We start from the raw sequence: 54,436 nt of genomic DNA, 5'->3' as shown, positions 1-54,436 counted from the left end.
GCCAGAACTGGCCGCCATAGCCAGCAAAACCCGGGCTCGGAGTGCGCACGAAGGCAACCCAGTCGGGGCGCACCACCTGGCGGCCGGCAACGACGCCATTATCCAGATAGAGCTGTCCGAAAGCGCCCCAGTCGCGCAGGCTGGCGTGGCACAGCGAGCCGCCGAGCATCGTTCCCTTCGGATCATATTCGCAGATGAGCGTCGGCATCGCTGCCGGGCCTGAAAGCCGCGCCTTCAGGAAGCCATTCATCGCGCGCCGGCGGGCATCGGGCGTCCGCGCTTGGGGGGCGATGGTGCGAGTGACAATATCGGCGAGGATATGCGTCGTCAAAGTGCTGTATTCGAAGACCGTGCCGGGTGTGTGGGCGAGCGGTGCCATGGTGGCGGCAGCGACGATATCTCCGGATCGATCGGCGAACAGCGCACGGTTGGTGTCCGAAAGTTCGGGGTCGGGGCCAGCCTCGACATGCGCGAGGCCGCTCGACATCTGGAGCAGCTGGCGCAGCGTGATGCGGGCGCGGGGATCACCGGGGGTCTGACGCCACTGCGGCACGGGTGCCGGGCTGTCGAGCTCCAGCCTGGCATCGGCGACAAGCTCGCCCACAAGCGTGCTGGTGAGCGACTTGGCCATCGACCAGCTGATGAAGCGGTTGCCGGGCCCATAGCCGGGCGCATAGCGCTCGTAGATCGGCTGGCCATCCTGCAGGATGAGGAGTGCCCGTGTTTCCCGCAACCCAGGACTGGTGAAGAAGGCATCGGCGAGGGGCCGGGCGGATTCGAGGCCGGCAGACACAGGGGTGGACGCAACCGGATTCTGGGCATGCGCAGGTACGGCCAGCGATGCGGCAAGCAGAAACAGGCTTGATTGCAGAACTCGCATGGCGTCTCGTGCCCCTATCGGGATCAACCTAGTGGGGGCATGCGTGTGAACGCAAGCACAGTGAATGGCGATGCGGGCGGCAGAACGGGCAGGCGCCGCTGGCTGCTGTGGGCGCCGGTGCTGGCAATGTGTCTCCTAGCCGGCGGCTGGTTCGGCCTCAAGTACAGCAGCACTGGGAAGCAGGCGGCACTTGGCGCCGGCTATATCGCGCATGTCGTCTGCTCCTGCCGCTATGTCGGCAACCGCGAAATGGCCTCGTGCCGCACCGATTTCGAAGCCGGTACCGAGATCGTGCGCGTGGAGGACGATGTGGCCAGGCAGACGATCACGGCATCGGTGCCGCTCCTCGCCAAGCGCCGTGCCGTCTATGAACCGGAGTTCGGATGCACCCTGCTTGAGGGCTAAGTGTGTTTCGGAAAAGCGGGCACCGGTTTTCCGATAGAAACACACGACAACAAGACTAGAGCCAGCCACGCCAGCGCGCGATGACATAAGGAAGGATGGCGCTGAGCAGCATGAGCAGCAGCGCCATCGGATAACCGAGCTGCCAGCCGAGCTCCGGCATGCGTTCGAAGTTCATGCCATAGATGCCGGCGATCATGGTCGGCGGCAGGAAGACAACTGCAAAGACGGAAAAGATCTTCAGCACCGCATTCTGCTCGATGTTGATGAGCCCAAGCGTTGTGTCGAGCAGAAAGGTGATGGTGTTGCCGAGATAGCTCGCATGGTCGGTGAGCGAGGCGAGATCGCGCGTCATCGATTTCAGCTGTCCGCTGTGGTTCGCATCCTTGCGCAGCGACAGCACAAGAAAGCTCGATGCCCGCGCGAGGCTGACCGCTGATTCGCGGGCCTTGGACAGGGCGTCCTGCGCCGTGCCCAGCCGTTGCAGCAACGATTGCAGCGCCAGGTTGGAAAGCCGTTGCTGGCGCCCTTTGGGCATTATGCGGCGAAACGCCTGGCGATTGATCGCGTCAATTTCCGCGGCGATGCGCTCGATCGAATCCGCAAGTCGATCGACGATGATGTCGAGCAACAGGACGAGCAGGGCGGACGGCGTGGCGGGCGCCGCGCGGCTGCATTGGGCACCCAGCCGGTCGATGACGGTGATGTCGGTGTAGCGCAGCGTGACCAGCGCCTGCGGCGTGAGGATGAGCGCCAGCGGGTGCAGCTCGGCGGCCAGCTCGTCCTTGTTTCGCAGGATGCCGGTGGCGAGGCTGATGGTGAGAAAGATCGCGCCATTCTCGGTGTAGAGTCGGCTGGACGTCTCAATTTCCGCCATGTCGTCACGACTGGGAATCTCGAGGCCGAGTGCCGCTTCCATTGCGGCATCTTCGGCTACGGTGGGCGACACCATGTCGACCCAGAGCATCGACGGCGGGAAATCCGCCCCCGCTTCGGGCTGGTGGGCAACGAGGCGGCCTTCGGAGGGTGTGTGAACGGTAATCATCGCTAGCGAGGTGCCCGAGGGTGGCGATGTGGTCAATCGGCGGCGTGACCACCTTGTGCTAGGACACGAACCGGCGTGTGGCAAAGAGCCGGAGCGAGGAACGTGCATGGCGGCAGATGGAACCCTGGTGAAGCGCCATTCGGCCTGGGTGCGGATGACGCACTGGTTCAATTTCGTGGCGGTGCTGGTACTGCTGGGCACCGGGCTCAACATCTTCAATGCCCACCCCTACCTCTATTGGGGCGCATCCGGCACGACGGTGGACACCGGAGGCCGCTGGCTGGCAATCGGGTCGCTGCGCGAGCGCGGCATGGTGATGGTCGGCACCACGACTTTCGACACTACCGGGCTGCTCGGCCGATCGGCGGCGAAGAACGGCACTGTGCAGAATATCGCCTTTCCCCATTGGGCGACGATTCCCAGCTGGCGTGACCTCGGGCTGGCGCGCAACTGGCATTTTGCCGCCGCCTGGCTGCTGATCCTGAACGGGGTGGTGTATCTCGCCTATGGTGCGTTCAGCGGCCATTTCCGCCGCAAACTGGTTCCCGGGCCGGCCGAACTCCGGCCGGCCAACATCGCGCGCGATGCGGTGGAGCATCTGAAACTCGAATTCCCGAAGGGCCGCGAAGCGCTCGACTACCAGATTCTGCAGAAGATCGCCTATGCGGGCACGGCACTTCTGCTGCTGCCATTGCTGGTGTTCTCGGGCATCGGCATGGCGCCCGGGATGGACGCCAGCTGGCCGTGGCTCGTCGACCTTTTCGGCGGTCGGCAAAGTGCGCGCTCGGTGCACTTCATCGCCACCAATCTCGTGGTGGCGTTCATTATTGTCCACCTGTTGATGGTGGTGCTGGCAGGGCCGTTCAGGTTGATGCGTGGCATGATCACCGGCTGGCAGCGCGTGGAGACGGCAAAATGAGCATCATGACACGCCGTGGTTTCGGTGGTGGTCTGGTGGCAGGCTCGGGGCTGCTGCTGGCAGGCTGCGATGCGCTGGTGAGCGCGCCACGAGCTCGGGCGCTGGTGCAGGGGGCCGAGCAGGCGACGCAGCGCTGGCAGCGACTGGTGGGGCGCGATGCGTTGGCGCGCGAATTCTCGGCTGCCGACATCTCGCCGGTCTTCAAGGCCAATGGCACGATCGCGCCCGTCGAGCCGGGCTATCAGGCGCATGCGGCAGCCAACTTCGTCGACTGGCGGGTACGCGTGAGCGGCCTTGTCGAGCGGCCGCTGTCGCTGTCGCTGGCGCAACTGCAGGCGCTGCCGGCGCGGAGCCAGATCACGCGGCATGATTGCGTGGAGGGCTGGAGCGCGATTGGCGGCTGGGCCGGGCCGCCGCTGGCATTGCTGTTGAATGCTGCCGGCGTGAAGGCGTCAGCGCGTTATGTCGTGTTCCTGTGCGCCGACAATTATGGCGGAAAGGCCGATGAGGGCGGGCTGAAATCAAGGACCCGCTATTACGAAAGCATCGATCTCGTCGATGCCTGGCATCCGCAGACCATTCTGGCGTTGAGACTCAACAATGCGGCGCTCGATGTGGCGCATGGCGCGCCGGTGCGGCTGCGGGTTGAGCGGCAACTCGGATACAAGCATGCCAAATATGTCGAGGAGATCATGCTTGTCGACGACCTGGCCAGCTTCGGCAGCGGCAGGGGAGGCTATTGGCCTGACCGGGGTTATGAATGGTACGCCGGCATCTAGCCGGTAAAGCTCAGCCCGACCCAGATCGTGCGCGGCTGTGCCAGATCCAGGATTCCGTTGTTGGCGATACCGCTTACCACTTCGGTGTCGGTGAGGTTCTCGCCACGCAGCGTCAGGGCCAGTCGCCTGCCGAGCGCCAGCCGGGCGCCGGCATCGAGTGTGGTGGCGGGTGGCAGGCGGCGGAGGTTCTGGTCGTCCTCGAAGGCTGCTGCCGTGTGGCGCACCGTGGTCGAGAGGCCGACCGGGCCGCCGGCCCAGGCAAGCGTGCCCGATACGCTGGTCGTGGGGCTCTGTGCCGGCCGCAGGCCATCGAGCGACAAGGCCGGGCCCGAGGCGCGCACGCGCGCATCGGCATAGGCGGCGGACAATGTGGCCGTGAAGCCGGCGGCAGTCAGGCTGGCGTCGGCCTCGAAGCCCCTGGTGTCCACACGGTCGAGGTTGGTGCGCTGGCGGTAACTGCCAGCTGCGCTCACAAAGCCGACCTGCGGAAAGGTTCCGGGTCCGCGTGCCAGCGTGACATTGCTTATGGCGCCATCGAGGCGGTTGACGAACCCGGTGATGGCGAGGCGTGCAGCGGGTATCGGTTGCCAGTCCAGCCCGGCTTCGACCCCCGCCGCGCGTTCCAGACCCAGCGCGGGGTTGGCGGCAGTGGCGTCTGCACCCACCCGAAAGGGACGATAGAGCTCGTTCGGTGTGGGCAGGCGGAAGCCGGTGTAGGCGGCGGCGCGCAGCGACAGCGTGTCCACAGGCTTCAGGATCAGCCCGGTGCGCGCGGTGCCGCGCGTGCCCGAGCGAGACGGTGTGAGCAGTGACTGGGTGATGGCGCCGCCGCCGATGACCGATTCGATCAGCCGGCCTTCGGCGATGTGCCAGCGGTCGACGCGTCCGCCTGCGGTCAGGGTAAGGGCTGGCGAGACGTCGATGCTCGCTTCGGCATAGGCACCAGCCGTGCTGGTGGTTCCGCCGGCTTCACGCAGGCCATCGTAGCGACCGCCGGCAAAGCGGAAGAACTCGTTGGTGGTGCCGGTGTTGCGGCGCCAGTCGATTCCGAGCTGCAGGTCGAATGGCAGCGGTGGCCGCACTTCGAGCCGTGCGCCAAGGCCTGTCGCCGGCGTCTTGAACTGGTCGAGACTCGGCGTGGCACTGCGCCGGTCGGCTGCCACAGCGGCGAAGGTGCTGGTAAAATTGCGCGCCTGCACAAAGGCAAGCGCGTCGACGGCCCATTCGCCGCGGTGGATGATCCGCAACGATGCGTCAGCGCCTTCGCTGCTGCTGGTGACAAGATCGAGCCCGCGGGTGCGTTCGTCGGTAAAGGCGCGGAAGCTGGCCTGCACTTCGGTGTCAGGTCCGGCTGGCACCACGGCTCGCAGCGAGCCGCCGGTGCTGCGATAGCGGGCTGCGATATCGATCGGGCCGCGCTGGCTTTCGGGCACAAGGAAGAAGCCGTCACCCTGATCGTGACGGAGGTTGGCGGTGACGAAGCCGCCGCTCAACGGCACCGCCAGCCCGGCGCTGGCCTCGATGCTGTCGCGGCTGCCATAGGCGGCGCTGAGCGAGACCGGGCTGAGCAACTCCGGCCCGGCACTCGTCAGCTCGAGCGTGCCCGCCACGGCACCCGCGCCGAAGGCACCGCCCCCGCCGCCGCGGGTGATTCGTGCCGAAGCGAGGCGTGCAGGGTCGATCGCAGCAAAAGGCAGATACCCGGCAAAGGGATCGGCGATCGGAACGCCATCGAGCAGCACGAGCGCGCGGGATGCGGCATTGCCGCCGAGGGCACGCAGGGTGAGGCCCTGGCTGGTCGGGTTGGCCGATCGACTGTCGGTGCGGCGGAAGCTGGAAAGCCCTGCGATGTCGCGTAGTGCGTCCTCGAGTCGGCCCGAAGCAGTGCCGGCCAGCCGCTCGGGCGTGAGGGTCAGGCTGGAATAAGCTGCAGCCCCGGCGGCCATAGGGAGCGGCCGGCCAGTGACGACGATTTCGATGGCGGGGGGGGATGGGGGTAGCGCGTCCATGTCGCCTCATGGACAGGACGGGGGGCTGCTGGCAAGACCCGGCGCAAGCTTGAATGGGAGAAATTGATGACCGGATGGCTCTATCTGACACTTGCGATAGGCCTTGAGATTGTGGCGACGACGCTGCTCAAGCTCTCCAACGGGCTGGAAAAATGGGGATTTGCAGCAGCATCGATCGGCATTTACGCGCTGTGTTTTCTGGTCCTGGCGCCGGCGCTCAAATCGATCCCGGTCGGCGTGGCCTATGCCGTGTGGAGTGGGGTCGGTATCGTGGCGATGGCAGTGATCGGAATCATCCTGTTCGACCAGCGCTTGAGCTTGGTGCAGATGGGCTGCGTTGCGCTCGTGCTCGTCGGCGCACTGGGGCTGCGGCTGTCCACACCAGCCGGCGGGGAGATATAGGCGATGGGGCGGCTCGGGATATTTCGCACGGCTGGTCTTGCGCTTTTGCTTGGCCTTGCCCCTGCAGGCCATGCTCAGGTCCCAACGGGCGATGTCCCGGCGCTCGGCGAACGCGGCGCACTGCCGGTGGGGGTTCGCAGCGAAACGCTGAGCTTTGGTGATCGTCCGGATCCGACCAGACCCGATGGCAAGGGCGGCTTTGCCACTGCACCTCGTGAGCTGCCGGTAACCCTGTGGTATCCCGCTGCGGCCAGTGCCGCAGCGTCGCAGCGAACCACCTACCGTTACCCCGCAACGCCAGTGGAAACCGTTCCGACCGGCAGTGTGCCCGCCGAAGTCGTGCTCGCCGGGCAGGCCGCGCGCGATGCCGGGCCGGCGGCGGGGCGCTTCCCGCTGCTGGTCATCTCGCACGGGTTCCTCAACCGGGCACTGATGTTTTCGGACCTCGGCGAGCGACTGGCGAGCAAGGGCTATGTCGTTGCGGTGATCGACCATGGAGACCTTGCCGACAACGCCGTGTCGCGCGAGCTGGCGTTCCTGAAAACTGTCTTCCACCGCGCCGCCGACCAACGGCTGGTGATGGCGGAGATCGCCCGCCGCGCCGCCGGCAAGGACGGCTTCTGGTCGCATGTCGATGCTGGCCGCGTGGCATTGGCGGGCTATTCGATGGGCGGCTTCGGCGCGCTTGCCACTGCCGGTGCCGGTTATGATGCCGCCAGCCCGCTCTTCGGCCAGGCAGCGCCCGGTACTGCGGCGCTGCTTGCCGCCACGCCGCCGCCGCCGGCCAATCTGAAGGCCGTCATCGCCTTTGCCCCCTGGGGCGGCGGGCAGCCGCTGCGTGCCTTTTCGGCAGCCGGACTAGGCCGGATCACGCTGCCGACCCTGTTCATTGCCGGCGACGAGGATGACGTTGCCGACTACAAGGGCGGCATCCGCTGGCTGTTCGAGCAGAGCGGCGGCCCCCGCTACATGCTCACCTATGAGAACGCCCGGCACAATGTGGCGAGCAACGCCACGCCGCCCGAGCTCGCTCACCGTTTCGAATATCGCGAGCGACAGGATGAGCCGGTGTGGCGCAAGGACCGGATGCTGGCGATCAACACGCACATGATCACGGCATTTCTCGACTGGCATCTGAAGAGCGATGCGGCTGCGCGGCGGTGGCTCGACGTTCCGATGCCGCGCGCGGTCGATGGCAGCTGGCCTGCCACCGCCCGCAGCGATGCCGGCGCCCGGACCGACGGTCCCCCGAGCTACTGGCCAGGATTCCAGCGGCGTTGGGCGGTGGGGCTGCGAATGGAAAAGCTGGACTAGCTCAACCGGCGGGCTTCATCGCGGCGAGTTGCTCGGCCATAAGCCGGTGCAGCAGGTTGATGGCCTTCAGGGGCCGAACCATGACCTTGAAATGTACGATGCGCCCGTCCGAATTCCAGCGGATCATGTCGATGCCGTTGATGCGGATGCCCTCGACCTCGGTCTCGAATTCAAGCACGGCGCTGTCCGGTGCCAGCCATTCGCCCGTGTAGCGGAAGTCGGGACCGCCGAGCACCTTGTCGGCACTGGCGAGATAGGCATGGACGACCGGGCGACCGCGCTGCGGGGTGTGCACCACAGGGCTTTCGAACACGGCGTGCGGATCGAGCATCTCCCACAGCACCGCATGGTCCGGCGCCTCGATGTAGGCGTGCCAGCGCGCCAGTGGCTGCGCATCAATCATCACGGACGACACCGTAGCCGCGGGCCATCAGATTGGCGATTGTGGTCATCGCCATCAGGTCCAGTTGCACGGCCGGGTGCAGTTCGTCGCGCGCATAACCATGGCCGAGATAGGATTGACCGCAGATTCGCACCGAGACACCCGCCTTGGCCAGGTCCTCGAGCAGCTGCCGGCTGGGGTTCGGAGTCCCGAAGCGCTTCTGGTGTGCGGCATCGGTGAGGAGGTTCACATCGGGGGCGCCGTGCACGACAATCGCAATGTCCCCGGCGGCCGGGCGCACGCCATTGGCGGCCATGGCGTTGAGCATGGCGGCAGCCCGGCGCAGCGTCTGGTGTGGCTTGGTTTTGTCGGCGTTGGGCTCGGACACATCGAAGAGAATCCGGTAGCGCAGCGACGGGTCGGGCCGCTCCATCGCGCCGGGAATGTCCTTGGGCGTCGGGTTGCTGGGAACGGCGGGGGTCTGGGCCAGGCTGGCACCGGCGAACCCCAGAGCAATCGCGGCAATGAGAATTCGCATTCGGCATCCTTTTTCGTGGCAGGCGAAGCGTAGCAAGCGGCTTCCGCGCCTGCCAGCGGGAATGCGCTGCCCGAGTGACAGCGTGTCGCAGCATTTCTTCACGGGGGAACGCCGCATGCTGGCCGTATTGTGCAGATAAGTCGCCGGAAATTCCACCAATCTCACACGAGTGTTGCCCGCATGACGATCCCGTTCCGCCCGGCGCTGGCGACCAGCCGCCATGCCCTGGCGCTCGCTCTCGTGTGGACAGTTCCCCTCGCCGCTGCACCGGTGTCCGCTCCCTCCGACATCTTGCAGCCGGCGCCCGCCACGGGCAGCGAACCCCCGGTGGCAGAAGACGATGTCGCGATCGATCCCGAGGAAGGTGAAATCGTTGTGACTGGCACTTTCCAGCGGGGCGGCGTGCTAGGAGACATCCAGGCAGAAGTGCAGCTCGATGCGGCCGACATAAGCGCGTTCGGCGCTGGTAGTCTTGCCGATCTGTTGCAGGAACTGGGGCCGCAGCTACGCTCGGGGCGGGGGCGCGGCGGCGAGCCGCCGGTGGTGCTCGTCAATGGCAGGCGCGTGTCGGGCTTTGCCGAGATTCGCAACCTGCCCCCCGAAGCGCTTGAGCGGGTTGATATCCTGCCCGAGGAAGTCGCGCTGAAGTACGGCTTTCGCGCCGACCAGCGCGTCATCAACTTCGTTCTTCGCGAGCGCTTCAATGCGGTCACGGTCGAGCTGGAACCGGGCTTTGCCACCGATGGCGGGCGGTCGACTCTCGAAGCCGAGGGCAATCTGCTGCGTCTTTCCAATGGCACGCGCTTGAGCTTCGAGGCCGAATATGAGCGCGAGAACCCGCTGCTCGAAGCTGAGCGGCTGATCACGACGCCGCCGCAGGGGCAGCCATTTTCCTATGCGGGCGGCCTGGCCGGGCAGGGTGGCGCCACCGCAGCGGCCTTTGGCGAGATCGATCCCGCGCTGTCCGCGCTGCTCGGAACGCCGACTGGGCTGGTGGGGGTACCAGGGGTGGCCGCAACGCGCGCGCAGGTGCTGGCGGACTTTGGTGGCGCCATTGCCAATGCGGCCGACACCACCGACCTGACGCCCTTCCGCACGCTGCTGCCGCAAACCGAGCGGCTGAGCCTTGGCGCCACCTACAATCGCAACATCGGCAGCGTGTCGGCAACCATCTCGGGTCGCTTCGAAAGCAACAACAGCGAAGCGCGGCTGGGGCTGCCGGGCGTGAGCCTGGCCCTTCCTGCAGCCAACCCGTTCAATCCCTTTGCCAATCCCGTGTCGCTGTTCCGCTATGGTGAAGGCACGGGTCCGTTGCTGCGCCAGACCGAAAACCTGACCGGCCGCGTGGGCGTGGCGCTCAACGGGGATGTCGGCGCCTGGCGCTGGAGCCTCAACGTCAATTATGACCGCGCAGAAACCGACACGCTGACCGATCGGGGGCTGGACACAGCCGCGCTGCAGGCGCGGCTTGATGCAGGTGATCCGGCGTTCAACCCATTCAGTGCCGGAGCCATCGCCGGCACGCTGCGGCAGGACCGGGCGCGCGCCACCACCGACCTTGGTGAAGCCGAGCTTGTTGCGACCGGCAGCCCGCTGCTGCTGCCGGCCGGTGCGGTTTCGACCACTTTCAAGGCCGGCTTCGAGACACGCCGGCAAGGGTCGATATCCGATCGCGGCGGGCTTGTTCAGGAGGTCGATCTCAGCCGCAACCAGGGCCGGTTCCAGACGAGCGTCGATGTGCCGCTCACGAGCACGCGCAACGATGTGCTTGCAGGCATTGGAGATTTTTCGCTCAACTTCAATGCCAGCCTTGATCAGCTTTCCGATCTGGGATCGCTTGTGACCTATGGCTATGGCCTCAACTGGGCGCCCACTTCGAGGCTGCGACTGCTGGTGTCGGTGAGCGAGGAAGAGGCGGCACCAAGCATCCAGCAGCTTGGCAATCCGCTTATCGTCACTCCGAATGTGCGGGTGTTCGATCTGGTGAATGGCGAGACGGTGGATATCACCCGGCTCGATGGGGGCAATGCGGGGTTGAGCAGCGACAGCCGGCGGGTGATCAAGGTCGGGGGCAATTGGAAACCCTTTGCGGCGTCCGAACTCAGCTTGAGCGTCAACTTCATCGACAGCCGGCTGCGGGGGCAGGTGTCGGGGTTTCCGACGGCGACTCCGGAGATCGAAGCGGCATTTCCCGAACGATTTGTGCGGGATGACAATGGGCGGCTGATCCAGATCGACAATCGTCCGATCAATTTTGCCGGCGCGGACCGGCAGGAGATCCGCACCGGGCTCTCGTTGTTTCAGGCGCTCAAGCCCTCGAAAGCCGAGCAGGCGGCCGCCGAGGCGCGCCGGGCGCAATTTGCAGCCCGTCGACCGGCAGGCGCGGCTGCCGAGGGGCGTCCAGGGGGTGCCGGGGGGGGTACTGGGGGGGGTGCCGGGGGGCGTCCCGGGGGTGGCGGTGGACGGGGCTTCGGGGGTCCTGGCGGGGGCGGCGGGCGGGTGTTCGTGTCGCTGTTCCACACGCTCCACACGATCAACCGCATCAGCATCCGGGAAGGGGTGCCCGATCTCGATCTGCTTGGCGGCAGCGCCACCGGCGCGCGAGGCGGCCAACCGCGGCATGAGGTCGAGTTTCGCGTGGGTGCCAACAAGGCCGGGTTCGGTGGCCGGTTGAGCCTCGACTGGCGGGCCGGCACCACGGTTCGTACCGACCCTTCGAGCCCGGTGCAGGCCGATGGCGATCTGCGTTTCGGCGGCCTGGCCACCATGGGGCTGCGGCTGTTTGCCGATCTGGGGCAGCAGCGGACACTGGTGGAGGCGGTGCCGTTCCTGCGTGGCAGCCGGCTGAGCCTCAATGTAGACAATCTGGCCAATGCCCGGTTGCAGGTTCGCAACCGGCTCGGAGAGGTGCCGATTGGTTACCAGCCGGACCAGCTTGATCCGCTCGGGCGCACGATTGGCGTGCAATTTCGCAAGGTTTTCTTCGCGCGGCCGCCAGGTGGCGGTACCGCCGGCGCACCGCCAGCGTAAACCTTACCCGCACTTCACCATCATGCTGCCTAGGTGGGTCGGGTGCTTGTGTCGTTGATTGGGATGTCGGCCAGCTGGGCACAATCGCCCGGCAAGCCGCATGGCAATCAGGGAGAAGACACAATGTCGTCAAATCGGATTCTTACTGTCAGCAGCTCGGCAGAGTTCACGCTGGCGCTGCGGGCGGTACGTGCCGGCGGTGTCGACACCATTCTCGTGGCACCCGGGTCCTATGGAACCCTGAACATCAGCAGCGTGAATCCCACCGGCACGCTCACGATCAGGCCGCTCGATGCCGATGCGGGTGCCACCTTCAGCCAGATGCGACTGATCCGTTCGAGCAACATCACGATGGAGGGTTTCACGCTCTCCAATCCGATTGCGCCCGGTCAGGGCCGCGCTTCGGCGATGCAGATCAACAAGTCGTCCGACATCGCGATTTCGGACTTTACCGTGCAGGGCTCGCTCGATGGCGATGTGTCCAACGATGCCCAGGGGCTCAACATCATCGAGAGCAGCCGGGTGGTGGTGCTCAATTCGGCTTTCCAGCAGGTGTCGACCGGGATCACCGTCGGCCGGTCGAGCGATGTGGTGATTGCCGGCAACTCGATCATCGAGGCGCGCGAAGGCGTGAACATGAGCGGCGTGACCAACGGGCTCTTCGAGCGCAACTATCTCGCCGATTTCCAGCCGATGCCGGGTGATCATCCCGACTTCTTCCAGATCCACGCTGTCGGTCCCGCCGTGGGCAGCAGCAACATGGTGTTTCGCGACAATGTGATGATCGAGCGCGGCGAAGTGTCGATCGGCGGCATCTTCATCAAGAGCGAGAATGTCGCCAAGGGCGTGCGCCACGAGAACATCACGATCGAGAACAATTTCTACGAGGGCACCTATCGCAACGCCATTGCCGTGAGCAATGCCGATGGGGTGAAGATCGAAAGCAACACTGTCCTTGAAAGCCAGAGGGTCACCCATGCCTCGGCGATCATCGTTGACGATGTCAGCCGCGCGACCGTGGCCAACAATATCGCACCGATGTTCATCGACACCAAGCGCAACGGCCTGCTGAGCGATGTGGTGTGGGAGAACAACATCGATGTCGTCGATCGCCGCTTCGGCGGGCAGGCGACGGCTGCCGAGCTTTTCGACCGCAACTATGGCGACATGACCAACGAGAGCATGATGGTGCGGGCCGGCAGCATGGCCGATATCCAGGGCGCCGGCGCACGGATCGAAGGCGCATGGGGTGCGCCGGCTGCGCCGACAGACATGCTGCTCAGCCGTTCCGGCATGCTGATGGGCGACCTTCCGGCGCTTGTGCATTTCGTCTGATCGACAAGGCTCTGCATGCAAGCCGGCCGTGGCCCCTGAAGGGCCGCGGCCGGCTTTGCCATGGCGCTGTCATGTTACCCGGCTAGACCCGCATTTCGCCAGAATCAAAACGGGGTCCAGCTCTTCGGTGTGGAGTGTTTTTATCGGAAAAACGATGAACACATTTTTCCGAAACACACTTTAGAGTCGCGACCGGGAGAAGCTATGATCCGTGTCCTTGTCGTTTCGGGAGCCTTGCTGATGAGCCATGCCGGGGATGCAGCGCCGCTGCCACCCAGCTTGCGGGCCGGGCCGCCGCCGGGGCTGCCGGTGATCATCGCGCACCGCGGCGCCAGCGCCGAGCGGCCCGAGCACACGCTGCTCGCCTATGAACGCGCGATCGAGGAGGGCGCCGACTTCATCGAGCCCGACCTGGTGGCGACGAAGGATCATCGGCTGGTGGCGCGGCACGAGAACGAGATCTCGGGCACCACCGATGTGGCCGACAAGCCCGAATTCGCCGGCCGCAAGCGGACGCAGATGATCGATGGCGAAAGCGTGACCGGCTGGTTCACCGAGGATTTTACCCTGGCCGAGCTGAAGACGCTGCGCGCCAGGGAGCGGCTTCCGCAGCTTCGTCCCGCCAACACGGCTTTCGACGGTCAGGCCGCGATTCCGACGCTCGAAGAGATCATTGCCCTCGCCAAGGCGGCGAGTGCACGCACCGGGCGGGTGATCGGCATCTACCCCGAGACCAAGCATCCGACGCATTTCCAGAAAATTCGGTTGCCGCTCGAGCCCGTGCTGCTGGCGGCCCTCGCCAGTGCCGGCTGGACCAGCGCGAACGACCCGGTGTTCATCCAGTCCTTCGAAGTGGACAATCTGAAGGCACTGCGCGGCCAGACCGAGGTGCGGCTGGTGCAGCTTATGGCGCCCGAGGGGGCGTCGGCGGATGGCTACAGCTATGCGGACATGCGCAGCGCCGCGGGGCTGGCGAAGGTGGCGAACTATGCCGATGCCATCGGGCCCGAACGCGGGCTGATCATCCCGCGTGACAAGGATGGCGTGCTGGGCGCGCCGACCTCGCTTGTGGCGGACGCGCACTATGCCGGGCTCGAAGTGCATCCCTGGACCTTCCGGCCCGAGAATTTCTTCCTTGCCGCGCGCTTCCGCCAGGGGGCCAACCCGGTGGCGCGGGGCGATGCCGAGGCCGAGATCAGGCTGTATCTGGAAGCGGGCATCGACGGGGTGTTTTCGGACAGCCCGGCGGCGGCCGCCGCGGCTATCGGGCCGGGCCAGCCCCGGAGCCCGTCCGGGGATAATCGACCAGGAAATTGACGTTGGCGGCGGCGATCGGCTTGGCGCGGTCGGCCTGCCAGGCGCGCGCTGACACATTGACGATGCGGCGGCCGAGGCGGGTGATCTCGGCGGTGGCGGTCGTGAGCTGCGGCGCGCCCTCGCGCATGAAATCGACGGTGATGGTGACCGGGCGGATGCGTGGCGCCGCGTCGGCGTCGGGCAGGGCGGTGATCACCCGTGCCAGCGCGGCGATTTCGAGCAGGCCGGCAATGGCGCCGCCGTGCAGCCGGCCGGGGGCGCCGACCAGCCCGATGGCGAAAGGCATCGTCAGGTGGAATTCGTCCGCCACCCGCTCGAAGGCGAGGTCGAGCAGCTTGCCATAGGGCAGCGCGTCGAGCCGGCCGTGCGGCTGGGTGCGCAACAGTGCAGCGAGACCGGCGCTGGTCATTTGGGGCCTGCTAACATGCCCTCGGCCGGCTTGGCCGAAGACATGCCCTCGGCCGGCTTGGCCGAAAACATGAACGTGCCGGCCATGTTGGCGATCGGGTCTGCCGGGTCGCCGTCATGGGCGAGCCCGCGGACGAAGGCGATCTGGCGGGTGAGGCGGTAGCATTCGCCGCGGCCGATGATGGTGGCGCGCGGCTTCGGTGCTCGGAGGTAATCGAGCCTGAGGTCGAGCGTGGCGTGCGGCTCGAGGGTGTTGCGGCGGACGAACACGGAAAAGCCGGCGGCGGAGTCCATCAACGTGAAGATCGCCCCTGACGCGATGATGCCATAATCGGGATCGGCCAGCTGCTGCTCGGCGAAGGGCATGGCGAGCTCGGCCCAGTCGGCGCCGTGCGCCTGATAGGCGATGCCAAGGGCGGCCAGATGCGGCACGCCGTTCATGAAGCGCTGGATGAAGCGTTGCTGGCGGGTGTCGGTCTCGGATGGATCGATCATGCCGACAGGTCGCCGATTCGCGCAACCATCGAGGCAAGTCCCTGGGTGCGGTTGGAGCTGAGGTGGCGGGCGAGGCCGAGGCTGTCGAGCCGGGCGCGGATGCCGGCGGGGTCGATTTCGGCAGCGGGGCGATCGTTGACGAGCATCAGCACCAGCGCCACCAGTCCCTTGACGATGGCGGCATCGGAATCGGCGGTGAAGTGGAGGGTTTCCCCGGGGCCCTGGTCGTCGCGGGTGGCGTGGAGCCAGACCTGGCTGGCGCAACCGCGCACCTTGGTTGCGTCGGTCTTGAGGGCTTCGGGCATCGGCGCGAGGTCGCGGCCGAGCTGGATCAGCAAGCGGTAGCGGTCGTCCCAATCGTCAAAGGCTTCGAATTCGGCCTCGACATCATCAAAAGTGGCAATCGGCATTGGTGGCACATGGCGGCTCGGTGCCGGAGGGTCAAGTTGGCGGGATGAAGCGGGGGGTCAGAAGTCCACGCCCGAGGCGATGGCTTCGAGCTTGCGGACCCGCTCCTTGAGGTCGGCAAGATCTATGCGCTGGCCGATGACAGGTTCGGTGCCCGTATTGGTGTTGGCCGGCATCTTCTGGAGCTCCATTTCGCGCGCCCGAAGCTTGAGCCAGCTCACCCAGGCCCAGGCGGCAAGGCCGGCGAAGATGAGCATGCCGATGAGCGCTGTGCCACCGAGAACGAGAAGGGTTTCAACGCTGAGCATTGTCGGTCTCCTGTGCGGGTGCTGCGGGCTTGTGCGGGAGTGACTTCAATCCGTCGATTTCGTCGGAAAGGCGTTTTGCCGGGTCGGTGGCGAGGCGTTCGAGCACCTGGATGCGTTCGTTCAGCCGAGCGACCTCTGATTGCAGCCGTCGGGCTTCCGCCGTGTCCGGGGCGGGCGGCGGGTTCTTGAGGGCGAGCTTCTGGCGGCTCTGGTAGATGCGGCCGATCGTGACGATGAGCACGATGAAGACGACCATGGTGTAGACGGACATTGGCGAAATTCCTCCCCTCTCGATCGGATGGGCTCAGTTGAGCGCCTTGGTGTCGAGTGCGTCGATCTCGGCGGCGAGCCGGGCCCCGCGATCGACGGCGATGCGTTCGAGCACCGCCAGCCGGTCCTTCACCCCGGAAAGCTCGGCACGGAGCTGGGCGTTTTCCTGGGCGACGAGCTTGACGCGTTCCTCGGTCTCGGCGCTGCGGGCGGGGAGCATCGGCTTGCCCCAGCTCGATTCGAGCGGATAGCCATTCTTGACACGCATCCAGGTCGTCATCACCCAGCCCATGGTGCCGAGGAAGACGGCGCTGACGCCGACCGGGGCAAGGGCTTCGAGTACTGCGGGGTCGATGGCCATGGTCTGGTCCTCAATTGATCTTCGGGGTTTCGCGCAGGCTTTCGATCTGCGCTGTCAGCCCCTCGTTGCGGTCGGTGACGATGCGGTTGAGCACCGCGACATGGGCCTCGAGCCGTTCGATCTTGGCGGCATATTGGGCGGCGTTTTCGGCCGTCAGCCGCGCGGTGAGTTCGAGCTGCTTCTCTTTCAAACTGGCCCAGCGCTTGAACACCTGGGTGAAAATGCCCCCGGCGATGGCGACAATGGGGATCAGCATGCCGAACAGCGGGATGAGGTAACGGATATTGTCAGACATTTGGCTCTCCTCCTGCTGCGCTCAGCGCAGCTCCTCGATTTGATTGGCCAGCCGGTTGGCAGGATCGATGGTGATGCGCTCGAGGACGGCAGTGCGCTCTTCGAGCCGGGCGAGCTTGGAACGCAGCATCTCGTTTTCGCTTTCGAGAAGGTCGTTCTGGCGCTTGAGGTCATTGTCGAGCTTGCTGGTGGTGCCACCCCATTCATTCTCGATCGGGTAACCGTGGCGGGCGCGGATCGCGGTGGTGATGATCCAGCCGATGAAGCTCATCGCGATAATGACAAGGACGAAGGTGGGTCCGCCGAATTGCATGGTTTGTGCTCCCCTGTTGGCAACCGCTCAGCGCAGGTCTTCGATTTCGCGAGCGAGCTTGCTGTTGTTGGTGGTGACATAGGCCTCGATGTCGCGCAGCCGGCGATCGGCATCGCGGAAGGCGGCGTTGACATCGCGGATGGTGCGCTTGGGGGCGACGCGGACGCCGGTCCAGAAGCGTCGATCATCGGCGCTCTCGTCATAAAGGGCCAGCGGCTTGGGCTCGGCCATGAAGGCGATGACGAGGTAGATGAGCGGCAGGAACCCGACCCCCATGATCGTGGCGGCGACCAGTCCGACGCGCACCCAGAGCGGATCCCAGCCGAAATAGTCGGCGATGCCCGAGCAGACGCCGGCGAGGCGCTTGTTGCGCTTGTCGAGATAGAATTTGGTGCGGCGGGCGGACATGAGGTGATCCTTTTTTCTTGGTTCAGGCTTTGGGGGCCAGGAAGCCGATCAGCAGGTAGATGAGCAGCAGCGAGCCAAAGCCGAAGATGGTGCCGATGACGAAGCCGATGCGGACGATGGTGGCATCGATGCCGGTGTAGTTGGCGATGCCGGCGCAGACGCCCATCAGCTTGGCGGCGGGCTTGTCGAGGTGGAAGCGTTTGGCGGGCACGGTCATGGTGGCGTTCCTTCTATGCATGGGCCTTTTCAGCGCAGGCGGCGGAGGTTTTCCGGCTCGTCGGCGGGGGACAGGCGCGAGCGGTTGCTCGACGCGCTGTCGGCGAGGCGGCCATCTTTCCAGTTCGGATCATCGGCGGCGATGATGCGCTCGATGCTGTGGAGGCGATCGTCGAGGCGGCGCGCCATCTCGTGGAGATCGTCGAGCAGCACTTCATCCTGCTGGCTTATGCCCTGGCCGGATTTCCACCGGGTGAGATAGTGGAGGACGAGCCAGGGCAGCCCGATGAACAGGATGCCGAGAACGACGGCGATGGTGAAGAAATCTTCCATGGCGATCAACCTTCCCGGGCAGTGAGGCGCGCCTTGAGGGCGGCGAGTTCGGCGGAGACTTCATCGTCGGCGGAGAGCTCGGCGAATTCGTCGGCGAGGGTGCGGGCCGGGCCACCGAGTGCCAGCGCATCGGCGCGGCCTTCTGCGAGATCGGCACGGCGCTCCATCACCTCGAAGCGGGCGAAGGCATCGTCGACACGCGGGCCCTTGATCATCTCGCGCAGCTTGGAGCGCTGGGTGGCGCTCTCGATGCGGTTGAGCAGGCCGTTCTGGCGGGCGCGGGCTTCGCGCAGCTTGGCTTCCAATTTGGCGATATCGGCTTCGTTGAGCGCCAGGCTGTCTTCCAGCGCCGACACTTCGGCTTCGGTCTGCTCGACGAACGAGCGGGCCTTGGACTTTTCGACCAGGGCGGCGCGCGCGAGATCCTCGCGGCCCTTGCTCAGTGCCAGCTCGGCCTTTTCGCCCCAGTCACCCTGCGCTTTTTCGGCACGAATGATGGCGCGGCGCATCTCCTTCTGGTCGGCGATGGTGCGGGCGGCGCTGGCGCGGACTTCGACCAGCGTCTCCTCCATCTCCATGATGATCATGCGGATCATCTTCGCCGGGTCCTCGGCCTTGTCGAGAAGGTCGGTGACGTTGGCGGCGATGATGTCGCGGGTGCGGGAGAAGATGCCCATGGTGTTGATGCTCCAGTTTCGATCGGGGGTTTGCCGGTCCTGATTCTGCCGGGGCCTGTGGCCGGCGAAGGGGTCGGTCCGGCGGGAAAGGCGGGGGATGGTTCCCGTCAGTTCCAGCCGGCCGGTCCCGACAAGCGGCACCAGGTCATTTGCCACCGATGATAGCCGAAGCCTGCTGGATTTCCACAATTTGCGCCTCGGCGGGGCCGGCGGCGGCGAGGATGAAGGTGGTGCCGAGCACGAAAGCGGCGAGGGTGGCGCCGATGGTGCGGGCGATTTCGCGAGGGTTGAAGCGGTTGGTCATGGTCGGTCTCCGTAATCTGCAAGGCGGGTTGTGGGCCCGATGCGAAGAGCTTTGCATGAGACGTGCCAGTTTTTGCTGTAAATCCAAGCCACTGGAAAAGCCGGAAATCCTTTGGCACTAATACACTCGGGCGGTTTGCAGCTTGCGAATAGTTGGGAAATCGCACTAACTCCGGTCATGCAGGCGCCCGCACAGCTCATCGGGTCATCTTCGAGTTTCCTCGATGCGGTGGAGCGTGCCTCGGCGGCGGCTGCGCTCAACCGGCCGGTGCTGGTGATCGGCGAGCGCGGGACGGGCAAGGAGCTGATTGCCGAGCGCCTCCACCGGCTGTCGCCGCGCTGGGGCGGGCCGTTGATCTCGCTCAATTGTGCGGCGTTGCCGGAGAATCTGATCGACGCCGAGCTGTTCGGCTATGAATCGGGGGCCTTCACGGGGGCACAAAAGGCACGTTCGGGGCGTTTCGAGGATGCCGATGGGGGCACATTGTTCCTCGACGAGATCGCCACGCTGTCGGCGGCGGCGCAGGAGCGGTTGCTCAGGGTCGTGGAGTATGGCGAGCTGACGCGGATCGGCTCGTCGAAGCCGGTGCGGGTCGATGTGCGGCTGGTGGGGGCGACCAACGAGGATCTGCCGCGACTGGTCGACAAGGGCCGGTTCCGCGCCGATCTGCTCGACCGGCTGAGTTTCGAGGTGGTGACGCTGCCGCCGCTGCGCGAGCGAGCGGAGGATATTGCAGCGCTTTCGGAACATTTTGCGCGGCGGATGGCGGCGGAGCTGGGCTGGCGGCGCTTCCCCGGCTTCACGCGCTCGGCGCAGGCGCTGATCGAGGGGCATGACTGGCCGGGCAATGTGCGCGAGCTGAAAAATGTGATCGAGCGCTCGCTCTATCGCTGGGCGGACGACGAGACGCCGGTGGGGCGGATCATCCTCGATCCGTTCGAAAGCCCGTGGCGGCCGGCATCGCTGCCGGGGACGGGCCAGGCAGTGGTGAAGATCGATCCGACCGGCCAAGCCTCGGCAATGCCCGCCATGGACCATGCGAGCATCGCCGATCTGCGCGCTGCGGTGATGCGCTATGAACGCGATGTGCTGCTGGCCGCGCTCGAGCGCTGCCGCCACAACCAGCGCAAGACCGCCACGGCGCTGGCGCTGAGCTATGACCAGTTGCGTCACTGCATGAAGCGGCACAATCTGCTGGCGAACGAGATCGAGGCCAAGGCGGAGAAGTGACGATGCGGCTGGCACTGGTGTTTCTGTTGCTGCCCGTACCCGCACTTGCACAGCCTGCTGAAATCGATGCCCGCACCATCGTTGCCCGTGCTTTCGAAGCGGCCGGCGGCGAGCGTTGGGCGAAGGCGCGGTCGCTCGAGCTCAAGGGCCGCGCGGTCTTCTATGGGGCCGGGCCGACCCCGCGTGCGGTGGCGGACGATTACCGCATGTGGCGGGAGTTCGAGGATGTGCGCACCAATGCGCATGGCGAGGCCGGCAAGGTGCGGATCGAGGCGCGGTCGGGCGGCAAGCCGATGTTCCTTGTCGGGTCGGACGGTTCGGTGAGCTTCAACGAGAAGGGAATCATTCCCAAGGCCGAGGCCGACCGCTTCTGGGCGAACAATTTCGGCTTCGGTGTGATCCGCTCGGCGCTCGGGCCGGGGTTCGGGCTGGAGCGGTTGCCCGATGACCAGGTCGGTGGCCATGCCGCCTATATGGTGCGAGTGACCGACCCGGCCGGCACCGCGACCCTGTTCGGCATCGACAAGACCTCGCACTTCATCCGGCTGGCGGGATTTGCCACCCCATCGGGCTGGCATGTGCGCACCTATGACGATTTCGTGGTGGCCGATGGCTGGACGCAGGCACGGACGGTCACGCTCTATTACAATGGCGTGATCGCCAACCAGGTGTTCTGGACCGACTGGAAGGTCAATGCTCCGGTGGCGTCGGGGCTTTTTCAGCCTTCGGCGTCAGCAGCCGCGCCTGGCTGAGGGCGAACAGGATGGTGGCGATCGGAAGCCCCCAGACCTTGAGGCTGACCCAATCATCGGTGACGAGGACGCGGCGGGCGACTTCGTTGACGCCCATCATGCCGACGAAGAACAGCCCCCAGTTGAGGGTGAGCTTGCGCCACATGGCTTCGGGCAGATCGGGGACTGCCGAGCCCAGCACCAGCTGGAGGTAAGAGCGGCCACGCGCCAGCCCGCCGAGGAGCACCACTGCGAACAGGCCGTAGATGAGGGTGGGCTTCATCTTGATGAAGGTCTCGTCCTTCAGCCAGAGGGTGAGGGCGCCGAACACGGTGATGATGACCGCACTGACGATCGTCATCACGCTGATGTGGCGCTCCCTGAACCAGGAGAATGCCATGGCGATCGCGGTGGCGACCATCACCGCCGCGGTGGCCACGAACAGCCCGCCGATCTTGTTGGCGATGAAGAAGACCAGCAACGGGCCGAGATCGACGGCGAATTTCAAAGGACCGGACATTTTCTGCATCGCACCCCTTTAGCGGGGTTTGGATGAACCGGAAAGGAAGGGCTGCAAAACGACGCTGGGAACACCCCGCATTTTTGGCTAGGCCGGAGCCGTGAGCGAACCATTGCATGTGGAGGGGCTGGCGTGCCTGCGGGGGGACCGGCTGTTGTTCGAGGATGTCGACTTCATGGTCGCGCCCGGCGGCGCGCTGCATCTCGAAGGGCCGAACGGCAGCGGCAAATCGAGCCTGTTGCGGCTGCTCGCCGGGTTGCTGCCACCCTTTGCGGGTCGCATCACCGGGCCGGAGCGCAGCTTCCTCGGGCATGAGGTGGCGCTGAAGCCGCGGATGACGCTGGGGGCCGAGCTGTCGCATTGGGCGCGACTCGACGGCGGGCTGGACCGGCTTCCGGCAGCGATGGCGGCGATGAACGTGGCCGGGTTGGCCGAGGTGCCGTGCCGGCATCTCTCCAGTGGCCAGCGGCGACGCGCCGGGCTGGCGCGGGTGCTGACGAGCGGTGCGGCGCTCTGGCTTCTCGACGAGCCGACCGCCGGGCTCGACACGGCCTCTTCGGCGCTGCTGGCGCAAGCGATGGCGGCGCACCGCGCCGGCGGTGGCATGGTGGTGGCGGCGGTGCATGGCGACATCGGCCTGGCAAGTCCGCAACTGCTGCGGCTCGGCTGATGCTCTGGACGCTGTTCCGCCGTGACGTGTCGCTCATCGCCCGCTCGCCGGCGGTGTGGATGCCGGTGATGTTCTTCGTGCTGGTGGCGGCACTGTTCCCCTTCGCTGTCGGTCCCGATGCGCGGCTGCTGGCGCGAATTGCGCCCGGCATCCTCTGGGTGTCGGCGCTGCTCGCCGCGCTTTTGCCGGTGGAGACGCTGCTGGCCCCCGACATGGAGGATGGCACGCTCGACCAGCTCGCTGCGCGCGGCATCGCGATGGAATGGGTGGTGACGGCGCGGATCGCGGCGCATTGGCTGGGCTTTGCCGTGCCGCTGCTGCTGGCTATTCCGGTGGCGGGTGTGCTCGTCGGCCTCGATGCAGCCGCTGGCTGGCGTCTGGCATTGGCGCTGGCGATCGGCACGCCGGCGCTGGCCGCACTTGCCGTGGTGGCAGCGGCGCTCACCGCCGGGCTGCGTGGCGGCGGCGCGCTGGCGGGGCTGATCGTGCTGCCGCTGGCGCTGCCGGTGCTGATCTTCGGGGTGGGGGCCGAGCAGGCCGGCGCGCTGCAACTGCTGGGCGCAGCCTCGCTGGTGTCGCTGGCGGTGGCGCCCTTTGCGGCGGGGGCGGCGCTCAAGCCGGAATAGCATGGCCCCGACTGCGACGTTGGTGCGCGGGAACATTTTCCGGTGCTCGGGTGTTTGGCTTTCCGAACAATGGAGCCCGTTCATGAATCCCGAAAATGACGAAGCGCTCGCCGAAGCGTTCCGCAGCTTTGTTCGCTCGCCGGAATTTCCGTGTGTCGGCGCGAAATCCGCCCTTGCCAAGGATCAGATGCGCATCCTGGTGGCGCGCGACCTGACATCGGCCTGGGACGACCTGCGCATCCTGCCCGAGCTGGTGGCGCTGGCCCAAGGGTACAAGGCCGATCCGGTGCTGTTCCAGACGCTGGTGGTAATCTTCGAGGGGCCCGAGGTGCTCGACGAGCCGGCATTCGAGCGGGCGTTGTGGGACCGGGTGCAGTCGCTGTCCGACAAGGATGCGCTGTGGCTCGAATCCGAACGCGACGAGCGGGTGAGCGATGACCCCGACGATCCGCATTTTTCGCTGAGTTTCGGCGGCGAGGCGTTCTTCGTCGTCGGGCTGCATCCCGGTGCGGCGCGGCCGGCGCGGCGGTTCTCGCGGCCGGCGCTGGTGTTCAACCTGCACGACCAGTTCGAGCAACTGCGCGCGCAGAACCGGTACGAGAAGCTGCGCAGCGCGATTCTCGATCGTGATGTGGCGCTGGCCGGCTCGATCAATCCGATGCTGGCGCGGCACGGCGAAGCGTCCGAGGCGGCGCAGTACAGCGGCCGGCTGGTCGAAGCGAACTGGGAGTGCCCCTATGCCGGGCGCGGTGCGGGTGCCGAGCGCGGGCAGCGCGATGCTGCATGAGATTGCGCCTCGCAGCGGGGTGGCCTTCACGATGGAAAAGGGTCAGCGGCTCACGGTGATCGACCCGATGGGCGAACAGGTGGCCGATCTGCTCGCCTTTTCGCGCGCCGACACGAGGGAGGTGATCTCGTCGGGGCGGTCGCTCGATTATCTCAGCCGGATTTTCCTGACCGTGCCCGATCCGCTCTATTCCAATCGCTCCAATGTGCTGATGCGGATCGTCGAGGACACGGTGGGGCGGCATGATTTCCTGCTGACGCCATGCTCGGCCGACACGTTTCGCATCATCTATGGCGATGAGACGCCGCATCGAGGCTGCTTCGGCAATCTGGCGGCGGCGCTCGAGCCCTATGGGATCGAGCCCGACCGGATTCCGGTGGCGTTCAACGTGTTCATGAACGTGCCGGTCGATGGCACCACCGGCGAGCTGAAGGTGCTGCCGCCGCTGAGCAAGGCCGGCGACCGCATCGTGCTCGAGGCGGAGACCGACCTGATCATCGGCCTGACGGCGTGCTCGGCGCTGCAATCGAACAATGGCAGCTTCAAGCCGATTCACTACCGGGTAGACTAGCCTCCGGCGGCTGGGGCCTTGGCCCCAGACCCCATGAGTCGGTCGTCGCCAGCATAGCCGCGTCCAGTCGTGCGAAAGCCCATTAACGGGGTCCGGGGCCTCAGGCCCCGGCCGCCGGAGGCTAGAAGCGCATGATCGTCTCGACCCCGAACGTCCGCCCACGCCGCAGCGGGGCGAAGAAGGCGCGCGGGGCGCCGGTTTCCACGGCGGCCGGGGCGCCGTTGAAGGTCTGGCCGGCGGGAATGTTGCGGCCGGCGAAGCCGTAGCGGTAATCGAACCAGCGGGTGGCGAGCGGCACGGCGTCCTCGTTGGTCAGGTTGCGACCGAAGGCGACGACCTGGATGCCGCTCGCGGTGCGGAAGCCGATACGGGCGTTGAGAAGGAAGGCGCCGGGCACGAAAGCGAAATTGTCGGTCTGGATGTACTTCTTGTCTTCGAGGCTGAAGTTGAGGTTGGTGGTGAGGCGGAGGGTTTCGGTGATCGCCGGCTCCCAGCTGAACGAGCCGTTGACCTGATAGCTCGAGCCGAGCGGCAGCTGCTTGCCGGTGATGTCGCAGAGCGGCAGGGCAGCGGCGGGCGGGTTGCGGGTGTCGAAATTGACGCGCAGGCCGCCGGAATTGAGGATGAACAGATCGGCATCGCAACCGCTGGTGAATTTGGCATCGACATAGGAGATGTTGATGTTGGCGCGGATATCCGGATGCGGGGCGGCGGCGAGCTCGAGCTCGAAACCCTGGTTTCTGGCGTCCCCGGTGTTGGTGACGATCGAGGTGAGCGCACCACCGGTGGTGCCGATGATCGAGTTGGTGAGCTGCACGCCCGAGAGCTTGTTGTAGTAGGCGGTGGCGTTGACGCTCACCTTGCGATCCTGCGAGGACCATTTGATGCCGATTTCGCCGCCTTCGGCCAGCTCCTCCTGATAGAAAGGCTCGTTGGCGGTGATGCCGCCGGTGCCGTTGAAGCCGCCGGGCTTCCGGCCGCGGGCATAGACGGCATAGAGCAATGTGCCGCCGGGCGTGGTGTAGTTGATGGTGATGCGCGGATCGGTGCCGGTCCATTTGCCCTTGGGCAGGCAGGTGCCCGCGAAGCCGAACTGGGCTGCATTGGCCTGCTCGCCGGCGCAGAAGAAGGACGTGGCCGAGGCGCGGTCGAGCAGCGTCTTGGTTTCCTCCTGGTAGCGCAGCTCGCCCTGGATGGTGAGGCCGGGCAGCGGATCCCATGCCAGCAGGCCGAACACCGCCTTGTTCTCGATGGTGGCGACCTGGCTCAGGTTGCTGCCGAGCGGCTCACCATCGAAAGGGTTGGCGAAGGTGAGATCGACGGTCTCGAAGTCCTGCTTGTAGTAATAGAGGCCGACCATGGCGCGAACGGGCTTGTTCACCGGGGTGGCGAGGCGGAGCTCCTGGCTGAAATCCTCGAAGTTCTTCTTGTTGGTGTTGGCGAAGGTGGGCTCGACCGTGGCGGCCGGGGGCGGGCCGCCGGCGAAGAAGAAGAAGGCATCCGAATGATCGGAGTCGGTGCCGAAGCGGTTGAGCAGCTTCCGGTAGCCGGTGAGCGACGAGAGCACGAAGCCCGAGCCGCCGAGATCCCAGTCGACGATGGCGGACGCGTTGAACTGCTTGTTCTGGATGCCATCGAAGGCGGTGCCATCGCGCACGCCGAACGGAGTCTGTACCGGATCGGTGTTGAGGCGGATGTTGTCCGGCTGGGGGGTGATGGCACCGCAGAGATACTGGTTGTTGTTGGTGGCGCCGATCGTGTTGCCGAACGGGGCGGGGACATTGTTGAAGAAGGGCGCGCCGACCTGGCGGAAGGCGTTGGAGCGGAAGCCGGGCGAGCAGTTGTTGAGCGCCGAGCCGGTGAGGAAGAGGGCGAGCGGGCCATCCTCCTGCTCCGAATATTCGCCGCGCAGGCGGATCTTGATATCGTCCGACGGGCGGGCGACGATGGTGAGATAGCCGATCTTGGTCTGCTCCTGCCCGACTTTCTTGCCGGTGAGCTGGTTGGTGAACTGGCCGCCATATTCCGAGTAGCGACCGCCGGCGCGGAAGGTGAGGGCATCGCCGAGGATGGGTCCGGAGATCGACCCCGAGGCGACATACTCGCCATATTCGGCTGCCGAGGCGCGGATGTTGGCAGTCCAGGTGCTCGTCGGGTCCTTGGTGACGAAGTTGATGGCGCCGGCATAGGTGTTGCGCCCGTAGAGCGCGGATTGCGGGCCCTTGACGATCTCGACGCGGGCGAGCTGCTCGGGATCGAACGCTTGCAGATCGCCCTGATAATAGATGCCGTCGACGAAATAGGCGGCTCCGGTCTCGACGCCGAACTGGACGTTGGCGAGCACGTTGGACTGGCCGCGGATGACGGGGCGATCTGACGAGCGGCCGAAGGCCTGGCTGAAGCTGATGCCCGAGGCCTGGCGAGCGAAATCGTCGATGGACGTGAGGCCGAGATTGGCGATCGACCTGTCCGACACGACGCTGACGGCGATGGGGGCGGTGGCGAGATTTTCTTCCACCTTGCGGGCGGTGACGATGATCTCGTCGAGGCCGCCCCCTGCCTGCGCCGTTTCTTGCGCGACTTCCTGTGCCTGGAGGCTGGAGAAGGGCAGCAGGGCTGCCGTGCCAAGCAGAATCATGTGCCGCGAAACCATTGCCTGTTTCCCCCTGCAAGCCCCACCCCGGAGCGACGATATGAAGGAATTGTGGATTTTTGAGACAAGTTGTCCAGACAAATTATGCGGGATGGCGTGTCTCGTGGCGAAGGTGTGGCAACAATGTCGCACCCTCCAGCCAATCGTTGGAAGCAACCGCGTTGCGTTTCGAGCGTTGAAGCGATACCAGATGAGATCGATCTCGTTTAAACGACAGGAGTTTTTTGATGATCAGTCACCGTACCTCGCTTCGCGTCCTTGCCCTTGCTGCGGCTGCAACCGCACTTTCGGCCTGCGGCGGCGGCGACAAGCCGGCGACCGAGACTGCCGAGACCACGACACCGGCTGCTGAGGCACCCGCTGTCGATGTGGCGGCGCCTGCTGCCGAAGCGCCGGCTGTCGAGACCGTGGCCTTTGCATCGCTGACGGGTGACGCTGCCAATGGCGAAAAGGTGTTCGGCCAGTGCCGGGCTTGCCATGTGACCGATCCGGGCGTGAACCGCGTCGGACCGTCGCTGCACGGGGTGATCGGGCGGACGGCCGGCAGCATCGAGGGCTTCAAGTACAGCCCGGCGAACAAGAACAGCGGACTGGTGTGGAGCGAGGAGCAGCTCTTCACCTATCTCGAAGCGCCGCAGAAGACGATTCCGGGCACCTATATGGCGTTTGCCGGGCTGAAGAAGCCGCAGGACCGGGCGGATGTGATCGCCTATCTCAAGACGCAGGCCTGAGCGATCCTGCCTGGATGAAGGAAGCCCCGGTCTTGCCGGGGCTTTTTTCATGGGCTCAGCCGAATGGGCCGTTCAATTCCACCACCTTGATGTTGAGGGCGCCGGCGAAGGTCACCCAGGCGAGATAGGGCAGGAACAGCAGCGCCGCGAGGCGCGAGAAGCGCCAGCAATAGAGGATGAGGACGAGGATCGAGGTCCAGAGGAACCAGACTTCGACTGCCGACCAGTCCGGCCGCTGGACGCGGAAGAACAGGAAGCTCCAGAGCAGGTTGAGGAAGCCGTTGATGGCGAACAGGCCGATCACGGTGTCCGCACTCACCCGGTCGGGGGCGGCGCGCCAGGCGGTGGTGCCCGAGATGGCGCAGAGCGCGAAGATGAGGGTCCAGGCCGGGCCGAAGGCGATGTCGGGGGGCGCCCAGCTCGGCTGTTCCAGGCTGCGATACCAGGGGCCGAGCAGGGTGATGGTCGCCCCGACGGCTGCCGTGAGGGTGGCAGCGATCGCGGCGATCAGGCCGGGCAGCACCCAGCGGCCCGGGTTTACACTTGCCACTCGCTCATGCAGCCTTTTGCTTGCCGAGGTTTCGCACAGCGTTGCCGGCGGCGAGGATGAGCTGGCCGGTATCCTTGATGAAGATCTTCACATGCGCCATCGGCTTTTTCTTGGCGAGTTCCTTGTTCATATAGGCTTCCCAGGTCAGCTGCTGGATGTCCTTGTCCATGCACAGCTTGACGAAGCGCTCGCGCATGTTGTCCGAGCGGTACCAGAACCACTGCATCATCCCGAGCACCCAGAACACCTGGCCATGCGCCTTCATGAAGCGCGCGCGGGCGATCTTGAGCGCCTTGGGATCGCCGGTCCTGAGGAACTCGCCGGCAGCCTCGGCAGCAGCGCGGCCACCATACATGGCATAATAGATGCCTTCGCCCGAGGCCGGGGCCACCGTGCCGGCGGCATCGCCTGCCACCACGACATCCTTGCCATTGTCCCAGCGCTTGCGTGGCTTCAACGGGATCGGCGCGCCTTCGACGCGAACGGTCTTGAACTCGGTCATCCCCAGCTCCTCGCGGAGATTGGCGACGGCCTTGCGCAGCTCGAAACCCTTGACTGCGGAGCCGACGCCCACGCTCGTCTTGTCCCCGTGCGGGAAGACCCAGGCGTAGAAATCGGGCGAGTGCTTGCCCTGGTAGAAGACGTCGCAGCGATTGCCTTCGAAGCCGTTGAAGCCCTCGGGCGGGCTTTCGATGACTTCGTGATAGGCGGCGACGAAATTGGGCTTGTCGCTTTCGGGGAGCGTGGCGCGCGCCACGCCGCTGTTGCCGCCATCGCAGCCGACGACGACCTTGGCGCGAACGCGGACGGGCTCGGAACCGCGCGGCGAGCCCTTGGGGCGATAGGCGATGATGGCGGTGCCATCGGAGTCGCGTTCGAGCGCCTCGAAGGTGCCGTCGATGCGGGTGGCACCGTTCTGCGAGGCACGGACGCGCAGCCATTCATCGAACACGTCGCGATCGACCATGCCGACAAAGCCGCCTTCCCCCACCGGCATATCCACCTTGCGGTTGTTCGGGCTGATCATCCGCGCCGAATTGGCGGTGGTGCACAGGAGCTCGATCGGCACGTCGAAATCCTTGAGCATCCGCGGCGGCACGGCGCCGCCGCAGGGCTTGATGCGCCCGGCCTTGTCGAGCAGCATCACCTTGTGGCCGGCGAGCGCCAGGTCATTGGCGGCGGTGGCTCCCGATGGGCCGCCGCCCACCACGATCGCGTCATATTGCTCGGTCATGCCAATACTCCCGTTGGTTTCAGGGTGTCGCTCGTCTGTCGGTCGTTGAGTTGCACCGCGATGGCGGCGGCAAGAAGAAAGAGCAGCGCCTCGCCGGCGAATACCAGTTCGAACGCAGGGGCATCGGCGCCAAGGACGCTCCGGCCGAGATCGACGAGGCCGGCACCGGCAAAGCCGCCGAGGCCGAACGCCATCGCTTGCGCAGCACCCCAGAGCCCCATGCGAATGCCCTCATGGCCGGGCCCGCCGCGGCCGGCGAGTTCCAGCATCGAGCCGATCGCGGCGACGGCGAAGACGCCATTGGCAAAGCCGAGCAGCACGACGGTGGGAACGAGCGGCCATTCGGGCCCCACGCGCGCCGCCATGGCGAGACCGGCGAGCGCCACGGCCGAGGCGAGGCAGCCGCCGACAATCCATTTCTTGAGGCGAAGCCCCATGCGGCCGCCAAAGGCATGGCCGCCGACGCCGACGAGGATCATGCCGACGAGCACGCCGCCGTGCTGGATTCCCGAGAGGCGAGTCGATTCGCCGGGGCTCATGCCGAAGACAAGGCCGGCAAAGGGCTCGAGGATGAGATCCTGCATCGAATAGGCGAGCATCGAGACGAAGACGAAGATCGAGAACAGCCGGGTGAGCGCATCGCCCCAGATGCCGCGCAGCGCCTCGCCGAAGCTGACCGGTGCCGGGCGCGCCTCGGGGGCCATGGCAGCACCTTCGACGCCGGCCACGGCGAGCGTGGTGATGGCGAACGCCACCAGCGCCAGGCCGATGGCGATGATGCGGAGGCGCTCCGGCGTGTAGGGATCGATGAGGTTGCCGACCGTGGTGGCGGCAATGACGATTCCGAGGATCATCATGATCCAGGTGAGCGAGGCTGCCGCCGGACGGCGTGCCTCGGCGGTGCGGCTGGCGAGAAGTGCCAGCAGCGAGGTGCCGGCGGCCCCCACGCCGATGCCGATCAGCGCATAGGCGAGGATGGCAAGTGCGAGTGCCGGCGCAAGGGCGCCGTCCAGCATGGTGGTGGCCTGGGTGGCGAGGACGCCGCCAAGGCCGAGCACTGCCATGCCGCCGATGATCCAGGGGGTGCGACGCCAGCCCTGGTCCGACCCATGGCCCCATTTGGGGCGGCTGAGCTGGACGGCATAGTGAAAGGCGACGAGGCCGGCGGGAAGGGCGGCAGCGGTGGCATATTCGACCACCATGATGCGGTTGAGCAGCGAGCTCGCGAGCATGACCACGGCACCGATCGAGCTTTGGACGAGCCCCAGCCGGGCGATGCCGAACCAGCTGAGCGGAGCTTGCGACTGTGCTGGCTGCATCAGGCAAGCCCCCGCATGCCGATGGCGGCGGTGAGCATGCCGAGCACATAAAGGCTGACGCCGGTGGCGTTGTAGAAGGGTGCTTCCTTGGCCGGGTTGGCGACGAGCTTCTGCATGAAGATATATTGGCTCGCGACCGAGAAGGCGACAAGGGCTGCCGGGAAGACCAGCCCCCAGCTGTTGAGCAGCCAGGCCACGACGAGCTGCGGCACCGCCATCGTCCAGCATGCCAGCAGCGCGGCGGGGCGTTCCCCCAGCATCACCGGCAGCGACCGAACGCCCGAGACGCGGTCTCCTTCCACGGCCTTGAAATCGTTGAGGACCATGATGCCGTGCGCGCCAAGGGCATAGAGGCAGAGCACGGCGATGATGCGCGAATCGGGCATGCCGCCGACCATCACCGCGGCCCCTGTGAACCAGGTGAGGCCTTCATAGGCCGAGGCGCAGACCAGTGGCCCCCACCAGCCATTCGCCTTGGCGCGAATGGGGGGGGCGGAATAGATCCAGGCGAGGAACACCCCGAGGATGGTGGCATAGCCGACGACGGTGTTGATCGCGAAGCCGACGCCGAGCGAGATGATGCTGCCGGCGATGGCGATGCCGAGCCCCCAGCGCCCGGGGATGCGGCCCGAGGGGATGGGGCGCTGCGGCTCGTTGATGGCGTCGACATGGCGATCGAACCAGTCGTTCACGGCCTGGCTGTTGCCGCACACGAGCGGCCCGGCGAGCATCATGCCGGCGACGAGAAAGCCGATCCGGTCGGTGAGCGGCACGCCCGAGGAGACGACACCGCACATGAAGGCCCACATCGGCGGAAACCAGGTGACCGGCTTCAGCAGTTCGAGAACGTCTTTGGGGCGCGGCACCGCGCGGACGGGAGTGGGGAAGGCGGTGGCGTCCATCACGGTGTAAGCTAAACTTGACAGTGCGGGGCGTCAACGAAATCTGCGGCAGATTGTCCAGCGCTTCAATCGTTGTCGGTGACCAGATTGCCGAGGCCGTGGCGATGCAGCTTGGAATAAAGGCTCTGGCGCGAAAGACCGAGGATTTCGGCAGCGGAGGCGCGGTTGTCGGCGGTGAACCTGAGCGCTGCCTTGATGCAATGGCGCTCGATCAGATCGGTCGATTCGCGGACGATCTCCTTGAGCGGCACGCGGCCGACGAGCTCTGTGAGATGCTCCACCGAGCGGACCAGCGGCAGCCGGGCGGGATCGGACGAGCCTTCGAGCCGGCGGACACAGAAGCCGAACCATGCGCCTTCTTCGCGCACGGTGGCGACGGCAGAAACATCGACATCGATATCGCCTTCATCGGTGTGCAGCGTCGTGACGAAGGACTTCAGCGTGCCGCGATCGTCGATGTCGGCGGGGCCGAGGCCGACCGGGGGCAGGAAGCTGCCGAGCGGCTTGCCGATGATGCCGCTCGAATCGGGCAGGCCGACAAGATCGAGGAAAAGCCGGTTGGCCGCCAGGATATGCATGGCAGGATTGGTGAGCACCAGCGCTTCGGGCATCGCTTCGAGTGCCAGCGCCTGCGCTTCGGACCCTGTGAGGGGCTCGGGTTTCTGATGGTTGAACTGGTCCATTGGTCCGGCCATCAGCTCAGGCTCTGGAGGAAAGGAAATGCGGGCAACTCCAGCGATTCTGTGACGATTTGCAGCATCGGTTCCGCCCAGTCCTGCCGCTCACCCGGTCGTGCCGACTCCATCGGCCGGGAATGATTTTCCTTGCTGATACAAGGCCTATTCCCAACCTGACCGGCAATAAGATAAAACAAGTGCGGCTTATTGTCCTATATGCAGCTTGAGCCCTGTAGTCGGTCGCTGTCAAATCATTTTGACGTAAAGGCAGGTTGACACTTTCTCGTCGGGTGGTAGTTTTTGTCGCAGCAAGGAGAAACGGCTTGAACCGGCAAGAGGGGATGCGAGGCAGCAATGCCTTGGGGGAGGCGGGGCGCAGCGGAGCTGCGAATCGCTGGAGCCTGCCGCCTTTTGTCAAAACGCCGCTTTACACGCCCGAGGAGCGCGTTCGCCGTGATGCTTCGCGCTGGACGCTGGTGCAGGGTCTGCTGGCGCCGGTGCAGTTCCTGATCTTCGGCGTGAGCCTGTATCTGGTGCTCGACTACCTCCGCACCGGAGAGAACAAGGAATGGGCCGAGTGGTCGGTCGTGGTGAAGACGATGGCGCTCTACACGATCATGATCACCGGCGCGATCTGGGAGAAGGTGGTGTTCGGCAAGTATCTGTTTGCCGAGAGCTTCTTCTGGGAAGATGTGTTCTCGATGCTGGTGATCGCCTTGCACACGGCGTATCTGGTGGCGCTGTTCCAGGACCTGCTGCCGTCGGTGCAGCTGATGTGGTTGGCGCTCGCCGCGTACCTTACCTATGTCATCAACGCCGGACAGTTCATCTGGAAGCTGCGGATGGCGCGGCTCGAGGGGGCGGGGAAGAAGCGCGCGGCCGGGGCGATCGCCGCATGAGCGTTGCCGCTCTCCCGCTTCCCGAATCGCGGCCGGTGCTGCGCGAACGAGGGCAGCGCGAGGTGTTCTGCGGGCTGACCGGCATTGTCTGGCTGCACCGCAAGATCCAGGATGCGTTCTTTCTGGTCGTCGGCAGCCGCACCTGTGCGCATCTGCTGCAATCGGCGGCGGGTGTGATGGTGTTCGCCGAGCCGCGCTTTGCGACCGCGATCATCGAGGAGCGTGATCTGGCGGGCCTCGCCGATGCCAATGAGGAGCTCGACAAGGTCGTCAACCGGCTGCTGCTGCGGCGGCCGGAGATCAGGCAGCTGTTCCTCGTCGGCTCCTGCCCGTCCGAAGTCATCAAGATCGACCTGAAGCGCGCCGCCGAGCGGATGAACGCGATCCATGCGCCGCGGGTGCGGGTGCTGAACTATTCGGGCTCGGGGATCGAGACGACCTTCACGCAGGGCGAGGATGCCTGTCTTGCAGCATTGGTGCCGGAGATGCCGGCGGACGATGCCGAGCAGCTGCTGATCGTGGGTGCGCTGCCCGATGTGGTGGAAGACCAGTTCCTGCGGCTGTTTGCCGAACTGGGCATCGCCAATGTGAAGGTGCTGCCGGCGCGGCGCTCGACGCACCTGCCGGGTGTGGGCAAGGGCACGCGGTTCCTGCTGGCGCAGCCGTTCCTGGGCGATACCGGCCAGGCGCTGGAAGGGCGCGGGGCGAGGCATCTGCCGGCGCTGTTCCCGTTCGGTGCCGAAGGGACGACGGCGTGGCTCGAAGCTGCCGCCACCGCCTTCGGGGTCGATCCGATGCACTTCCGCAGCGTGGTGGCGCCGGGCCGCGAGCGTGCCAAGCGGGCGATTGCGCGGCAGGCCGAAGTGCTTCGCGGCAAGAGCATTTTCTTCATGCCCGATTCGCAGCTCGAGGTGCCGCTCGCGCGGTTCCTGCATGACGAGCTGGGGATGGAGCTGGTCGAGGTGGGGACCCCCTATCTCCACAAGTCGCATCTTGCGGCCGAACTCAAGGCGCTTCCGGCCGATGTGCAGCTTTCCGAAGGGCAGGATGTCGATCTGCAGCTCGATCGGGTGCGCGCCGCGCGGCCAGACCTGACCGTGTGCGGGCTGGGGCTCGCCAACCCGCTCGAGCAGGAGGGGCTGGCGACGAAATGGGCGATCGAGCTGGTGTTCACCCCGGTCCATGGCTTCGACCAGGCGGGTGACCTGGCGGAACTCTTCGCGCGGCCGCTGGTGCGGCGCGACCGGCTGGTGCTCTGATGCAGCTTACCGTCTGGACCTATGAAGGGCCTCCGCATGTGGGGGCGATGCGGGTCGCGACGGGCATGAAGGGGCTGCACTATGTGCTCCACGCGCCGCAGGGCGACACCTATGCCGACCTGCTGTTCACGATGATCGAGCGGCGGGACCATCGTCCGCCGGTGACCTACACGACCTTCCAGGCGCGCGACCTTGGCAAGGACACTGCCGAGCTGTTTCAGAAGGCGGCACGCGACGCCTATGCGCGCTACACGCCCGAGGCGATGATCGTGGGGGCGAGTTGCACCGCCGAGTTGATCCAGGACGATCCGGCCGGGCTGGCCGAGACGATGGGGTTGCCGTGCCCGGTGATTGCGCTGGAGCTGCCGAGCTACAGCCGCAAGGAAAATTGGGGCGCTTCGGAGACGTTCTACCAGATCGTGCGCCAGCTTGCGGACAAGGAGCGTCGTCCGGCACCGCGCGAAGGCCGGCGGCCGCGCGCCAATCTGCTGGGGCCGACGGCACTGGGTTTCCGCCACCGTGACGATGTGGTGGAGATCACCCGGCTGCTGGCGGCTCTGGGCATCGACGTGCATGTGACGGCGCCGATGGGATCGCGGCCGACCGATATCGTGACGATGGGCGAGGCCAATTTCAACGTGCTGCTCTACCCCGAGATCGGGCTGGAAGCGGCGCGCTGGCTGGAGAAGACCTTCGGCCAGAAGTGCACGAAGACAGTGCCGATCGGCATGGCGGCGACGCGGCGTTTCGTGGCGGAAGTGGCGGAGATTGCCGGCGTTGCGGTGCCGGAGGATCTCGATGCAGGGCGAATGTCCTGGTGGTCGCGCTCGATCGATTCGACCTACCTCACCGGCAAGCGCGTCTTCATCTTCGGCGATGCCACCCATGCCGTGGCGGCGGCACGGATCGCGCGTGACGAGCTGGGCTTCGAGGTGGTGGGGCTCGGCTGCTACAACCGCGAATTCGCGCGCGAGATCAGGGATATGGCGAAGGAGCTCGGGGTCGAGCCGCTGATCACCGACGATTATCTGGAAGTGGAGGAGGCGATCGCTGCCGCCACGCCCGAGCTGGTGCTCGGCACGCAGATGGAGCGGCACATCGCCAAGCGGCTGCGGCTGCCGTGCGCGGTGATCTCGGCACCGGTGCATGTGCAGGATTTTCCGGCGCGCTATTCGCCGCAGATGGGCTTCGAGGGCGCGCAGGTGATCTTCGACACCTGGGTGCACCCCTTGGTGATGGGGCTGGAGGAGCATCTGCTCACCATGTTCCGCGAGGATTTCGAGTTTTCCGACGCCGCCGGGCCGAGCCATCTCGGGCATGGCGGCGGGCATGGCGCGGTTGCGCTGGCGGAAGTGCCGGAAGCCGATGTCGCCGTGCTCGAAGCCAAGCCGGAAGGCTGGTTGCCCGATGCCGAGCGCGAACTGAACAAGATTCCCTTCTTCGTGCGCGGCAAGGCCCGGCGCAACACCGAGCGTTTTGCCGCCGAGCACGGCATCAAAGCCATTACCGTCGAGACCCTTTACGAAGCCAAGGCACATTATGCGCGCTGATAACCCCCCCTCGTCAGGCAGCCCCGCAAACCTTGTCCGGGTGGTGATCATCACCCTCGACAACCATCTTTCGGGCGCCATCGAACGTGCCCGCGCGCGCTTCGAGCGCGAGCAGCCGGGGGTGCAGATCGCCTTCCACGCCGCCGCCGATTGGGAGCAGCCGGGCAAGCTCGATGCGGCACGCGCCGATGTGGCGAAGGGCGATATCGTGCTCGCCTCGATGCTGTTCCTCGAAGACCATATCCGCGCGATCCGTCCCGCCCTCGAGGCGCGGCGCGAAGATTGCGATGCGATGGTGTGCGTGATGTCGGCGAGCGATGTGGTGAAGCTCACCCGCATGGGCGATTATCGGATGGATGCGCCGCCGAAGGGCCCGCTGGGCTGGCTGAAGAAATTGCGTGGCTCGTCCAAGTCGGGCGCCCCCAATTCGGGTGCGGCGCAGATGGCGGTGCTGCGGCGGCTGCCCAAGCTGCTGAAGTTCGTGCCCGGCACGGCGCAGGATGTGCGCGCCTATTTCCTCACGCTGCAATATTGGCTGGCCGGGTCGGATGACAACGCCTTCTCGATGGTGCGGGCGCTGGTCGATCGCTATGCCGATGGCCCGCGCCGGGCGCTGCGCGGCCAGTTCAAGGTGGAAGGCCCGCAGGAATATCCCGAAGTCGGTGTCTATCACCCCGACCTGCCGGGGCGGATGAGCTTCAACGTCGCCGACCTGCCCAAGCGCAAGGACGCGGTGGGCACCGTGGGCCTCGTCGTGCTGCGCTCCTATGTGCTCGGCAAGGATGCCAACCATTATGATGGCGTGATCCGCGCCATGGAAGCACGCGGGCTCAACGTCATCACCGCGTTCGCCAATGGCCTCGATGCACGGCCGGCGATCGAGGCAATGATGATGAAGGATGGGGCGGCGAACGTCGATGCGCTCGTCAACCTCACCGGCTTCAGCCTCGTCGGTGGCCCGGCGTATAATGATGCAGCGGCAGCGGAAGAGATCCTTGCGCGGCTCGACCGGCCTTATGTCTCGGCCTTCCCGGTCGAATTCCAGACGTTGCAGCAATGGGGCGCCAACAAGCAGGGTCTGCTGGCGCTCGAATCGACGATCATGGTTGCCATCCCTGAGCTCGATGGCGGCACCACGCCGATCATGTTCGGTGGCCGTTCCGAAGCGAGCGGCGAGGCGTGCACCGGCTGCTCGCGGCATTGCACCTGGGCACCGGCCGACAATGTGCGCGCCATGCAGAGCTGCCCCGATCGTGCCGAAGCGCTGGCCGGCCGGATGGTGAAGATGGCCCGCCTGCGCCGCAGCGCCGAGGCGGAACGCAAGGTCGGAATCGTGCTGTTCAACTTCCCGCCGGGCGGTGGTGCTGCGGGCACCGCGCAGTTCCTCGCCGTGTTCGAATCGCTCCATGCCACGCTCGTGCGGCTGAAGGCCGAAGGCTATCAGGTCGATGTGCCGGCGGATGCTGATGCGGTGCGCGAGGCGGTGATCGGCGGCAATGCCATGCGCTATGGCACCGAGGCCAATGTCCATGCCAAGGTGCCGGCGGAGCATATCGTCGCCACCGAGCCTTATCTCAAGGAAATCGAGGCGGAGTGGGGCCCCGCACCCGGCAAGTTCCAGGCCGATGGCTCCAACGTGTTCATCCTCGGCGCGCAGTTCGGCAATGTGTTCATCGGCATCCAGCCCGCACTTGGTTATGAGGGCGATCCGATGCGGCTGCTGTTCGATGGCCGCTTTGCACCGACGCATGCCTTCATGGCGTTCTATCGCTGGCTGCGGAACGATTTCGGCGCGCATGCCGTGCTGCATTACGGCACGCACGGCAGCCTCGAATTCATGCCCGGCAAGCAGACCGGGATGAGCGAAAGCTGCTGGCCCGAGCGGCTGATCGGCGATCTGCCGAATGTGTATCTCTATGCCGCAAACAACCCGTCCGAAGGCGTGCTGGCCAAGCGCCGCTCCTATGCGACGCTGGTGTCGTACCTCACGCCCGCGCTCACCAATTCTGGGCTTTACAAGGGGCTGGCGGACCTGAAGGCGAGTGTGGACCGCTGGCGTTCGTGCGAACCGGGTGCACCCGAACTGGAAATGCTGGGCGAGATCATCGCCGAACAGGCCGCCGGGCTCGATCTCGACGGCAGCGATGTGACCGCACTGGCGGCGAAGATCTACGAAATCGAGCGTGAGCTGATCCCGCAGGGGCTGCATGTGGCCGGCGACGCTGCCACGCCCGAGGAGCGCATCGACATGCTGGCGGCGGTCGCTTCCACCCGCGAGGAAGCTCTGCCGCGCGAGACGATCGAGGCGATCGTGCATGGCCGCATTGCGCCGACAACGCCGCTGCTGCGCGAACTTGTCGACATGAACACCGCCCTTTCGGTGAACCATGAGCTCGACGGGTTGGTGGCTGCCCTTGGCGCGCATTACATTCGCCCGGTGGCGGGCGGGGACATTCTGCGCACGCCCGAGGTGTTGCCGACCGGGCGCAACATCCATGGTTTCGATCCTTTCCGCCTGCCTTCCGCCTATGCGGTGAAGGATGGGGCGGCGCAGGCGCAGAAGCTGATCGACCGCAGCGTCGAAGACAGCGGCCATCTGCCCGAGACGGTGGCGATGGTGCTGTGGGGCACCGACAATCTGAAGAGTGAAGGCGCGCAGCTGGCGCAGGCCTTGTTCCTCATCGGCGCCCGCCCGCGGTTCGACAGCTACAACCGGCTCGCCGGCGCCGAGCTGATCTCGCTCGAAGAGCTTGGCCGGCCGCGGATCGATGTGGTGGTGACGCTTTCCGGCGTGTTCCGCGATTTGCTGCCGTTGCAGACACGGATGCTGGCGGAAGCAGCGCTGCTCGCAGCGCAGGCCGATGAGCCGACGCAGATGAACTTCGTGCGCAAGCACAGCCTGCAGCATAGCGCCGAGCATGGTGTGGACATGGAGACGGCAGCCTTGCGCGTCTACAGCAACGCCGAGGGTGCCTATGGCGCCAACGTCAACCTGCTGATCGACTCGAGCGGCTGGACCGACCCCAATGAGCTGGCGGACTGTTTCGAGCGCCAGAAGGGCTATGCCTATGGCGTGAAGGGGGCACCGGTACGCCAGGCCGAGATGCTCGCGGCAACGCTGAAGACGGTCGATTGCGCCTATCAGAACCTCGAATCGGTCGAGCTGGGGATCACCACGATCGACCAATATGTCGACACGCTGGGCGGCATCAGCCGGGCTGTCACCCGCGCCAAGGGCGGCGAGGCCGCACCTGTGTATATCGGTGACCAGACGCAGGGCTCGGGCAAGGTGCGGTCACTCGGCGAGCAGGTGAGCCTGGAGACGCGGACGCGCATCTTGAACCCGGTGTGGATCGAAGGCCAGCTCCGGCATGGCTATGAAGGTGTGCGCCAGGTGGAAGCCGCGGTGACGACGACGATGGGCTGGTCGGCGACCACCGGCGAAGTCGACCCCTGGGTTTACCAGCGCATCACCGAAACCTATGTGCTCGACACCGAGATGCGCGACCGGATCGCGAAGATGAACCCCCGGGCGGCCGCCAAGATGGCCAACCGTCTGATCGAAGCGAGCGACCGCAAGTTCTGGTCGCCCGACGCGCAAACACTGGCGGCGCTTTATGCCGCGACCGATGCCATCGAGGACGCCCTCGAAGGTGTGGGGCAGACCCAGGCGGCATGAGGAATTTTTGATGGCCGTTATCGAACGCACGAGACCCGATGGTGAAGGCAGCCTTCAGGTGGCGCTCGATCCGCGCGACCGGATCGGCAATGCCAAGGTGTTCGCCGTCTATGGCAAGGGCGGCATCGGCAAGTCGACGACCAGCTCCAACCTGTCGGCGGCGTTCTCGCTGCTCGGCAAGCGGGTGCTGCAGATCGGTTGCGACCCCAAGCATGATAGCACCTTCACGCTCACCAAGAAGCTGATGCCGACGGTGATCGACGTGCTGGAGACGGTGGACTTCCACCATGAGGAACTGCGCCCCGAGGATTACATGTTCGAGGGCTTCAACGGCGTGATGTGCGTGGAGGCGGGTGGACCGCCGGCGGGTACCGGCTGCGGCGGTTATGTGGTGGGGCAGACGGTGAAGCTGTTGAAGCAGCATCATCTGCTCGAGGAGACCGACGTGGTGATCTTCGATGTGCTTGGCGATGTGGTGTGCGGAGGCTTTGCAGCCCCGCTGCAGCATGCCGAGCGTGCCGTGGTGGTGGCGGCAAATGATTTCGACAGCATCTTCGCTGCCAACCGGATCATCACCGCGATCAATGCAAAGGCCAAGAACTACGAGGTTCGCGTTGCCGGCGTGATCGCCAATCGCAGCCGCGAGACCGACGAGATCGACCGCTTTTCCGAAGCGACCGGCCTCAAGCGGCTGGCGCATTTCGGCGATGTCGATGCCATCCGCCGGTCGCGGCTGAAGAAGTGCACGATCTTCGAGATGGAAGATGCGCCCGATGTCGAGATCGCCCGCAACGAATACAAGCGGCTGGCGGCCGAGCTTTGGGTTGGCGGTCCGCCGTGCGACGCGCGGCCGATGAAGGACCGCGAAATCTTCGAGTTCCTCGGGTTTGAATGAAGCCGGCGGTCGCCTCGATGCCTGAACCGATGGGTGCGTCCGGTCCTGGCGTGGAGCCGGGCTGGGAGGCGAAGCGTGCGCGGCTCGAAACCTATTTCGACCGCACCGCCTTTGCGGCCTGGGCAGCGCTGACCAGCGATGCGCCGGTGAGCAAGATCCGCGCGACGGTGCGCGCCGGGCGCGACGAGATGCGCAACCTGCTGCTTGGCTGGCTGCCGCAGGATTTGACCGGCAAGCGCGTGCTCGATGCCGGCTGCGGGACGGGGATGCTGAGCGTCGAGGCAGCGCGGCGCGGCGCCGAAGTGGTGGGGATCGATGTGTCGCCGCAGCTGGTGGCGATCGGCCAGGAGCGGCTTCCGCAAGATGTGAAGCGGCAGATCACGCTGGTGTCGGGGGACATGCTCGATCCGGCACTTGGGGATTTCGACCATATCGTGTCGATGGATGTGCTCATCCATTATGAAGCGGACCAGATTGCCGACGCCACCGCCCGGCTGGCGGCGCGGGCGCGGCAGAGCCTGGTGTTCACCTTCGCGCCCGGCACGCCGCTGCTGCGCACGGCGCGGGCAGTGGGGCAGTTCTTCCCTAAATCGGACCGCAGCCCGAGCATCATTCCGGTCGGCCATGGCTATCTGAAGGCGCGGCTCAGCCGTGTCGAGCGGGCGCGGCTGGGGCGCGATGCGCGGGTTTCACGAGGTTTCTACACCAGCCATGCGCAAGAAGTGATTACGGGGTGAACACCGTGTCTTCCTCTTCCACCGGGATCACCGGCGGCATCAAGGGCGGTGCGCGCTTCTGGGCGCGGATGGGCACGAATTTCCTGCCCTTCGCCGATGCGGCTTCGGTGGAGCTGCCGCTCAGCCGGCTGCTGCGGCTGTCGTTGTTTCAGGTTTCGGTCGGCATGGCGATGGTGCTGCTCAACGCGACGCTCAACCGGGTGATGATCGTCGAGCTGGGCATCTCGGCCACGGCGGTTGCCATCGTCGTCGCATTGCCGCTGCTGTTTGCGCCGGTGCGCGCGATGATCGGCCACAAGTCGGACAATCATGCCTCGTTTCTGGGCTGGAAGCGGGTGCCGTATATCTGGGCGGGCACGATGATCCAGTTTGCCGGGCTGGCGATCATGCCGTTCGCGATGCTGGTGATGACCGGTGAAGGCGAGTTTGCCGGGCGCAAGGTGGGCGAAGTGTTTGCCGCCCTCGCCTTTCTGATGGTGGGCGCCGGGGTGGCGATCACCCAGACTGCAGGGTTGGCACTGGCGAATGACCTGGCGCCGAGGGATGTGCGGCCGCGTGTGGTTTCGCTGCTCTATGTGATGCTGCTGGTCGGCATGTTCGTCTCGTCGGTTGTGCTGGGGCGGCTGCTGGTCGATTTTTCGGAAACACGGCTGGTCGGCGTGGTGCAGGGCACGGCAGTGGTCACCGTGGTGCTCAACGTGATTGCGCTGTGGAAGCAGGAGGCACGGGTGCCCGGCGGCGTGCGGCCCGATCCCGATGCGCCGGATTTCAGCGCGCGCTGGGCCGATCTGATGGCAGCGGGGCCCACCAAGCGGCTGCTCACGGCGGTTGGGCTCGGTGCGGCCGGCTTCGGGATGCAGGACATTTTGCTCGAGCCGTTCGGCGGGCAGGTGCTGGGCATGAGTGTTGCGGCGACCACCGGGCTGACGGCGCTGTCGTCGGCGGGCACGCTGGTCGGGCTGGCCTGGGCGGCGCGGCATCTGGGGCGCGGCGGCGATCCGGCGCGGATGGCGGGGCTGGGCGCGGTTGTCGGCGTGTTCGCCTTTGCGATGGTCATCTTCTCGGCTCCCATCGACTCGGTGGGGCTGTTTGCGACGGGTGCCACCCTGATCGGCTTCGGCAACGGCCTGTTTGCGGTGTGCACGCTGACGGCAGCGATGGCGCTGAGCGATGCCGGCAGCAAATCGGGCTTGGCGCTGGGCGCCTGGGGCGCGGTTCAGGCGTCGGCAGCGGGGTTTGGCATATTGCTGGCAGGGGTGATCCGCGACGGTGTGGGCGCGCTGGCAGTGCGCGGTGCGCTGGGGCCGGGATTGAATGATCCGGCGACCGGATATTCTATGGTCTGGCACATCGAAATCGGTTTATTGTTCATGTGTCTTGTTGCACTTGGCCCGCTGGCGCGGCGGTCCTCGGAGAATCTGTCCCGCGCCCGTTTCGGCCTGACCGAATTCCCAACCTGAGGGGAGAGAGAAAATGTTGTCCAACGTGCATCTGGTAGGCGGCCTCGATATTGCCGAGCTGACGCTTTACCTGTTCTTCGGCTTCTTCCTGTGTCTCGTCTGGTATCTCAACCGCGAGAGCCGTCGCGAAGGCTATCCGCTGGAAGACGATCTTTCGGGTGAAGTGCGGCAGGAGCTGTGGCGGATCGGAGACGATGTGCAGAAGCTCAAGGCGTTCCAGCTCCCGCACGGCCAGGGCACGGTCTATCAGCCCGCCGAGCTTCGCGATCCGATGCCGACGAATGTGCTGCCGCGTGGCTGGTCGGGCGAGCCGCTCGATGTGGTCGGGGACAAGCTGTCTTCGGGGGTCGGTCCCGCGTCGTATGTGATGCGCGCCGATCGTCCGGACATGGACATGTTCGGTCGGCCGCGGATCGTGCCGATGCGCGTTGACGGTCATATGACCGTCGAGGGACGCGACACCGATCCGCGCGGGTTGCCGGTGATCGGCCTTGATGGCGAAGTGGCGGGCACGATCAGCGACCTTTGGGTCGATCGCGCCGAGCATATCATCCGCTATTATGAAGTGGCGCTGACCGGTGGTGGCACGGTGACGATGCCGCAGGCGGTGGCGCGGGTGAAGGCTCGGCATGTGCATTGCGATGCGATCCTCGCAGCGCAGTTCGCGGGTGCCCCGCAGCTGAAGTCGGCTGACCAGATTACGCTTCTGGAAGAGGAAAAGGTCCAGGCCTATTTCGGCGCCGGATATCTGTGGGCGACCGAAGAAAGGGCGGAACCCATTCTGTGACGATGGAGTATGAGATCGAGCCGATCCGCGGGTTGCCGGGGAACCTGCCGAAGGGCGAGTTCATCGTCTGGCAGGGCTCGCCGAACTGGCAGGCCTTTGCCCGGGCGGTGTTCCACACCCGGCTGGTGATTGCATGGTTCGTGTTCGTGGCCAGCCTGGCCTTCGTGGGGGGTGGCACCGGCATTGTCGGCGCCATCACCACGCTGGCGGTGGCGGTGCTCGGTCTCGGCGTGCTCGGCCTGCTGGCCTGGACGGGGGCGCGGGCGACGATCTACACGCTCACCAACCGTCGGCTGGTGATGCGCTTTGGCGCTGCGGTGCCAAAGGCGGTCAACCTGCCCCTGGGCAAGATCGGATCGGCTGATGTGAAGCCGCTCGGCGGCGGCTATGTCGATATCGTGCTGGTACCGACCGAGCGCTTCCCGCTCGGCTGGCTGCAAGCATGGCCGCATGTCCGCCCCTGGAAGGTGGCTGATCCGCAGCCGATGCTGCGCGCCGTGTCGGAGAGCTTCGTGCCGATGCTTGCCGACGCCCTGCGCAGCGCCGACCCTGCCGCCACCGTGCACGCCGAGCCCGATGCGACGCGGCGTGGTGGCATGGAGGCGGCTGCGTGAGCGACTTCCACAACGAGAAGTTTCCGGTTGGTGCGCTTTATGCGGCCGCTGGCCTGATCGGTATCTCGCTGATCGCCGTTTTCAGCGTGCGCGGCGGGCTGATCGAAGGCCGGCCCACGGCGCCCGAAGTCCGCACCGCCAACAATGTGGCAGTGGTCACCGAGCGCGAATTTCGCTTCTCGGACCGCGAGGATGGCGCGCTGGTGATCGCCGATGCGGCAACCGATGCGCCGGTCGTGATTCTCGAGCCTGGCTCGAACACCGGCTTCATCCGCGGCGTGATGCGCGGGCTGATGCGCGAGCGGGTGCTTCGGGAGGCCGACCGCGCTTCGCCGGTGCGTGTCACCGAATGGGCCGATGGCGCCCTGACGCTGACCGATCTCGGCACCGGTCGGATCATCGAGCTGGGCAGCTTCGGGCCGGACAATCGCCGTGCCTTTGCTGCCATCCTGGCCGGCGAGCAGCCGCCGATCCCGAACAACCTGCCCAATTTGCGGGCCAGCCTGCCGGCAACGGCGGCGGCTTCGGAAAAGGGCCCGGCGTGATGGCGCTGTTCGGTGGCCAGAGCTTCGAGACGGGTTGCACGATTTCGGTGGCGCACACGGCGTATGAGTTGCACGCGCATGTCGAGCTCGATGGCAATGTGCCGATCGGGCCGGGGGACCGGGTGCTCGTGCATGGCGCGCCGGTGACCCTGCCCTTCGGCGGCGAACTGACGCTGCGCCGCACGGCGACGGTGCGCAGGGCCGGCACGCTGGAGCGCATGTGGACGAAGTTGCGCGCCCAGTTCGACATCACCGAGCTTTACGAGATAACCTTCACGTCGGAGAAGCCCCGATGAACGCACACACGAAGATCAGCCCGTCCGGTCCGGTGACGCAGGAAGATGCGGTCGCGATGGCGACGCAGGACACGGTGCTGTCGCCGCGATTCTACACGACCGATTTCGAGGCGATGGACCGGATCGACGTGACGCCGGTGCGTGCCGAATGGGACGCGCTGATCGACGAGATGAAGGCCGATGGCAACAAGCGGCACTTCAAGCGCACGCCGGAATTCGACGGGGTGATCGAGAATCTCGAGCCTGAGCTGCGCCGCGAGTTCACCGACTTCCTCGTCTCGTCGATGACGTCCGAGTTCTCGGGCTGCATCCTTTATGCCGAGATCGCCAAGCGGGTGAAGAACCCCGACGCCAAGCAGCTGTTCAAGCTGCTGGCGCGCGACGAATCGCGTCATGCCGGCTTCATCAACGACAGCCTGAAGGATGCCGGCATCGGTATCGACCTGGCGTTCCTGACGAAGGCCAAGAAATACACCTACTTCAAGCCGAAGTTCATTTTCTACGCGACCTATCTGTCCGAGAAAATCGGCTATGCACGCTACATCACCATCTACCGCCATCTGGCACGCAATCCGGACAAGCGCTTCCACCCGATCTTCAAATGGTTCGAGCAATGGTGCAACGACGAGTTTCGCCATGGCGAGGGCTTTGCGCTGCTGATGCGCGCCGACCCCAAGCTGTTGACCGGGCTCAACAAGCTGTGGATCCGTTTCTTCCTGGTGGCGGTGTACGCGACGATGTATGTGCGCGACCACAACCGGCCGGTGCTGCACGAGGCGCTGGGCATCGACATCAGCGAGTATGATTTCACCGTGTTCCGCATCACCACCGAGATCACCAGGCAGGTCTTTCCGGTGAGCATCGATGCCGATGCGCCGCGGTTCCGCGAATTGCTCGAGGAGATGCGGACGATTTCTGCCGCGATCGACGCCACCCGCGAAGAGTCCGGCCTTGGCGCCAAGCTGAAGCGGGGCATGCTCTCCGCCCGCGCGGCACTCACCTTTGCAAAGCTCTATCTGCAGCCGACGCAAACATCCGAACTGCCGGCCACCATTCGCCTGCAGCCGGCCTGGTAACGCGCCGGCTGGTCCGATGACGGCGCTCCTGTTGCCTTTGCTTTTTGCGACCCTGTTGTGGTTTACCTCGACCGGGCTCGTGCTGTGGCTCGACCGGCTGCCGAGCACGACCTGGCCGGTGAGCATTGTCGCGGCGACGGTGGTGAGCGGCTTTGCGATGGGCGCCATCATCATGACCGCACCGATGGTGGGCGATGGTGCGGCCTATGTCGCCTTTGCCTCGGCGCTGGTGCTGTGGGGCTGGCACGAGATGAGCTTCCTGATGGGTTTCGTGACGGGTCCCAACCGCGCGCCATGTCCGCCCGATGCGCGGGGCTGGCGGCGCTTCCGGCTGGCCGCCGGCACGCTGATCCATCATGAGGTGGCGATGTTCGCCACTGTGCTGGTGATGGCGGGGGCCACCTGGGGCCAGCCGAACCAGACGGCAACGCTCACTTTTCTCCTGCTCTTCGTCATGCGACTATCTGCCAAGCTTAACATCTTTGCCGGCGTGCCCCATCTGAGCCTCGAAATGATGCCCGATAGGATGCGATACATGGCGAGCTACTTCCGGGTGGCGCCGGCCAGCTGGTTCTTTGTTGCCAGCCTCGTGGCGATCGCCGTTGTGGCGGCATGGCTGGGGAATGCAGCACTTACGGCGCCCTCGGGGCTTGCCACAGGCTATGCGCTGGCCTTCGCGCTGGTGGTTCTGGCGTTCATCGAGCATGGCTTTCTGGTGGTGCCCTGGCAGGATACCTCGCTGTTCCGTTGGGCGATGCGCAATCGACACGGAGCGAAACTTTCAGCACAACAGACAACAAAACATCAACAATCGACACTTGCGGCCTTGGATACGGTGCGGCAATAAGTCTCGGGGAGATTCTGATGGACTATGAAGCGCACTTCCAGGCCGCGCTCGATGGCTTGAAGGAAAAAGGCAACTACCGCGTGTTCGCGGAGCTGCAGCGGCAGAAGGGCGCTTATCCGCGCGCGACCCGCTTTACCGACGAGGGCACCCAGGAGGTGACCGTCTGGTGCTCGAACGATTATCTCGGCATGGGGCAGCACCCCGATGTCATCAGCGCAATTCATGAGGAACTTGATCGTTCCGGTGCGGGTGCCGGCGGCACACGAAATATTTCAGGCACCATGCATGTGCACCGTCAGCTGGAGCGCGAGCTCGCCGACCTGCACGGCAAGGAAGATGCGCTGCTGTTCACCTCGGGCTATGTGTCCAATTGGGCAGCGCTTTCCACGCTCGCCTCGAAGCTCCCCAATTGCGTGGTGCTTTCCGATTCGCTCAACCATGCCTCGATGATCGAAGGCATTCGCCACAGCCGCGCCGAATGCCTGCGCTTCAAGCACAATGACGCCGCGGATCTCGACCGGCTGCTCAGCGGTATCGAGCCGGGCCGGCCGAAGCTGGTGGCCTTCGAGAGCGTCTATTCGATGGACGGCGACATTGCGCCGATCAAGGAGATCATCGAAGTTGCCGAGAAGCATGGCGCCATGACCTATATCGATGAAGTCCATGCCGTGGGCATGTATGGCCCGCGCGGCGGCGGCGTCGCCGAGCGCGAAGGGTTGATGGACCGGCTGACGGTGATCGAGGGCACGCTGGCCAAGGCCTATGGCGTGGTGGGCGGTTATATCGCTGCCTCCAAGGCGCTGTGCGATTTCGTGCGCAGCTTCGCCAGCGGCTTCATCTTCACCACTGCACTGCCGCCGGCGATCGCTGCCGGTGCCCTGGCCAGTGTCCGGCACCTGAAGGCGAGCCCGTTCGAGCGCAAGCGCCAGCAGGAGCGGGTGGCCAAGGTCCGTGCAGCGCTTCGCGCCATGGGTATCCCGCAGCTGGAAAACCCGAGCCACATCATTCCGGTGATGGTGGGAGACGCCAAGAAGGCCAAGATGATCTCCGACTGGCTGATGGAGCATCACGGCATCTACGTGCAGCCGATCAATTATCCGACCGTGCCGGTGGGCACCGAGCGGCTGCGGATCACGCCGTCGCCGGTGCATTCGGACGATGACATCGATCGGCTGGTGAAGGCGCTGTCGGACATCTGGGGCCAGTGCGCGCTCCACAGGGTCGAAGCCGCCGCCTAGCACGGACCCTCAGCAGGCGAAGCTCAAGCGCTGGCGACCCGGTCGCCGGCGCTGTTTCTGCGACTGTGTTCCCGCGGCTCTTTTCCACGATGGGACTGGATGATTTTCCTGCGATCGCCAGGGCGCAGCACGCACCGCTGATATCGGCCCTGCCGCACTTTGTTACGTTTTTTTGGCGGGATCGGAAATGATCTGCGTCTGAAAGGGCGGGTACGGCATTTTGCCGGCAGAGAGGGGCAATTGATGAGCATTGGGGGTCGGTTGTACGGGCTTGGGTTGAAGTCCGTTGCGATCAAGTCGTTGGGGATGAGTTCGCTGGCGGTGATGGCCGTCGCACTGGTGGCCACGCCGGCGGTTGCGGCACAGCAGGTGCGCAAGTTCGACATCGCGAGCAACGAGCTTGCAAATGCCCTCAACGCCTATGCCCGGCAGGCCAACCAGGAGATCATCTTCTCGAGCGCTCTGGTGGCGGGCAAGCGCTCGCGCGGGGTGCAGGGCAACATGGCCCCCGGCGCGGCGCTGGACCTGCTGCTGCAGGGTACGGGACTGCGGGCCGAGGGGGATTCGATCATCACCCTGCGGCCGGTCGAGCCCCAGCGTGTCGGCTTGCGGCCTGCCGCCTATCAGCCGGCCGAGGCTGCCCCGGCGCCTGCTGCCCGCCCGCCTGTTGCTGCGCCGGTGGCGGAGGCCGAGGCGGCCCCCGAGGTGCAGGAGATGGTGGTGACCGGGTCCCGAATCATTCGGGATGGGACGAATGCGCCGGTGCCGACCACGGTCGTATCGGCTCAGGACATTCTCGAGCGCAACCCGACCAATATCGCCGATTACATCAACCAGTTGCCCTCGATCGGGCAGGGCAACTCGCCGCGATCGACCACCTTGTTCGCCAATGCCACCGGCGGTGCCAACCAGATCAGCGCCCGCGGGCTCGGCGTGAACCGCACACTGGTGCTGCTCGATGGCCGCCGCGTTGTCGGCTCGGGGTTGCTCCCCGCGGTGGACATCAACCTGCTGCCGCAGAATCTTGTCCAGCGGGTCGATGTCGTCACCGGAGGCGCTTCGGCGGCCTATGGCTCGGACGCCGTGGCCGGTGTCGTCAACTTCATCCTCGATACCAAGTTCACCGGGCTCAAGGGCACGGTCAACTATGGCATCACCAGCCGGGGTGACGGGCAGGTTGTCAGTGGCGACCTCGCCTATGGCAAGGCCTTCTCGGGTGGCCGTGGCCATGTGCTGCTGAGCGGCAACTACTACAAGGGCGACCGGATCGACTTCTTCGATGCGCCGCGCGACTGGTTCCAGCCGGGCTTGCGCCTGCTCGACAACCCGACCTGGACGGCAACCAATGGCCAGGCCGGGCAGATCGTGCGCACCGATGCCGGGCTCAACAGCACGCCGGGGGGCGTCATCAACGCCGGACCGCTGCGGGGCACCGCCTTCGGCCCGGGCGGCTCGATCCAGTCGTTCATCTTCGGCCCGATCCAGCAGGGGCAGAACCAGGCCGGGGGCACGGTGGAGCCCGCCTCGATCCGCGGCGCGCTGCTGCCCGACGACACCCATTGGAGCGTCTATGGCCGGCTGAGCTATGAACTGACCGACAATATCACCGCCATTCTCGAGGCAAGCTACGCCGGCAACGACACCATCAACTGGTCCGCCGTCTACAACAGGCAGGGCACGGCGGGGGTGAACATCACCCGGGACAACCCCTTCATCCCGCTGCAGACCCAGGCGGCGATGGATGCCAATGGCGTCACCTCCTTCCGCCTGAACCGGCTGTTCTACGATGTGATCAACCGTCCCGGCGAGCATATCGGCGAGGCCGGCTACAACCGGCGGCAAGACCGCATCCTGCTGGCACTCGAGGGCAAGTTCCTCGATAGCGGCCGGTGGCGCGCCTATTACCAGCGCGGGCACAGCAAGGTTTGGTACACCCGCGACAACAACATCATCATCGATCGCTTCAACCAGGCCACCGATGTGACCAGCAACCCGGCGGTCGGCGGCGTGGCGGGCGTTGCTGCCGGAACGCCCATCTGCCGGTCGTCGCTCACCAGCCCGACCAATGGCTGCGTGCCGATGAACGTGTTCGGTGAAGGATCGCCGAGTGCGGGCTCGATCGCCTATGTGACCGGCGAGGACAGCGGTTTCCGCACCCGGCAGGACCTCGACATCAACCAGGACGTCTGGCTGATCGATGCCCAGTACAACCCCTTCTCGACCTGGGCAGGGCCTGTGTCGGTGGCGGCGGGCTTCGAGTATCGCACCGAATCCTTTACTGCGACCTCGGACGATATCTCGCTGGCATCGCGCTGGTTCGTGGGCAATCCCAAGCCCGGTGGTGCCGGTTACAATGTGAAGGAACTCTTCGGCGAAGTGCTGGTGCCGCTGCTCGATGATTCGCCGGTGGGCAGCCTCGAAGCCAATGGCGCCGTCCGCCGTACCGACTATTCGACGAGCGGTGCGGTGACGACCTGGAAGCTGGGGGCAACCTATGGCATCGGCGACCTGCGGCTCCGCGGGACCCGGTCGCGCGATATCCGGGCGCCCAATCTCAACGACCTGTTCGCGCCGGCCAGCCAGTTCGTCAACGCGTTCCAGGATCGCAGCCAGCCGAACAGTCCACAGGTTGCCAATGTGACGCTATCGGGCGGCAACCCGAACCTGACGCCGGAAATCGCCGACACATGGACTGTGGGCGGCGTCTATCAGCCGAGCTGGTTGCCGGGCCTGAGTGCCTCGGTGGACTGGTACAAGATCGACATTCAGGATGCGATCTTCGGCGTGGGTGGCCAGTTGCTGATCGACCTTTGCTATGGCTTCAACCGGCCGGTCAATCCGGCGGCGTGCCAGTCGATCGTGCCGGTTCCGGGGGCGGTCGGTCTTGCCGGCGCGACGCTCTTCACGAGCGGCATCAACGCGCAGAATGTTGCCGTGGAAGGGATCGACTATGAGCTGAGCTACCGTGCGCAGCTGAGCGACATTGCCGACAAGCTGCCGGGTGCGCTCAACATGCGCCTGCTGGTGTCGCAGCGACTTCGGGATGAGACCAACCTGCCGGGCGACAGCCAGCCGCCGACGCTGGGCACCTTCAACAGCCTGAAATGGCGCGGCTTCCTGACGACCACCTATTCGGTGGGCGCCAGCCGCACGACGGTGACGACGCGGTATCTGGGCAGCGGCACGATCACCAACCAGCCCGAAACCAGCCGGACCGGCATTCCGGCCACGGCGAACCGCGTGCCTGCAGTCTGGTATTTCGAGCTGGCGCAGAACTATGATGTGAAGATTGCCGGGCGCACGGTCACGGTGTTCGGGGTGGTGGAGAATTTGTTCGATCGCGATCCGCCGCCGATCCCTTCGAGCGGCACATCGTTCGGCACCTCGCCGATCTATGACCTGCTCGGCCGCAGCTTCCGACTGGGTTTCCGCTTCAAGATCTGACGATGTGCCGGGGTGCAAGGCCCGGCCATCCCGCGAAAAAGGCCCGTGCCGGATATCCGGCACGGGCCTTTTTGCTGTCGGCAATGTGCCGGGGTCAGGGCCGACGCACGGCGCGTCCACCGAAGGTGGCGATGCTGGCGGCACCGCTCGCCGACAGGGCCGATACGCCGACAAAGGTATCGTCGACGATCATGTCCTTGAGCACGGTCTCGGTGGCCGACGCCGGCACGTCGCGGCTCTGCTGCCAGTCCTGCGTGTCGTTGCGCCGCCAATGCACGCGGTAGCCGGCGGCACCGGCGACCGGGGCCCAGACCACCTTGATGTCGCTGCCGAGCGCGCCCTGCAGGGCTACGGACTCGGGTGCCGCCGGGGCGGCAGCCAGGCGGCGGATGCTGGCCACGTTGATCGCGGTCACCTTGGCCAGATAGGCAAAGTCCATCTTGTCGACGGTGTCGCCGAACTCGATGCCGTTTTCGGTGCGCAGGTCCTGGTGCTGTTCGTTGTAATTCTCGATGCCGACCGAGAAGCGCACCGCCGGATAGCCGAGGCGCAGGAAAGGCTCATGGTCACCACCGCGGCCGAAGCGATCGGGCCGGCGGACGATGACCACGTCGAGGCCGCCGCGAATGTCTCCGGCGACATGGTCGATTGCCTTGGCGAGGGCGCGGCTGGGGCCATCATCCTCGGCGCCATTGGCGCGGCGCAGCAGCTGCTCCTGCGGCGTCTCCGAGGTGCGCAGCCCTTCCGAGAACACCCGCACCCGGTCGGTGACGCGCTGCCCGGCCATGCCGCGCGTGCCACCGACGATATCGTTGTTGAGCACGGCACTCACCACCCAGCCGCGCTCCTTGGCAGTCTCGGCGAGCAGCGTGCCGCCGAGCAGCCCCTGCTCCTCGCCGGAAAGGGCGGCGTAGATGATCGTCGCGTCGAACTTTTCCTTCGACAGCAGCCGTGCGGCTTCGATCACCAGCGCCACACCGGACGCATCGTCATTCGCACCCGGTGCATCGGCGGTGGCGTTCATCACGTCCGACACGCGGCTGTCGATATGCCCTTGCACGATGACGACGCGGTTCGGATCGCGGCCGCGCTGGATGCCGAGCACATCGACGACCTTTGCACCCTTGGGCGTGCGATCGTTGGTGAACACCCGCTCGATCGATTCGGTGGTGATGCAGCCGCCGCAGCCCGAACCGATCCGCTGCATCTCGCTCGCGTACCAGCGGCGGGCTGCCCCGATGCCGCGGGTGGGGTGCTCCGCATCCGAAAGCGTATGGCGGGTGCCGAAGCTCACCAGCTTCTCGACATCGGCCTTGAGCCGGCCGGCATCGGGGGCGGCCTGTGCGGCTAGCGGGGCGGGCAGCATGCACTCTGCGAGTGCCAGATAGGTCAGGGTTTTCTGCATGGAATCATCTCTTTGTCTTGCGCGTGAAATCGATGGATGGCGGTGCCGGCATACCCCTTGCCTACATGGCGGCCACCCTGGCGCCGGCGCGGGTGATGATCAACCGGCCCTGCCGATCGGGGCGAACCTCGATCGGCAAGGTCAGCTTGAGCGCTTCGATGAAGGCGGTTTCGTCGCTCACCCGGAACATGCCGTTGATCCGCAGATCGGCAACCGACGGATCGACGATGATCTGCAGGTCGGCGTTGCGGTTGATCTCCTCGACGGCAGTTGCCAGCGGCTCATCCTCGAAGAAGAACTGGCGCTCGGCCCAGGCAAGGGCGTTCTGGATGTCGACACTGCGCAGCAACGGCGTCGCGCTGCCGGCAACCGCCACGAGCTGCTGGCTCGGCTTCAGTATCTGTTGCGGCAGCCGCGGGCCGCCCGCCGCGGGGCGCACGGCCACCGAACCTTCCGCCAGCGTCACGCGCAGTTCCCGGGGGGTCACGCGCACGTCGAACAGCGTGCCAAGGGCAGTGATTGTCCGGTTGCCGGCCTTGACCACGAACGGACGACCTTGATCCTTCGCCACCTTGAACAGCGCACGGCCGCCGACCAGCCGGATATCCCGGCGATGTTCACCAAGCCGCACTGCCATTCGCGTGTTGCCATCGAGCGTCACCAGCGAGCCGTCGGCCAGTGTCACCCGCGTCCATTCGTGCGGCCTGGTGGCGTAGATCTGCTCGTCGACCTGTTCGGCAACGACAGCCAGCCCCGCCTCCTGCTTCGGAAGCGCGCCAACAGTGACGATCGCGGCAATGCCTGCCGCCAGCGCCAGCGCGCCCGCCATCCGGCGCCGCCTGCTTGCATGAACGGTGTTCCGTGCTTCATCGCGCAGTGCGCTCAGTTCGGGCAGATCGGCATGGGCACGAAGCGTGCGTAGGGCGGATTGCAGCCGATCATAGGCGCGCTGATGCTCGGAATCCTGCTGCAGCCATGCCTGGAATGCCTTGTGATCGGCGTCGGTGGTGCGGGCACCGCGCAGCCGGGCATCCCAGGCGGCGGCGGCCTCATCGGGATTGTCGCCAAGCCAGCTCATCGGACGTTCCGCAGGCGGTGGAGGAGGTGGGCATTGGCCTTGGCCATGTGCTTTTCGACCGTGCTCAACGACAGGCCCATGCGCCGCGAGATCTCGACCTGCGCCACGCCATCGAAATGATAATGGCTGAACACGATGCGGACGGCCTCGGGCGGCACCGTCAACTTGCTGCGGTCGGGTGCGAGGAAAGACGCGATGCCGGAATTGGGCGTAATCATGCGGCCATTGCGACGCCGGTCACCTCGGCCCAGTGCGTGAACGCCTGGGTGCGGGCAGAGC

General features: G+C 65.7%; 58 protein-coding genes (1 of these 58 cut by a window edge). 30 read left to right on the top strand and 28 right to left on the bottom strand.

Annotation, left to right across the window (positions count from 1 at the left end; all coding sequences use genetic code 11):
* Window positions 1-880 carry the 5' portion of a serine hydrolase domain-containing protein gene (locus tag FHS79_RS07230; protein WP_207792258.1) on the bottom strand. The gene continues 218 nt to the left of window position 1, outside the view, so 880 of the gene's 1,098 nt are visible here — the first part of the coding sequence; the start codon lies at window positions 878-880; its stop codon lies off the left edge, out of view.
* Between the two features lie 39 nt (window positions 881-919).
* Here FHS79_RS07230 and FHS79_RS07225 point away from each other — a divergent pair, with 39 nt between their 5' ends.
* Window positions 920-1,285, top strand: coding sequence for a hypothetical protein (locus tag FHS79_RS07225; RefSeq protein WP_207792257.1), 366 nt, complete (start codon window positions 920-922; stop codon window positions 1,283-1,285).
* A gap of 55 nt (window positions 1,286-1,340) precedes the next feature.
* Here FHS79_RS07225 and FHS79_RS07220 read toward each other — a convergent pair whose 3' ends face one another.
* Window positions 1,341-2,327, bottom strand: coding sequence for a CorA family divalent cation transporter (locus FHS79_RS07220; RefSeq protein WP_184197586.1), 987 nt, complete (start codon window positions 2,325-2,327; stop codon window positions 1,341-1,343).
* A 106-nt stretch (window positions 2,328-2,433) separates the two neighbouring features.
* Between FHS79_RS07220 and FHS79_RS07215 the strand changes: the two genes are divergently transcribed.
* Entirely contained in the window at window positions 2,434-3,246 is an 813-nt protein-coding gene (locus FHS79_RS07215) for a cytochrome b/b6 domain-containing protein (protein ID WP_184197583.1), read from the top strand.
* Window positions 3,243-4,025 (top strand): molybdopterin-dependent oxidoreductase, encoded by a 783-nt coding sequence (locus FHS79_RS07210; protein ID WP_184197580.1) that lies wholly within the window; start codon window positions 3,243-3,245, stop codon window positions 4,023-4,025. The genes FHS79_RS07215 and FHS79_RS07210 overlap by 4 nt, the downstream gene beginning before the upstream one ends.
* On the opposite strand, the gene FHS79_RS07205 is transcribed toward FHS79_RS07210, so the two are convergent.
* Window positions 4,022-6,034 carry a TonB-dependent receptor gene (locus FHS79_RS07205; protein WP_184197578.1) on the bottom strand — a complete coding sequence of 671 codons (2,013 nt, stop codon included), beginning with the start codon at window positions 6,032-6,034 and terminating at the stop codon, window positions 4,022-4,024. The two genes, FHS79_RS07210 and FHS79_RS07205, sit on opposite strands and share 4 nt — an antisense overlap.
* A 66-nt stretch (window positions 6,035-6,100) precedes the next feature.
* Between FHS79_RS07205 and FHS79_RS07200 the strand changes: the two genes are divergently transcribed.
* Together FHS79_RS07200 and FHS79_RS07195 are read left to right on the top strand one after the other, a co-directional pair.
* Window positions 6,101-6,436 carry a DMT family transporter gene (locus FHS79_RS07200; RefSeq protein ID WP_184197576.1) on the top strand — a complete coding sequence of 112 codons (336 nt, stop codon included), beginning with the start codon at window positions 6,101-6,103 and terminating at the stop codon, window positions 6,434-6,436.
* A 3-nt stretch (window positions 6,437-6,439) separates the two neighbouring features.
* Complete coding sequence (locus FHS79_RS07195; protein ID WP_184197574.1) at window positions 6,440-7,750, top strand: alpha/beta hydrolase family protein; 1,311 nt, start codon at window positions 6,440-6,442, stop codon at window positions 7,748-7,750.
* 1 nt (window position 7,751) lies between these two features.
* On the opposite strand, the gene FHS79_RS07190 is transcribed toward FHS79_RS07195, so the two are convergent.
* Window positions 7,752-8,153, bottom strand: a complete 402-nt coding sequence (locus tag FHS79_RS07190) for a nuclear transport factor 2 family protein (protein ID WP_184197905.1) — start codon at window positions 8,151-8,153, stop codon at window positions 7,752-7,754.
* On the bottom strand, window positions 8,146-8,670 hold the full coding sequence (locus FHS79_RS07185; RefSeq protein WP_184197572.1) for a DsrE family protein: 525 nt from the start codon (window positions 8,668-8,670) through the stop codon (window positions 8,146-8,148). The genes FHS79_RS07190 and FHS79_RS07185 overlap by 8 nt, the downstream gene beginning before the upstream one ends.
* Before the next feature lie 180 nt (window positions 8,671-8,850).
* Between FHS79_RS07185 and FHS79_RS07180 the strand changes: the two genes are divergently transcribed.
* The 3 genes from FHS79_RS07180 to FHS79_RS07170 all read left to right on the top strand — a co-directional run bounded on the left by FHS79_RS07180 (window position 8,851) and on the right by FHS79_RS07170 (window position 14,352).
* Entirely contained in the window at window positions 8,851-11,700 is a 2,850-nt protein-coding gene (locus FHS79_RS07180) for a TonB-dependent receptor (RefSeq protein WP_184197569.1), read from the top strand.
* A gap of 123 nt (window positions 11,701-11,823) precedes the next feature.
* A complete protein-coding gene (locus FHS79_RS07175; RefSeq protein ID WP_184197566.1) occupies window positions 11,824-13,035 on the top strand; it encodes a NosD domain-containing protein in 1,212 nt (403 codons plus the stop codon).
* A 204-nt stretch (window positions 13,036-13,239) separates the two neighbouring features.
* Window positions 13,240-14,352, top strand: coding sequence for a glycerophosphodiester phosphodiesterase (locus tag FHS79_RS07170; RefSeq protein ID WP_184197563.1), 1,113 nt, complete (start codon window positions 13,240-13,242; stop codon window positions 14,350-14,352).
* Here FHS79_RS07170 and FHS79_RS07165 read toward each other — a convergent pair.
* The 13 genes from FHS79_RS07165 to FHS79_RS07105 all read right to left on the bottom strand — a co-directional run bounded on the left by FHS79_RS07165 (window position 14,297) and on the right by FHS79_RS07105 (window position 19,147).
* Window positions 14,297-14,761 (bottom strand): PaaI family thioesterase, encoded by a 465-nt coding sequence (locus FHS79_RS07165; RefSeq protein ID WP_184197561.1) that lies wholly within the window; start codon window positions 14,759-14,761, stop codon window positions 14,297-14,299. The genes FHS79_RS07170 and FHS79_RS07165 overlap by 56 nt on opposite strands.
* Window positions 14,758-15,255: a PaaI family thioesterase gene (locus tag FHS79_RS07160; RefSeq protein ID WP_184197559.1), complete on the bottom strand. Its 498-nt coding sequence runs from the start codon at window positions 15,253-15,255 to the stop codon at window positions 14,758-14,760. Before FHS79_RS07160 ends, FHS79_RS07165 begins: the two co-directional genes overlap by 4 nt.
* Window positions 15,252-15,665, bottom strand: a complete 414-nt coding sequence (locus FHS79_RS07155; protein ID WP_207792256.1) for a SufE family protein — start codon at window positions 15,663-15,665, stop codon at window positions 15,252-15,254. The genes FHS79_RS07160 and FHS79_RS07155 overlap by 4 nt, the downstream gene beginning before the upstream one ends.
* A 57-nt stretch (window positions 15,666-15,722) precedes the next feature.
* Window positions 15,723-15,971, bottom strand: coding sequence for a hypothetical protein (locus tag FHS79_RS07150; RefSeq protein ID WP_184197556.1), 249 nt, complete (start codon window positions 15,969-15,971; stop codon window positions 15,723-15,725).
* Entirely contained in the window at window positions 15,958-16,242 is a 285-nt protein-coding gene (locus FHS79_RS07145) for a hypothetical protein (RefSeq protein ID WP_184197553.1), read from the bottom strand. Before FHS79_RS07145 ends, FHS79_RS07150 begins: the two co-directional genes overlap by 14 nt.
* A gap of 33 nt (window positions 16,243-16,275) precedes the next feature.
* Window positions 16,276-16,602 (bottom strand): hypothetical protein, encoded by a 327-nt coding sequence (locus FHS79_RS07140; protein WP_184197550.1) that lies wholly within the window; start codon window positions 16,600-16,602, stop codon window positions 16,276-16,278.
* 10 nt (window positions 16,603-16,612) lie between these two features.
* Window positions 16,613-16,897, bottom strand: coding sequence for a BAR domain-containing protein (locus FHS79_RS07135; RefSeq protein WP_184197547.1), 285 nt, complete (start codon window positions 16,895-16,897; stop codon window positions 16,613-16,615).
* 21 nt (window positions 16,898-16,918) lie between these two features.
* Window positions 16,919-17,209 carry a coiled-coil domain-containing protein gene (locus tag FHS79_RS07130; protein ID WP_184197544.1) on the bottom strand — a complete coding sequence of 97 codons (291 nt, stop codon included), beginning with the start codon at window positions 17,207-17,209 and terminating at the stop codon, window positions 16,919-16,921.
* Between the two features lie 27 nt (window positions 17,210-17,236).
* Window positions 17,237-17,617 (bottom strand): envelope stress response membrane protein PspC, encoded by a 381-nt coding sequence (gene pspC / locus FHS79_RS07125; protein ID WP_184197542.1) that lies wholly within the window; start codon window positions 17,615-17,617, stop codon window positions 17,237-17,239.
* A gap of 22 nt (window positions 17,618-17,639) precedes the next feature.
* Complete coding sequence (locus tag FHS79_RS07120) at window positions 17,640-17,834, bottom strand: PspC domain-containing protein (protein WP_243452737.1); 195 nt, start codon at window positions 17,832-17,834, stop codon at window positions 17,640-17,642.
* 29 nt (window positions 17,835-17,863) lie between these two features.
* Window positions 17,864-18,166: an envelope stress response membrane protein PspB gene (gene pspB / locus FHS79_RS07115; RefSeq protein ID WP_184197536.1), complete on the bottom strand. Its 303-nt coding sequence runs from the start codon at window positions 18,164-18,166 to the stop codon at window positions 17,864-17,866.
* A gap of 5 nt (window positions 18,167-18,171) precedes the next feature.
* The gene (gene pspA / locus FHS79_RS07110) at window positions 18,172-18,843 is read right to left on the bottom strand and encodes a phage shock protein PspA (RefSeq protein ID WP_184197900.1); all 672 of its coding nucleotides are present in this window, start codon (window positions 18,841-18,843) and stop codon (window positions 18,172-18,174) included.
* 145 nt (window positions 18,844-18,988) lie between these two features.
* On the bottom strand, window positions 18,989-19,147 hold the full coding sequence (locus FHS79_RS07105) for a hypothetical protein (RefSeq protein ID WP_184197533.1): 159 nt from the start codon (window positions 19,145-19,147) through the stop codon (window positions 18,989-18,991).
* A gap of 177 nt (window positions 19,148-19,324) precedes the next feature.
* Between FHS79_RS07105 and pspF the strand changes: the two genes are divergently transcribed.
* Window positions 19,325-20,377: a phage shock protein operon transcriptional activator gene (gene pspF / locus FHS79_RS07100; protein ID WP_184197530.1), complete on the top strand. Its 1,053-nt coding sequence runs from the start codon at window positions 19,325-19,327 to the stop codon at window positions 20,375-20,377.
* A complete protein-coding gene (locus FHS79_RS07095; RefSeq protein ID WP_184197527.1) occupies window positions 20,374-21,129 on the top strand; it encodes a hypothetical protein in 756 nt (251 codons plus the stop codon). The genes pspF and FHS79_RS07095 overlap by 4 nt, the downstream gene beginning before the upstream one ends.
* Here FHS79_RS07095 and ispZ read toward each other — a convergent pair.
* Window positions 21,068-21,637, bottom strand: coding sequence for a septation protein IspZ (gene ispZ / locus FHS79_RS07090; RefSeq protein ID WP_184197524.1), 570 nt, complete (start codon window positions 21,635-21,637; stop codon window positions 21,068-21,070). The two genes, FHS79_RS07095 and ispZ, sit on opposite strands and share 62 nt — an antisense overlap.
* 91 nt (window positions 21,638-21,728) lie before the next feature.
* Between ispZ and ccmA the strand changes: the two genes are divergently transcribed.
* From ccmA to FHS79_RS07070, 4 genes are all read left to right on the top strand, one after another.
* Entirely contained in the window at window positions 21,729-22,298 is a 570-nt protein-coding gene (ccmA, locus tag FHS79_RS07085) for a heme ABC exporter ATP-binding protein CcmA (protein WP_184197521.1), read from the top strand.
* Entirely contained in the window at window positions 22,298-22,924 is a 627-nt protein-coding gene (ccmB, locus tag FHS79_RS07080) for a heme exporter protein CcmB (protein ID WP_184197518.1), read from the top strand. The genes ccmA and ccmB overlap by 1 nt, the downstream gene beginning before the upstream one ends.
* An 82-nt stretch (window positions 22,925-23,006) precedes the next feature.
* Window positions 23,007-23,711: a guanitoxin biosynthesis heme-dependent pre-guanitoxin N-hydroxylase GntA gene (gene gntA, locus FHS79_RS07075; RefSeq protein ID WP_184197515.1), complete on the top strand. Its 705-nt coding sequence runs from the start codon at window positions 23,007-23,009 to the stop codon at window positions 23,709-23,711.
* Complete coding sequence (locus tag FHS79_RS07070) at window positions 23,701-24,282, top strand: DUF1989 domain-containing protein (RefSeq protein WP_184197512.1); 582 nt, start codon at window positions 23,701-23,703, stop codon at window positions 24,280-24,282. The genes gntA and FHS79_RS07070 overlap by 11 nt, the downstream gene beginning before the upstream one ends.
* A 121-nt stretch (window positions 24,283-24,403) precedes the next feature.
* On the opposite strand, the gene FHS79_RS07065 is transcribed toward FHS79_RS07070, so the two are convergent.
* Window positions 24,404-26,920 carry a TonB-dependent receptor gene (locus FHS79_RS07065; RefSeq protein WP_184197509.1) on the bottom strand — a complete coding sequence of 839 codons (2,517 nt, stop codon included), beginning with the start codon at window positions 26,918-26,920 and terminating at the stop codon, window positions 24,404-24,406.
* A 242-nt stretch (window positions 26,921-27,162) separates the two neighbouring features.
* On the opposite strand from FHS79_RS07065, the gene FHS79_RS07060 reads away from it, so the two are divergent.
* Window positions 27,163-27,666, top strand: coding sequence for a c-type cytochrome (locus FHS79_RS07060; RefSeq protein ID WP_184197506.1), 504 nt, complete (start codon window positions 27,163-27,165; stop codon window positions 27,664-27,666).
* Window positions 27,667-27,721: 55 nt separating this feature from the next.
* Here the strand turns inward: FHS79_RS07060 and FHS79_RS07055 are convergent, their stop codons facing one another.
* From FHS79_RS07055 to FHS79_RS07035, 5 genes are all read right to left on the bottom strand, one after another.
* Window positions 27,722-28,216: a TspO/MBR family protein gene (locus FHS79_RS07055; protein ID WP_243453395.1), complete on the bottom strand. Its 495-nt coding sequence runs from the start codon at window positions 28,214-28,216 to the stop codon at window positions 27,722-27,724.
* Window positions 28,217-28,220: 4 nt separating this feature from the next.
* Window positions 28,221-29,450 carry a geranylgeranyl diphosphate reductase gene (locus tag FHS79_RS07050; RefSeq protein WP_184197503.1) on the bottom strand — a complete coding sequence of 410 codons (1,230 nt, stop codon included), beginning with the start codon at window positions 29,448-29,450 and terminating at the stop codon, window positions 28,221-28,223.
* The gene (locus FHS79_RS07045) at window positions 29,447-30,769 is read right to left on the bottom strand and encodes a BCD family MFS transporter (protein ID WP_184197500.1); all 1,323 of its coding nucleotides are present in this window, start codon (window positions 30,767-30,769) and stop codon (window positions 29,447-29,449) included. Before FHS79_RS07045 ends, FHS79_RS07050 begins: the two co-directional genes overlap by 4 nt.
* Window positions 30,769-31,671, bottom strand: a complete 903-nt coding sequence (gene chlG / locus FHS79_RS07040; protein ID WP_184197497.1) for a chlorophyll synthase ChlG — start codon at window positions 31,669-31,671, stop codon at window positions 30,769-30,771. The genes FHS79_RS07045 and chlG overlap by 1 nt, the downstream gene beginning before the upstream one ends.
* 65 nt (window positions 31,672-31,736) lie before the next feature.
* Window positions 31,737-32,366 carry a helix-turn-helix domain-containing protein gene (locus FHS79_RS07035; RefSeq protein ID WP_184197494.1) on the bottom strand — a complete coding sequence of 210 codons (630 nt, stop codon included), beginning with the start codon at window positions 32,364-32,366 and terminating at the stop codon, window positions 31,737-31,739.
* Between the two features lie 305 nt (window positions 32,367-32,671).
* Between FHS79_RS07035 and bchF the strand changes: the two genes are divergently transcribed.
* From bchF to FHS79_RS06960, 15 genes are all read left to right on the top strand, one after another.
* Window positions 32,672-33,247, top strand: a complete 576-nt coding sequence (bchF, locus tag FHS79_RS07030) for a 2-vinyl bacteriochlorophyllide hydratase (protein ID WP_243452736.1) — start codon at window positions 32,672-32,674, stop codon at window positions 33,245-33,247.
* On the top strand, window positions 33,244-34,506 hold the full coding sequence (locus FHS79_RS07025; protein WP_184197491.1) for a ferredoxin:protochlorophyllide reductase (ATP-dependent) subunit N: 1,263 nt from the start codon (window positions 33,244-33,246) through the stop codon (window positions 34,504-34,506). Before bchF ends, FHS79_RS07025 begins: the two co-directional genes overlap by 4 nt.
* Window positions 34,506-36,056, top strand: coding sequence for a ferredoxin:protochlorophyllide reductase (ATP-dependent) subunit B (gene bchB / locus FHS79_RS07020; RefSeq protein ID WP_184197488.1), 1,551 nt, complete (start codon window positions 34,506-34,508; stop codon window positions 36,054-36,056). Before FHS79_RS07025 ends, bchB begins: the two co-directional genes overlap by 1 nt.
* The gene (locus tag FHS79_RS07015; RefSeq protein WP_184197485.1) at window positions 36,046-39,735 is read left to right on the top strand and encodes a magnesium chelatase subunit H; all 3,690 of its coding nucleotides are present in this window, start codon (window positions 36,046-36,048) and stop codon (window positions 39,733-39,735) included. Before bchB ends, FHS79_RS07015 begins: the two co-directional genes overlap by 11 nt.
* 10 nt (window positions 39,736-39,745) lie before the next feature.
* A complete protein-coding gene (bchL, locus tag FHS79_RS07010) occupies window positions 39,746-40,630 on the top strand; it encodes a ferredoxin:protochlorophyllide reductase (ATP-dependent) iron-sulfur ATP-binding protein (protein ID WP_184197482.1) in 885 nt (294 codons plus the stop codon).
* A 17-nt stretch (window positions 40,631-40,647) separates the two neighbouring features.
* Window positions 40,648-41,367, top strand: coding sequence for a magnesium protoporphyrin IX methyltransferase (gene bchM / locus FHS79_RS07005; RefSeq protein WP_243452735.1), 720 nt, complete (start codon window positions 40,648-40,650; stop codon window positions 41,365-41,367).
* 5 nt (window positions 41,368-41,372) lie between these two features.
* Window positions 41,373-42,827, top strand: coding sequence for a BCD family MFS transporter (locus tag FHS79_RS07000; protein ID WP_308430135.1), 1,455 nt, complete (start codon window positions 41,373-41,375; stop codon window positions 42,825-42,827).
* 13 nt (window positions 42,828-42,840) lie between these two features.
* Window positions 42,841-43,614 carry a photosynthetic reaction center subunit H gene (gene puhA, locus FHS79_RS06995; protein ID WP_184197480.1) on the top strand — a complete coding sequence of 258 codons (774 nt, stop codon included), beginning with the start codon at window positions 42,841-42,843 and terminating at the stop codon, window positions 43,612-43,614.
* 2 nt (window positions 43,615-43,616) lie between these two features.
* Entirely contained in the window at window positions 43,617-44,228 is a 612-nt protein-coding gene (gene puhB / locus FHS79_RS06990; RefSeq protein WP_243452742.1) for a photosynthetic complex putative assembly protein PuhB, read from the top strand.
* The gene (gene puhC, locus FHS79_RS06985) at window positions 44,225-44,773 is read left to right on the top strand and encodes a photosynthetic complex assembly protein PuhC (RefSeq protein WP_184197474.1); all 549 of its coding nucleotides are present in this window, start codon (window positions 44,225-44,227) and stop codon (window positions 44,771-44,773) included. Before puhB ends, puhC begins: the two co-directional genes overlap by 4 nt.
* Window positions 44,773-45,069, top strand: coding sequence for a hypothetical protein (locus FHS79_RS06980; protein ID WP_184197885.1), 297 nt, complete (start codon window positions 44,773-44,775; stop codon window positions 45,067-45,069). The genes puhC and FHS79_RS06980 overlap by 1 nt, the downstream gene beginning before the upstream one ends.
* Window positions 45,066-46,145, top strand: coding sequence for a magnesium-protoporphyrin IX monomethyl ester (oxidative) cyclase (acsF, locus tag FHS79_RS06975; RefSeq protein WP_184197471.1), 1,080 nt, complete (start codon window positions 45,066-45,068; stop codon window positions 46,143-46,145). Before FHS79_RS06980 ends, acsF begins: the two co-directional genes overlap by 4 nt.
* A 16-nt stretch (window positions 46,146-46,161) precedes the next feature.
* Window positions 46,162-46,992: a putative photosynthetic complex assembly protein PuhE gene (gene puhE / locus FHS79_RS06970; protein WP_184197468.1), complete on the top strand. Its 831-nt coding sequence runs from the start codon at window positions 46,162-46,164 to the stop codon at window positions 46,990-46,992.
* Between the two features lie 17 nt (window positions 46,993-47,009).
* Window positions 47,010-48,230 carry a 5-aminolevulinate synthase gene (hemA, locus tag FHS79_RS06965; RefSeq protein ID WP_184197465.1) on the top strand — a complete coding sequence of 407 codons (1,221 nt, stop codon included), beginning with the start codon at window positions 47,010-47,012 and terminating at the stop codon, window positions 48,228-48,230.
* 306 nt (window positions 48,231-48,536) lie between these two features.
* Window positions 48,537-51,674 carry a TonB-dependent receptor gene (locus FHS79_RS06960; RefSeq protein ID WP_207792255.1) on the top strand — a complete coding sequence of 1,046 codons (3,138 nt, stop codon included), beginning with the start codon at window positions 48,537-48,539 and terminating at the stop codon, window positions 51,672-51,674.
* A 94-nt stretch (window positions 51,675-51,768) separates the two neighbouring features.
* Here FHS79_RS06960 and FHS79_RS06955 read toward each other — a convergent pair whose 3' ends face one another.
* The 3 genes from FHS79_RS06955 to FHS79_RS06945 form a co-directional block, all read right to left on the bottom strand.
* Complete coding sequence (locus tag FHS79_RS06955) at window positions 51,769-53,079, bottom strand: M28 family peptidase (RefSeq protein WP_184197459.1); 1,311 nt, start codon at window positions 53,077-53,079, stop codon at window positions 51,769-51,771.
* Between the two features lie 61 nt (window positions 53,080-53,140).
* Window positions 53,141-54,157: a FecR family protein gene (locus FHS79_RS06950; RefSeq protein ID WP_184197456.1), complete on the bottom strand. Its 1,017-nt coding sequence runs from the start codon at window positions 54,155-54,157 to the stop codon at window positions 53,141-53,143.
* A partial coding sequence (locus tag FHS79_RS06945; protein WP_279380432.1) for an RNA polymerase sigma factor occupies window positions 54,154-54,436 on the bottom strand: 283 nt, incomplete at its 5' end. The genes FHS79_RS06950 and FHS79_RS06945, both read right to left, overlap by 4 nt.

It is taken from the genome of Polymorphobacter multimanifer (assembly GCF_014205635.1).
Classification (GTDB): Bacteria; Pseudomonadota; Alphaproteobacteria; order Sphingomonadales; family Sphingomonadaceae; genus Sandarakinorhabdus; species Sandarakinorhabdus multimanifer.
The sequence above is the reverse complement of the archived record's forward strand: the minus strand, read 5'-3'. Positions and strand labels throughout refer to the sequence as shown.

Bases quoted from the DNA above. Each gene is read 5' to 3' on its own strand.
- FHS79_RS07225 (WP_207792257.1), top strand. From the start codon at position 920: ATGCGTGTGAACGCAAGCACAGTGAATGGCGATGCGGGCGGCAGAACG.
- FHS79_RS07220 (WP_184197586.1), bottom strand. From the start codon at position 2,327: ATGATTACCGTTCACACACCCTCCGAAGGCCGCCTCGTTGCCCACCAG.
- FHS79_RS07215 (WP_184197583.1), top strand. From the start codon at position 2,434: ATGGCGGCAGATGGAACCCTGGTGAAGCGCCATTCGGCCTGGGTGCGG.
- FHS79_RS07210 (WP_184197580.1), top strand. From the start codon at position 3,243: ATGAGCATCATGACACGCCGTGGTTTCGGTGGTGGTCTGGTGGCAGGC.
- FHS79_RS07205 (WP_184197578.1), bottom strand. From the start codon at position 6,034: ATGGACGCGCTACCCCCATCCCCCCCCGCCATCGAAATCGTCGTCACT.
- FHS79_RS07200 (WP_184197576.1), top strand. From the start codon at position 6,101: ATGACCGGATGGCTCTATCTGACACTTGCGATAGGCCTTGAGATTGTG.
- FHS79_RS07195 (WP_184197574.1), top strand. From the start codon at position 6,440: ATGGGGCGGCTCGGGATATTTCGCACGGCTGGTCTTGCGCTTTTGCTT.
- FHS79_RS07190 (WP_184197905.1), bottom strand. From the start codon at position 8,153: ATGATTGATGCGCAGCCACTGGCGCGCTGGCACGCCTACATCGAGGCG.
- FHS79_RS07185 (WP_184197572.1), bottom strand. From the start codon at position 8,670: ATGCGAATTCTCATTGCCGCGATTGCTCTGGGGTTCGCCGGTGCCAGC.
- FHS79_RS07180 (WP_184197569.1), top strand. From the start codon at position 8,851: ATGACGATCCCGTTCCGCCCGGCGCTGGCGACCAGCCGCCATGCCCTG.
- FHS79_RS07175 (WP_184197566.1), top strand. From the start codon at position 11,824: ATGTCGTCAAATCGGATTCTTACTGTCAGCAGCTCGGCAGAGTTCACG.
- FHS79_RS07170 (WP_184197563.1), top strand. From the start codon at position 13,240: ATGATCCGTGTCCTTGTCGTTTCGGGAGCCTTGCTGATGAGCCATGCC.
- FHS79_RS07165 (WP_184197561.1), bottom strand. From the start codon at position 14,761: ATGACCAGCGCCGGTCTCGCTGCACTGTTGCGCACCCAGCCGCACGGC.
- FHS79_RS07160 (WP_184197559.1), bottom strand. From the start codon at position 15,255: ATGATCGATCCATCCGAGACCGACACCCGCCAGCAACGCTTCATCCAG.
- FHS79_RS07155 (WP_207792256.1), bottom strand. From the start codon at position 15,665: ATGCCGATTGCCACTTTTGATGATGTCGAGGCCGAATTCGAAGCCTTT.
- FHS79_RS07150 (WP_184197556.1), bottom strand. From the start codon at position 15,971: ATGCTCAGCGTTGAAACCCTTCTCGTTCTCGGTGGCACAGCGCTCATC.
- FHS79_RS07145 (WP_184197553.1), bottom strand. From the start codon at position 16,242: ATGTCCGTCTACACCATGGTCGTCTTCATCGTGCTCATCGTCACGATC.
- FHS79_RS07140 (WP_184197550.1), bottom strand. From the start codon at position 16,602: ATGGCCATCGACCCCGCAGTACTCGAAGCCCTTGCCCCGGTCGGCGTC.
- FHS79_RS07135 (WP_184197547.1), bottom strand. From the start codon at position 16,897: ATGTCTGACAATATCCGTTACCTCATCCCGCTGTTCGGCATGCTGATC.
- FHS79_RS07130 (WP_184197544.1), bottom strand. From the start codon at position 17,209: ATGCAATTCGGCGGACCCACCTTCGTCCTTGTCATTATCGCGATGAGC.
- pspC (WP_184197542.1), bottom strand. From the start codon at position 17,617: ATGTCCGCCCGCCGCACCAAATTCTATCTCGACAAGCGCAACAAGCGC.
- FHS79_RS07120 (WP_243452737.1), bottom strand. From the start codon at position 17,834: ATGACCGTGCCCGCCAAACGCTTCCACCTCGACAAGCCCGCCGCCAAG.
- pspB (WP_184197536.1), bottom strand. From the start codon at position 18,166: ATGGAAGATTTCTTCACCATCGCCGTCGTTCTCGGCATCCTGTTCATC.
- pspA (WP_184197900.1), bottom strand. From the start codon at position 18,843: ATGGGCATCTTCTCCCGCACCCGCGACATCATCGCCGCCAACGTCACC.
- FHS79_RS07105 (WP_184197533.1), bottom strand. From the start codon at position 19,147: ATGACCAACCGCTTCAACCCTCGCGAAATCGCCCGCACCATCGGCGCC.
- pspF (WP_184197530.1), top strand. From the start codon at position 19,325: ATGCAGGCGCCCGCACAGCTCATCGGGTCATCTTCGAGTTTCCTCGAT.
- ispZ (WP_184197524.1), bottom strand. From the start codon at position 21,637: ATGCAGAAAATGTCCGGTCCTTTGAAATTCGCCGTCGATCTCGGCCCG.
- ccmB (WP_184197518.1), top strand. From the start codon at position 22,298: ATGCTCTGGACGCTGTTCCGCCGTGACGTGTCGCTCATCGCCCGCTCG.
- gntA (WP_184197515.1), top strand. From the start codon at position 23,007: ATGAATCCCGAAAATGACGAAGCGCTCGCCGAAGCGTTCCGCAGCTTT.
- FHS79_RS07070 (WP_184197512.1), top strand. From the start codon at position 23,701: ATGCTGCATGAGATTGCGCCTCGCAGCGGGGTGGCCTTCACGATGGAA.
- FHS79_RS07065 (WP_184197509.1), bottom strand. From the start codon at position 26,920: ATGATTCTGCTTGGCACGGCAGCCCTGCTGCCCTTCTCCAGCCTCCAG.
- FHS79_RS07060 (WP_184197506.1), top strand. From the start codon at position 27,163: ATGATCAGTCACCGTACCTCGCTTCGCGTCCTTGCCCTTGCTGCGGCT.
- FHS79_RS07050 (WP_184197503.1), bottom strand. From the start codon at position 29,450: ATGACCGAGCAATATGACGCGATCGTGGTGGGCGGCGGCCCATCGGGA.
- FHS79_RS07045 (WP_184197500.1), bottom strand. From the start codon at position 30,769: ATGCAGCCAGCACAGTCGCAAGCTCCGCTCAGCTGGTTCGGCATCGCC.
- chlG (WP_184197497.1), bottom strand. From the start codon at position 31,671: ATGGACGCCACCGCCTTCCCCACTCCCGTCCGCGCGGTGCCGCGCCCC.
- FHS79_RS07035 (WP_184197494.1), bottom strand. From the start codon at position 32,366: ATGGCCGGACCAATGGACCAGTTCAACCATCAGAAACCCGAGCCCCTC.
- FHS79_RS07025 (WP_184197491.1), top strand. From the start codon at position 33,244: ATGAGCGTTGCCGCTCTCCCGCTTCCCGAATCGCGGCCGGTGCTGCGC.
- bchB (WP_184197488.1), top strand. From the start codon at position 34,506: ATGCAGCTTACCGTCTGGACCTATGAAGGGCCTCCGCATGTGGGGGCG.
- FHS79_RS07015 (WP_184197485.1), top strand. From the start codon at position 36,046: ATGCGCGCTGATAACCCCCCCTCGTCAGGCAGCCCCGCAAACCTTGTC.
- bchL (WP_184197482.1), top strand. From the start codon at position 39,746: ATGGCCGTTATCGAACGCACGAGACCCGATGGTGAAGGCAGCCTTCAG.
- bchM (WP_243452735.1), top strand. From the start codon at position 40,648: ATGCCTGAACCGATGGGTGCGTCCGGTCCTGGCGTGGAGCCGGGCTGG.
- puhA (WP_184197480.1), top strand. From the start codon at position 42,841: ATGTTGTCCAACGTGCATCTGGTAGGCGGCCTCGATATTGCCGAGCTG.
- puhB (WP_243452742.1), top strand. From the start codon at position 43,617: ATGGAGTATGAGATCGAGCCGATCCGCGGGTTGCCGGGGAACCTGCCG.
- FHS79_RS06980 (WP_184197885.1), top strand. From the start codon at position 44,773: ATGGCGCTGTTCGGTGGCCAGAGCTTCGAGACGGGTTGCACGATTTCG.
- acsF (WP_184197471.1), top strand. From the start codon at position 45,066: ATGAACGCACACACGAAGATCAGCCCGTCCGGTCCGGTGACGCAGGAA.
- puhE (WP_184197468.1), top strand. From the start codon at position 46,162: ATGACGGCGCTCCTGTTGCCTTTGCTTTTTGCGACCCTGTTGTGGTTT.
- hemA (WP_184197465.1), top strand. From the start codon at position 47,010: ATGGACTATGAAGCGCACTTCCAGGCCGCGCTCGATGGCTTGAAGGAA.
- FHS79_RS06960 (WP_207792255.1), top strand. From the start codon at position 48,537: ATGAGTTCGCTGGCGGTGATGGCCGTCGCACTGGTGGCCACGCCGGCG.
- FHS79_RS06955 (WP_184197459.1), bottom strand. From the start codon at position 53,079: ATGCAGAAAACCCTGACCTATCTGGCACTCGCAGAGTGCATGCTGCCC.
- FHS79_RS06950 (WP_184197456.1), bottom strand. From the start codon at position 54,157: ATGAGCTGGCTTGGCGACAATCCCGATGAGGCCGCCGCCGCCTGGGAT.